The organism is Hymenobacter sp. GOD-10R (assembly GCF_035609205.1).
Taxonomy (GTDB): Bacteria; Bacteroidota; Bacteroidia; order Cytophagales; family Hymenobacteraceae; genus Hymenobacter.
Map to the genome: position 1 here is coordinate 115,343 of NZ_CP141184.1, position 55,108 is coordinate 170,450.

Annotated in this window: 59 protein-coding genes (2 of these 59 cut by a window edge); 26 read left to right on the top strand and 33 right to left on the bottom strand. The window is 52.6% G+C overall.

What is annotated here, in order from left to right; all coding sequences use genetic code 11:
* Positions 1–2,307, bottom strand: partial view of a bifunctional aspartate kinase/homoserine dehydrogenase I gene (gene thrA / locus SD425_RS00435; protein ID WP_324674252.1) — the 5' portion only. 138 nt of this gene lie to the left of the window's left edge; the window shows 2,307 of its 2,445 coding nt (coding positions 1–2,307); its start codon is at positions 2,305–2,307; its stop codon lies off the left edge, out of view.
* Between the two features lie 215 nt (positions 2,308–2,522).
* Between thrA and prfA the strand changes: the two genes are divergently transcribed.
* The 3 genes from prfA (at position 2,523) to SD425_RS00450 (ending at position 5,808) form a co-directional block, all read left to right on the top strand.
* Positions 2,523–3,593: a peptide chain release factor 1 gene (gene prfA / locus SD425_RS00440; RefSeq protein ID WP_324674254.1), complete on the top strand. Its 1,071-nt coding sequence runs from the start codon at positions 2,523–2,525 to the stop codon at positions 3,591–3,593.
* 243 nt (positions 3,594–3,836) lie between these two features.
* Entirely contained in the window at positions 3,837–5,300 is a 1,464-nt protein-coding gene (locus SD425_RS00445; protein ID WP_324674256.1) for a hypothetical protein, read from the top strand.
* Between the two features lie 79 nt (positions 5,301–5,379).
* Entirely contained in the window at positions 5,380–5,808 is a 429-nt protein-coding gene (locus SD425_RS00450; RefSeq protein WP_324674258.1) for a secondary thiamine-phosphate synthase enzyme YjbQ, read from the top strand.
* 127 nt (positions 5,809–5,935) lie between these two features.
* Here the strand turns inward: SD425_RS00450 and SD425_RS00455 are convergent, their stop codons facing one another.
* Positions 5,936–6,511 carry a hypothetical protein gene (locus SD425_RS00455; protein WP_324674260.1) on the bottom strand — a complete coding sequence of 192 codons (576 nt, stop codon included), beginning with the start codon at positions 6,509–6,511 and terminating at the stop codon, positions 5,936–5,938.
* The gene (gene gpmI / locus SD425_RS00460) at positions 6,504–8,057 is read right to left on the bottom strand and encodes a 2,3-bisphosphoglycerate-independent phosphoglycerate mutase (RefSeq protein ID WP_324674262.1); all 1,554 of its coding nucleotides are present in this window, start codon (positions 8,055–8,057) and stop codon (positions 6,504–6,506) included. The genes SD425_RS00455 and gpmI overlap by 8 nt, the downstream gene beginning before the upstream one ends.
* Before the next feature lie 154 nt (positions 8,058–8,211).
* On the opposite strand from gpmI, the gene SD425_RS00465 reads away from it, so the two are divergent.
* The 6 genes from SD425_RS00465 (at position 8,212) to SD425_RS00490 (ending at position 12,020) form a co-directional block, all read left to right on the top strand.
* A complete protein-coding gene (locus SD425_RS00465) occupies positions 8,212–8,616 on the top strand; it encodes a DUF4783 domain-containing protein (RefSeq protein WP_324674265.1) in 405 nt (134 codons plus the stop codon).
* A gap of 137 nt (positions 8,617–8,753) precedes the next feature.
* A complete protein-coding gene (nadC, locus tag SD425_RS00470; protein ID WP_324674266.1) occupies positions 8,754–9,614 on the top strand; it encodes a carboxylating nicotinate-nucleotide diphosphorylase in 861 nt (286 codons plus the stop codon).
* A gap of 134 nt (positions 9,615–9,748) precedes the next feature.
* The gene (locus SD425_RS00475) at positions 9,749–10,375 is read left to right on the top strand and encodes a hypothetical protein (protein WP_324674268.1); all 627 of its coding nucleotides are present in this window, start codon (positions 9,749–9,751) and stop codon (positions 10,373–10,375) included.
* A 134-nt stretch (positions 10,376–10,509) separates the two neighbouring features.
* A complete protein-coding gene (locus SD425_RS00480) occupies positions 10,510–10,875 on the top strand; it encodes a hypothetical protein (RefSeq protein ID WP_324674270.1) in 366 nt (121 codons plus the stop codon).
* Between the two features lie 13 nt (positions 10,876–10,888).
* Positions 10,889–11,158 (top strand): heavy metal-binding domain-containing protein, encoded by a 270-nt coding sequence (locus SD425_RS00485; protein ID WP_324674272.1) that lies wholly within the window; start codon positions 10,889–10,891, stop codon positions 11,156–11,158.
* Positions 11,159–11,366: 208 nt separating this feature from the next.
* Complete coding sequence (locus SD425_RS00490; protein WP_324674274.1) at positions 11,367–12,020, top strand: ZIP family metal transporter; 654 nt, start codon at positions 11,367–11,369, stop codon at positions 12,018–12,020.
* Positions 12,021–12,104: 84 nt separating this feature from the next.
* Here SD425_RS00490 and SD425_RS00495 read toward each other — a convergent pair whose 3' ends face one another.
* The 3 genes from SD425_RS00495 to SD425_RS00505 all read right to left on the bottom strand — a co-directional run bounded on the left by SD425_RS00495 (position 12,105) and on the right by SD425_RS00505 (position 13,868).
* Complete coding sequence (locus SD425_RS00495) at positions 12,105–12,440, bottom strand: chaperone modulator CbpM (RefSeq protein ID WP_324674276.1); 336 nt, start codon at positions 12,438–12,440, stop codon at positions 12,105–12,107.
* A 46-nt stretch (positions 12,441–12,486) separates the two neighbouring features.
* On the bottom strand, positions 12,487–13,425 hold the full coding sequence (locus SD425_RS00500) for a J domain-containing protein (protein ID WP_324674279.1): 939 nt from the start codon (positions 13,423–13,425) through the stop codon (positions 12,487–12,489).
* A 104-nt stretch (positions 13,426–13,529) separates the two neighbouring features.
* On the bottom strand, positions 13,530–13,868 hold the full coding sequence (locus SD425_RS00505) for a DUF3140 domain-containing protein (protein ID WP_324674281.1): 339 nt from the start codon (positions 13,866–13,868) through the stop codon (positions 13,530–13,532).
* 154 nt (positions 13,869–14,022) lie between these two features.
* On the opposite strand from SD425_RS00505, the gene SD425_RS00510 reads away from it, so the two are divergent.
* Positions 14,023–14,436 carry a DUF6799 domain-containing protein gene (locus SD425_RS00510; RefSeq protein ID WP_324674283.1) on the top strand — a complete coding sequence of 138 codons (414 nt, stop codon included), beginning with the start codon at positions 14,023–14,025 and terminating at the stop codon, positions 14,434–14,436.
* Between the two features lie 153 nt (positions 14,437–14,589).
* Here SD425_RS00510 and SD425_RS00515 read toward each other — a convergent pair whose 3' ends face one another.
* The 3 genes from SD425_RS00515 to SD425_RS00525 all read right to left on the bottom strand — a co-directional run bounded on the left by SD425_RS00515 (position 14,590) and on the right by SD425_RS00525 (position 16,124).
* Complete coding sequence (locus SD425_RS00515) at positions 14,590–14,784, bottom strand: hypothetical protein (RefSeq protein WP_324674285.1); 195 nt, start codon at positions 14,782–14,784, stop codon at positions 14,590–14,592.
* Positions 14,785–14,854: 70 nt separating this feature from the next.
* Entirely contained in the window at positions 14,855–15,244 is a 390-nt protein-coding gene (locus SD425_RS00520; protein WP_324674287.1) for a septal ring lytic transglycosylase RlpA family protein, read from the bottom strand.
* Positions 15,245–15,296: 52 nt separating this feature from the next.
* Positions 15,297–16,124: a glycoside hydrolase family 25 protein gene (locus SD425_RS00525; RefSeq protein ID WP_324674289.1), complete on the bottom strand. Its 828-nt coding sequence runs from the start codon at positions 16,122–16,124 to the stop codon at positions 15,297–15,299.
* A 149-nt stretch (positions 16,125–16,273) separates the two neighbouring features.
* Between SD425_RS00525 and SD425_RS00530 the strand changes: the two genes are divergently transcribed.
* The gene (locus SD425_RS00530; protein ID WP_324674291.1) at positions 16,274–16,543 is read left to right on the top strand and encodes a VF530 family protein; all 270 of its coding nucleotides are present in this window, start codon (positions 16,274–16,276) and stop codon (positions 16,541–16,543) included.
* A 102-nt stretch (positions 16,544–16,645) separates the two neighbouring features.
* On the top strand, positions 16,646–16,969 hold the full coding sequence (locus SD425_RS00535; protein ID WP_324674293.1) for a hypothetical protein: 324 nt from the start codon (positions 16,646–16,648) through the stop codon (positions 16,967–16,969).
* Between the two features lie 96 nt (positions 16,970–17,065).
* Here SD425_RS00535 and SD425_RS00540 read toward each other — a convergent pair whose 3' ends face one another.
* From SD425_RS00540 to SD425_RS00555, 4 genes are all read right to left on the bottom strand, one after another.
* Positions 17,066–17,449, bottom strand: coding sequence for an Hsp20 family protein (locus tag SD425_RS00540; protein ID WP_324674295.1), 384 nt, complete (start codon positions 17,447–17,449; stop codon positions 17,066–17,068).
* A gap of 257 nt (positions 17,450–17,706) precedes the next feature.
* Complete coding sequence (locus tag SD425_RS00545) at positions 17,707–18,333, bottom strand: Hsp20/alpha crystallin family protein (RefSeq protein WP_324674297.1); 627 nt, start codon at positions 18,331–18,333, stop codon at positions 17,707–17,709.
* Between the two features lie 147 nt (positions 18,334–18,480).
* Positions 18,481–20,265: a PAS domain-containing protein gene (locus SD425_RS00550; RefSeq protein WP_324674299.1), complete on the bottom strand. Its 1,785-nt coding sequence runs from the start codon at positions 20,263–20,265 to the stop codon at positions 18,481–18,483.
* A gap of 560 nt (positions 20,266–20,825) precedes the next feature.
* Entirely contained in the window at positions 20,826–21,236 is a 411-nt protein-coding gene (locus SD425_RS00555) for an acyl-CoA thioesterase (RefSeq protein WP_324674301.1), read from the bottom strand.
* Positions 21,237–21,380: 144 nt separating this feature from the next.
* On the opposite strand from SD425_RS00555, the gene SD425_RS00560 reads away from it, so the two are divergent.
* Positions 21,381–22,151, top strand: a complete 771-nt coding sequence (locus SD425_RS00560) for a PPK2 family polyphosphate kinase (protein WP_324674303.1) — start codon at positions 21,381–21,383, stop codon at positions 22,149–22,151.
* 168 nt (positions 22,152–22,319) lie between these two features.
* Here the strand turns inward: SD425_RS00560 and SD425_RS00565 are convergent, their stop codons facing one another.
* On the bottom strand, positions 22,320–23,033 hold the full coding sequence (locus SD425_RS00565; protein WP_324674305.1) for a haloacid dehalogenase type II: 714 nt from the start codon (positions 23,031–23,033) through the stop codon (positions 22,320–22,322).
* Between the two features lie 248 nt (positions 23,034–23,281).
* Here SD425_RS00565 and SD425_RS00570 point away from each other — a divergent pair, with 248 nt between their 5' ends.
* On the top strand, positions 23,282–23,614 hold the full coding sequence (locus SD425_RS00570; RefSeq protein WP_324674307.1) for a multidrug efflux SMR transporter: 333 nt from the start codon (positions 23,282–23,284) through the stop codon (positions 23,612–23,614).
* A gap of 93 nt (positions 23,615–23,707) precedes the next feature.
* Here SD425_RS00570 and SD425_RS00575 read toward each other — a convergent pair whose 3' ends face one another.
* The 5 genes from SD425_RS00575 to SD425_RS00595 form a co-directional block, all read right to left on the bottom strand.
* Entirely contained in the window at positions 23,708–24,562 is an 855-nt protein-coding gene (locus tag SD425_RS00575; protein ID WP_324674309.1) for a pirin family protein, read from the bottom strand.
* A 1,215-nt stretch (positions 24,563–25,777) separates the two neighbouring features.
* Entirely contained in the window at positions 25,778–26,779 is a 1,002-nt protein-coding gene (locus tag SD425_RS00580) for a hypothetical protein (RefSeq protein WP_324674311.1), read from the bottom strand.
* Between the two features lie 267 nt (positions 26,780–27,046).
* Complete coding sequence (locus tag SD425_RS00585) at positions 27,047–27,598, bottom strand: DUF4136 domain-containing protein (RefSeq protein ID WP_324674313.1); 552 nt, start codon at positions 27,596–27,598, stop codon at positions 27,047–27,049.
* Between the two features lie 121 nt (positions 27,599–27,719).
* Entirely contained in the window at positions 27,720–28,013 is a 294-nt protein-coding gene (locus SD425_RS00590) for a hypothetical protein (RefSeq protein ID WP_324674315.1), read from the bottom strand.
* 466 nt (positions 28,014–28,479) lie between these two features.
* Positions 28,480–28,920 carry a hypothetical protein gene (locus tag SD425_RS00595; protein ID WP_324674317.1) on the bottom strand — a complete coding sequence of 147 codons (441 nt, stop codon included), beginning with the start codon at positions 28,918–28,920 and terminating at the stop codon, positions 28,480–28,482.
* A gap of 205 nt (positions 28,921–29,125) precedes the next feature.
* Here SD425_RS00595 and SD425_RS00600 point away from each other — a divergent pair, with 205 nt between their 5' ends.
* Complete coding sequence (locus tag SD425_RS00600) at positions 29,126–29,752, top strand: YhcH/YjgK/YiaL family protein (RefSeq protein WP_324674319.1); 627 nt, start codon at positions 29,126–29,128, stop codon at positions 29,750–29,752.
* 89 nt (positions 29,753–29,841) lie between these two features.
* Here SD425_RS00600 and SD425_RS00605 read toward each other — a convergent pair whose 3' ends face one another.
* Positions 29,842–31,158: a TPM domain-containing protein gene (locus SD425_RS00605; protein WP_324674321.1), complete on the bottom strand. Its 1,317-nt coding sequence runs from the start codon at positions 31,156–31,158 to the stop codon at positions 29,842–29,844.
* 369 nt (positions 31,159–31,527) lie between these two features.
* Here SD425_RS00605 and SD425_RS00610 point away from each other — a divergent pair, with 369 nt between their 5' ends.
* From SD425_RS00610 to SD425_RS00625, 4 genes are all read left to right on the top strand, one after another.
* Entirely contained in the window at positions 31,528–31,932 is a 405-nt protein-coding gene (locus SD425_RS00610) for a nuclear transport factor 2 family protein (RefSeq protein WP_324674323.1), read from the top strand.
* A gap of 142 nt (positions 31,933–32,074) precedes the next feature.
* Positions 32,075–32,500, top strand: a complete 426-nt coding sequence (locus tag SD425_RS00615; RefSeq protein WP_324674325.1) for a hypothetical protein — start codon at positions 32,075–32,077, stop codon at positions 32,498–32,500.
* A 102-nt stretch (positions 32,501–32,602) separates the two neighbouring features.
* Positions 32,603–33,004, top strand: coding sequence for a nuclear transport factor 2 family protein (locus SD425_RS00620; RefSeq protein WP_324674327.1), 402 nt, complete (start codon positions 32,603–32,605; stop codon positions 33,002–33,004).
* Between the two features lie 255 nt (positions 33,005–33,259).
* Positions 33,260–33,583, top strand: a complete 324-nt coding sequence (locus SD425_RS00625; protein ID WP_324674329.1) for a hypothetical protein — start codon at positions 33,260–33,262, stop codon at positions 33,581–33,583.
* Between the two features lie 36 nt (positions 33,584–33,619).
* On the opposite strand, the gene SD425_RS00630 is transcribed toward SD425_RS00625, so the two are convergent.
* The 3 genes from SD425_RS00630 to SD425_RS00640 all read right to left on the bottom strand — a co-directional run bounded on the left by SD425_RS00630 (position 33,620) and on the right by SD425_RS00640 (position 36,628).
* Positions 33,620–34,213: a carboxymuconolactone decarboxylase family protein gene (locus tag SD425_RS00630; protein ID WP_324674331.1), complete on the bottom strand. Its 594-nt coding sequence runs from the start codon at positions 34,211–34,213 to the stop codon at positions 33,620–33,622.
* Positions 34,214–34,286: 73 nt separating this feature from the next.
* Positions 34,287–34,940, bottom strand: coding sequence for a RibD family protein (locus SD425_RS00635; protein ID WP_324674333.1), 654 nt, complete (start codon positions 34,938–34,940; stop codon positions 34,287–34,289).
* Between the two features lie 128 nt (positions 34,941–35,068).
* Positions 35,069–36,628 (bottom strand): DUF2079 domain-containing protein, encoded by a 1,560-nt coding sequence (locus tag SD425_RS00640; RefSeq protein WP_324674335.1) that lies wholly within the window; start codon positions 36,626–36,628, stop codon positions 35,069–35,071.
* Between the two features lie 358 nt (positions 36,629–36,986).
* Between SD425_RS00640 and SD425_RS00645 the strand changes: the two genes are divergently transcribed.
* From SD425_RS00645 to SD425_RS00655, 3 genes are all read left to right on the top strand, one after another.
* Positions 36,987–37,265 (top strand): hypothetical protein, encoded by a 279-nt coding sequence (locus SD425_RS00645; RefSeq protein ID WP_324674336.1) that lies wholly within the window; start codon positions 36,987–36,989, stop codon positions 37,263–37,265.
* Between the two features lie 505 nt (positions 37,266–37,770).
* Positions 37,771–38,286 (top strand): hypothetical protein, encoded by a 516-nt coding sequence (locus SD425_RS00650; protein ID WP_324674338.1) that lies wholly within the window; start codon positions 37,771–37,773, stop codon positions 38,284–38,286.
* A gap of 432 nt (positions 38,287–38,718) precedes the next feature.
* Entirely contained in the window at positions 38,719–39,177 is a 459-nt protein-coding gene (locus tag SD425_RS00655) for a CHRD domain-containing protein (protein ID WP_324674340.1), read from the top strand.
* Positions 39,178–39,287: 110 nt separating this feature from the next.
* Here SD425_RS00655 and SD425_RS00660 read toward each other — a convergent pair whose 3' ends face one another.
* Positions 39,288–39,848, bottom strand: coding sequence for a hypothetical protein (locus SD425_RS00660; protein WP_324674342.1), 561 nt, complete (start codon positions 39,846–39,848; stop codon positions 39,288–39,290).
* 174 nt (positions 39,849–40,022) lie between these two features.
* On the opposite strand from SD425_RS00660, the gene SD425_RS00665 reads away from it, so the two are divergent.
* Entirely contained in the window at positions 40,023–41,729 is a 1,707-nt protein-coding gene (locus SD425_RS00665) for an NAD(P)/FAD-dependent oxidoreductase (protein WP_324674344.1), read from the top strand.
* Between the two features lie 340 nt (positions 41,730–42,069).
* Here SD425_RS00665 and SD425_RS00670 read toward each other — a convergent pair whose 3' ends face one another.
* From SD425_RS00670 to SD425_RS00690, 5 genes are all read right to left on the bottom strand, one after another.
* Entirely contained in the window at positions 42,070–43,164 is a 1,095-nt protein-coding gene (locus SD425_RS00670) for a hypothetical protein (protein ID WP_324674346.1), read from the bottom strand.
* A 1-nt stretch (position 43,165) separates the two neighbouring features.
* Positions 43,166–43,681 carry a DUF4365 domain-containing protein gene (locus SD425_RS00675; RefSeq protein WP_324674348.1) on the bottom strand — a complete coding sequence of 172 codons (516 nt, stop codon included), beginning with the start codon at positions 43,679–43,681 and terminating at the stop codon, positions 43,166–43,168.
* A 140-nt stretch (positions 43,682–43,821) separates the two neighbouring features.
* Positions 43,822–46,200 (bottom strand): ribonucleoside-diphosphate reductase subunit alpha, encoded by a 2,379-nt coding sequence (locus SD425_RS00680; RefSeq protein ID WP_324674350.1) that lies wholly within the window; start codon positions 46,198–46,200, stop codon positions 43,822–43,824.
* A 312-nt stretch (positions 46,201–46,512) separates the two neighbouring features.
* Positions 46,513–47,448, bottom strand: a complete 936-nt coding sequence (locus SD425_RS00685; protein ID WP_324674352.1) for a DUF6624 domain-containing protein — start codon at positions 47,446–47,448, stop codon at positions 46,513–46,515.
* 238 nt (positions 47,449–47,686) lie between these two features.
* On the bottom strand, positions 47,687–48,067 hold the full coding sequence (locus SD425_RS00690) for a hypothetical protein (RefSeq protein ID WP_324674354.1): 381 nt from the start codon (positions 48,065–48,067) through the stop codon (positions 47,687–47,689).
* A gap of 373 nt (positions 48,068–48,440) precedes the next feature.
* On the opposite strand from SD425_RS00690, the gene SD425_RS00695 reads away from it, so the two are divergent.
* Complete coding sequence (locus SD425_RS00695; RefSeq protein WP_324674357.1) at positions 48,441–50,786, top strand: hybrid sensor histidine kinase/response regulator; 2,346 nt, start codon at positions 48,441–48,443, stop codon at positions 50,784–50,786.
* Between the two features lie 10 nt (positions 50,787–50,796).
* Here SD425_RS00695 and SD425_RS00700 read toward each other — a convergent pair whose 3' ends face one another.
* Positions 50,797–51,549, bottom strand: a complete 753-nt coding sequence (locus tag SD425_RS00700; RefSeq protein WP_324674359.1) for a LytTR family DNA-binding domain-containing protein — start codon at positions 51,547–51,549, stop codon at positions 50,797–50,799.
* A gap of 200 nt (positions 51,550–51,749) precedes the next feature.
* A complete protein-coding gene (locus SD425_RS00705; protein ID WP_324674361.1) occupies positions 51,750–52,712 on the bottom strand; it encodes a ribonucleoside-diphosphate reductase small subunit in 963 nt (320 codons plus the stop codon).
* Positions 52,713–53,205: 493 nt separating this feature from the next.
* Here SD425_RS00705 and rplU point away from each other — a divergent pair, with 493 nt between their 5' ends.
* Together rplU and rpmA are read left to right on the top strand one after the other, a co-directional pair.
* Positions 53,206–53,511, top strand: a complete 306-nt coding sequence (gene rplU, locus SD425_RS00710; RefSeq protein ID WP_324674363.1) for a 50S ribosomal protein L21 — start codon at positions 53,206–53,208, stop codon at positions 53,509–53,511.
* 100 nt (positions 53,512–53,611) lie between these two features.
* Positions 53,612–53,887: a 50S ribosomal protein L27 gene (rpmA, locus tag SD425_RS00715; RefSeq protein WP_324674366.1), complete on the top strand. Its 276-nt coding sequence runs from the start codon at positions 53,612–53,614 to the stop codon at positions 53,885–53,887.
* 80 nt (positions 53,888–53,967) lie between these two features.
* On the opposite strand, the gene SD425_RS00720 is transcribed toward rpmA, so the two are convergent.
* The gene (locus tag SD425_RS00720; RefSeq protein ID WP_324674368.1) at positions 53,968–54,738 is read right to left on the bottom strand and encodes a cyclase family protein; all 771 of its coding nucleotides are present in this window, start codon (positions 54,736–54,738) and stop codon (positions 53,968–53,970) included.
* A gap of 33 nt (positions 54,739–54,771) precedes the next feature.
* Positions 54,772–55,108, bottom strand: partial view of an alpha/beta fold hydrolase gene (locus tag SD425_RS00725; protein WP_324674370.1) — the end only. It continues 347 nt past the right edge of the window; the window shows 337 of its 684 coding nt (coding positions 348–684); its start codon lies off the right edge, out of view; the stop codon is at positions 54,772–54,774.

The following is a 55,108-nucleotide window of genomic DNA, read 5'->3' on the forward strand; positions in this document are numbered from 1 at the left end:
CAGCTGGTAGAAGTCGCTGTCGGGGCCTACGTGTTGGAGGCCTACCGATGCTTTCCCATCAGCGTAGCGCGCCACAAACTTGAGCTTCTTGCCATCTGCGCTAGCTTCATCATAGAGGCGGCGAAAGTGGGCCTCGTGCACGGCCAGCTGCTCGTAAAACTCAGGCACGGTGCCTTCCATGCAAGACGCAGGCAGGAAGCTTTCGTTGGTGATGTCGTCCATCTCCATTACTTGGCCGGCTTCGCGCGCCAGAATCAAGATCTTGCGAGCCACGTCGGTGCCACCTAGGTCGAGGCGCGGATCGGGCTCCGTGTAGCCTTCCTGTTGGGCACGGCGCACTACATCGGCAAATGGAATGGTGCCGTCGTAGTTGTTGAATACGAAGTTGAGCGTGCCCGACAGCACCGCTTCGATGCGGTGCACTACGTCGCCGCTGCGCAACAAATCGTTCAGCGTTCCGATAACGGGCAAGCCAGCGCCTACGTTGGTTTCAAACAGGAAAGCCGCATTGTAACCACGCGCCAGCGCCTTTAAATTGGCGTACGAGGCGTAGGGCGAGGAGCACGCTACCTTGTTGCAAGCCACCACCGATACACTTTTCTCCAGCACGGCCGCGTAGGTTTTGGCTACTTCCCCGCTGGCTGTCACGTCCACGAAAATGCTGTTACGCAAGTTCTTGGTGCGCACCATCTCTACGAACTCGTTGAGGTGCATGATTTCGCCATCAGCCAAAGCCGTCGACCAAGTAGCTAGGTCGAGACCTTCATCATTGGCTACAAAGTGCTTGCTGTTGGCAATGGCTACCACCCGCACCTGCAAGCGCAGCTTTTCGAGCAGGTAAGCTTCCTGCTGCGCGAGCTGTTCGAGCAGCTTGCTGCCCACGTTGCCGATACCAACAATGAACAGGTTGACCTGCTTATAAACCGTTTCGAAAAAGGCCTCGTGCAGCACGTTGATGGCCTTGCGTACGTCGCTCGCGCGGATTACCGTCGAGATGTTGCGCTCCGAGGAGCCCTGGGCAATGGCTCTGATATTCACGCCGTTGGTACCAAGGGCGGCAAATTTCCGGCCGCTGATACCAGGGTGATTCTTCATGTTTTCGCCAACTACTGCCACAATAGCTAGGTCGCGCTCCAAGTGTATAGGCTCTAGCTTGTGCACCGCAATTTCGGGCGCGAATTCATTGTTCGCAGCTGTCTGGGCGCGGTCCGCATCGAGGGCGCTGATGGCCACCGAAATCGAGTGCTCCGAGGAGCTTTGCGTGATCAATACCACGTTGACGAGCTCCCGCGACAACGCCTCAAACAAGCGCTTCGAGAAGCCAGGGATACCCACCATACCGCTGCCTTCCAAGCTCAGTAAAGCTAGGTTGCCCATACTCGAAATGCCGCGCACCACGTTCTGGCTCGGGGGCGGGGTTACCTCTACCAGCGTGCCGTAATCGTCTGGTGCAAAAGTGTTTTTGATCCAGAGTGGAATGCCGCGGTGCATCACCGGATGGATGGTGGGCGGGTATAGCACCTTCGCACCGAAGTGCGAAAGCTCCATGGCTTCTTGGTAGGAAATATGCGAAATCGGGCGGGCCGTGGATACGAGGCGGGGGTCGGCCGTCATCATGCCGCTGACGTCCGTCCAGATTTCCAGGGAGCTAGCATTCAGCGCCGCCGCAAACAGGGCCGCGCTGTAGTCGGAGCCGCCCCGACCTAGGGTCGTGGTAGTGCCTGCGCCGTCGGAAGCAATAAAACCAGGCACAACGTACAACGGTTGTGCCGTGGTGGCTACGTAATCGGCAATTTGGGCGTAGGTAGTAGCTAGGTCGACCTCCGCAAAACCAAAGCGGCTGTTGGTGCGAATCAGCTCGCAGCTGTTCTTCCATTGATGCGCAATGCCAAGGGCTTGCAAGCGAGCTGCCACTAGCGACGACGACACGTATTCGCCGAAGCTCATGATGCGGTCGAGGGTACGGGTAGAAAGCTCGCCCAGCAGAAACACGCCGTCGCAGATGCCTTCCAGCTCGTTGCACTTCTTCTTGACCAAACTGAGCGCGGCGCTTTGATTAGCTACCGGAATCAGCGCTTTCACTGTTTCGAGGTGGCGTTCCTCGATAAGGCGGAGTTTTTCTTTGTAAGATTCTTGCCCGGCGGCAGCTAGGGTGCCGGCTTCAATCAGGGCATCCGTAATACCACCTAGGGCGGAAACTACAACGACGGTGGTGTCTTTCTGAGTTGCGGCTTCTACTACCTGTACTACTTTATTGATATTCTCTGCGTTGGCAACCGATGTGCCCCCAAATTTTAAAACCTGCATACAAACGCGGTTGGTGAACTATGTGAAAAGCAGCGGAAGCGTGTTTAGGTGCTTCCAGGCGGGGTGGGCCAGATTGCGGCGCCATATTAGGGCATTTTTGAACAAATCCGGTACTCCAAGGGCAGAAAACCAACGAACTAACGGGAACGAGAGCCCATGGCAGTCGTGTTATATTCTGTACCTTTGCATACTAAATACAATTCTCTGAAGGCACTATGCTAGATAAACTGGAGGCCATTCGCCAGCGCTACGAAGATGTAAACGAACAGCTCATGCAGCCCGAGGCGATGAGTGACATGAAGCGCTATAAGGCCCTCAATAAAGAATACAAAGACCTCGGCAAGATCGTAACCGAGTATCGCAATTATCAACAGGTACTCTCCAACATCGAGGGTGCTCGCGAAGTCATTGCGACGGAAAAAGACGAAGACTTCCGCGAGATGGCAAAGGCCGAGCTCGACGAGTTGGTGCCCGAGCAAGAGCGTTTGGAAGCCGTTATCAAAGACCTGCTGATCCCGAAAGACCCCAACGATTCTAAGGATGTAATCATGGAAATCCGGGCTGGGGCCGGTGGCGACGAGGCTGCTATTTTTGCCGGCGACTTGCAGCGCATGTATATGCGCTACGCTGAAAAGCACGGCCTGCGCATGGATCTGATTGATGCAACGGAGGGCACCTCAGGCGGCTACAAGGAAATTGTGTTGTCGCTGAAGGGGGAGGACGTGTATGGTAAACTTAAGTTTGAGTCGGGTGTGCACCGCGTACAGCGCGTGCCAGCAACTGAAACCCAAGGCCGTATTCATACCTCGGTAGCCTCTATCGTGGTAATGCCAGAGGCAGAAGAGCTAGACATACAATTGGATATGAACGACATCCGTAAGGATCTGTTCATGTCGTCGGGCCCTGGTGGTCAGTCCGTAAACACGACGTATTCGGCCGTGCGCCTCACGCACATCCCAACGGGCCTTGTGGCGCAGTGCCAGGACCAGAAATCGCAGCTCAAGAACTTTGACAAGGCGCTGCAAGTGCTCCGCTCACGTATCTACGAAATTGAGCTAGCCAAGAAAAACGAAGCTGAAGGCGCGCAGCGCAAGAGCATGATCGGCGGCGGCGACCGTTCGGATAAAATCCGCACCTACAACTATCCCCAAGGTCGGGTAACGGACCATCGCATTGGTCTGACCGTTTATAACCTAGCCAACGTGATGGACGGCAACATCGACGATTTCGTGGAGCAACTCCGCATCGCCGAAAGCGCCGAGCGTTTGAAGGAAGGTGTCGTGTAAACGTTACTTACAGAACATTCTGCGAACTAACCTCAGCTAGAGCGGAGTGAAGCGCCTTGATGTTGTTGAGCAATTATCGTCAAAACGAAACGTTCAACGGTGACAAGGCGCTTCACTTCGCTTTGTTGTGTCTAGGTTGCTAACTGGCTCAATTACATGTCGTTTATGCGCTACGTTTTACCCATTCTATTTCTATTTGCTTGCGCGCTTTGCTTACTTCCCGGTTGCGAACCAAAGGAAGATGTGCTTACCAAAGACAGTAGTGCCAAGCTAGAGTTCTCGGCCGATACCATGTTCTTCGACACGGTATTCGTGCAGACAGGCTCCGTGACAAAGCGTTTGTGGGTATATAACCGCAATAGCCGCGCGGTGAAAGTGGAGCAGATTGGCCTAGGGAAGCCGACCAACTCGCCGTACGCACTCATCGTTAGCGGCCAGCAAGGCACGGCGGTGCAGAATGTGGAGATTCGCGGGAAGGATAGCCTGCTGGTGCTGGTGCGTACGACCATTACACCCGGTCAGGAAAATAAGCCTTTCGTGGTAGAAGACCAGTTGCGCTTTCGCACCAACGGCAACGATCAGAACGTCAAGCTGCTTGCCTATGGACAGAACGCTTACTTCCACGCCGATCAAGAATACGTGGCGTGTAATAGCGTGTGGCGCAGTGATAAGCCGCACGTGGTCCTAGGTGCCGTGGGTGTTCGGCCAGGTTGCACGCTCAGGATTGAGGCTGGAACTAAAGTGTATTTCCACGCGGGTGCAGCGCTCGTGGTGCAAGGCAGCTTAGTAGTCAACCCTAGCTTCAATCCGGGGAACAACGAGGTGAAAGCCGACGATGCCAACATCGTACGCTTTGCCGGCGACCGGCGGGAGGCGTATTACAACGATATTCCCGGGCAATGGCGTGGTATTCAGTTTGATTCAACTAGTAGCCGCAACAACAGTATCCGCTACGCCGAAATCAAGAATGCGAACTTTGGACTGTTGATCTACAACCCAGGCAATAAAACCCACCCCAAAGTGACGGTTCAGAACACCGTTATCAAGAATATTTCCGCGGCTGCTTTGTCGTTTGCAAGTGGTGGACAAGGCTTCGATGGCGCTGGCATCTTTGGTATCGGTGGCGACTTCGACTTGGTTAATACGGTACTAACCAACTGCGGTGAGTACGCCATCCGGGCTATTGGTGGCGGTCAGTACAACCTTAACTTCTGCACCATAGCGAATTACACGCCGCAGTTTAAGCGCGAAAAAGCCTCGCTTGATTTTACCAATGCGCCTGCCGTAAAGCGGGTAACCGGTCCGATTCCCACGAGCATCAGCATTACGAATTCCATCATTTGGGGAATCAACTCGGGCGCAGGCAAAGAAGAGCTGAATTTTCAAAACAGCGACAGTTATCGGGGCAACATAGATGTGCGCAATAGCCTGCTGCGCACTACCGCCTACCAAGGATCGACAGAAGCCCCCAATAAGCCTGGCCTAGGTCGCTCTGATTACCTGAACGTGCCGAACGTAGTGCCGAACTTCAAGCGGGCTTCTGATAGCCAAAAACCCGCGTACGACAAGCTAGACTTCAGCCTCGACACACTTTCACCCGCCAGTAACCGCCCGCGGTACGATCCATTCATTGCGCGCGACTTGCTCAATCATCAGCGCGATCCGCGGAACCCTGACCTAGGTGCTTACGAGCGAGTAAACCCCTAACAGGATAACGGAGTAAGTGAGTAGCGGCGTAAAGGGGGCTTGATCCTTTTGCGCCGCTACTCACTTACTCCGTTCCTTTATGATTTGGCTTCAGAAAAGATTGCGCTTACCAGCGGTGCGCCGCGGCTTTCACCTTATCACCGATTTGCTTAGCGCAGAGTTGCCAGAGCTAGAGCAGATCAAGGTCGGTACGGCGCACTTCTTTATTCAGCACACGTCGGCAAGTCTCAGCATCAATGAGAATGCTGATCCCACGGTGCGCCACGATTTCGAGGAGTTCTTCAACCGCACGGCTCCCGAAAAGGCCCCGTACTTCCGCCACAATACGGAAGGCTCCGATGATATGCCCGCGCACCTAAAAGCGGCAATGTTAGGCACTTCCGTTACTATTCCCATCACCAATGGGCAGCTGGCACTGGGTACGTGGCAGGGCGTGTACCTAGGTGAGCACCGCAACCACGGCGGCCGACGTTGGGTAGTAGCTACGTTGATGGGGCAGGAAAGCTAGGGTGTAGCGCGAAGCTCCTGCTTCGCGCCGCGTTGAACGTCGCGTTTGCATAACCTAGGTTGTTGCAACGAATATCGTTCAACACAGCGCGAAGCAGGAGCTTCGCGCTACAAGGGGAGTTGCATCGTTATCTTACCCGCACGACCGCCGAGTAGCGCAGGGTGTCAAACAGAATTAGCTTCTGCACTCCGTTCACTTGATAATCACGCAGTACACCATTGCTAGCTCGAAGCTGTAGCTCCTTGCGTGAGAAGAACAGCGCGTTATCCTGACTTAGTGTAGCATGTACCTCACGCATACCTTTCGCGTCAGAAAGGACAGTCAAGCGCTCTACGGCATTTTCGATGCCTGGCTTACGCCGATACGTTTGCTGCTGCAAACCTTCTGCATTGGGTACTATCGGCTCAATGGTGTAGGCGCCTCGTAAAGCTGCCTTATTGATATCGGCCTGGTAGAAGAGTTGCAACTCCTTGGCCCAATCAGTATGAGGAACTTGGGCAGTTTCTTCGTGCCCGTCCCGAAGCCGCACAAGCTTCACTACGGCCGGATTGCGCCGATTCAGTAGTGAAGCTTGTGTGTCTAAGAAGCCTCTTAGGTCGTAGTACAGCGGTTTGCGCGCCGGGGCTGCCTGGCTGTTCCCTCCGCTAAAGTCGCAGGAGGTACCAACAAGTACCAACAGACCTAGCAGCCACCTACTACGCATTAGCCGATTGCGTTTGAGGAGCCGGCTGTAGCAGCGACTGACCGTTCATCTCGGCGGGCTGTGGAATACCCATCAAGGCTAGCACAGTCGGGGCGATGTCACCTAGCTTGCCGTCGGCTAATGTGCCTCGGTAATCGTTATCAGCCAGAATGCAGGGTACCAAGTTGGTAGAGTGGGCCGTGTTAGGCGAGCCATCCGGATTGATCATCACGTCGGCGTTGCCGTGGTCCGCAATAACGATGCAGGCGTAGTTGCTGGCAAGAGCAGTTTCTACTACATCCTTGGCACATGCGTCGGTTGTTTCTACGGCCTTTACCACCGCATCGAATATGCCCGTGTGACCCACCATGTCGGGGTTAGCGAAGTTCAGCACTACGAAGTCAGCAGATTTTTGCTGTAGCTCCGGCACCAAGGCATCGCGCAATTCATAAGCGCTCATCTCGGGTTGGAGGTCGTAAGTAGCCACTTTGGGTGAGGCACGAAGGAGGCGTTTTTCACCTTCAAACTCGTTCTCACGGCCACCCGAGAAGAAGAACGTTACGTGTGGATATTTTTCGGTTTCGGCAATGCGAATCTGCGTCTTATGGTTGGCTGCTAACACTTCGCCCAAGGTATTTCCGAGATTGTCTTTATCGAAAATAGGGGTGACGCCTGAAAAAGTAGCGTCGTAGTTGGTCATGGTCAGGTACTGCAGGTTCAGGCGATGCATTTGGAAGGCATGAAAATCCTGCTGCGTGAGTGCCTGCGTAATCTCCCGGCCCCGGTCGGTGCGGAAATTAAAGCAAAGAACCACGTCGCCTTCCTGGATGGTAGCTAATGGCAGGCCATCAGCACCCACCTTCACAATGGGTTGCATGAACTCGTCGGTTACTCCTTCTCTATAGGAGTCGAGCATCGACTGGATCAGGTTCTGCGAAGGAGTGCCTTTACCGTTCACCAGCAAGTCGTACGCTACTTTCACCCGTTCCCAGCGGTTGTCGCGGTCCATGGCGTAATAGCGTCCTACAATAGAGGCAATCTTTCCCCCGTTGCGCTCCAAGTGCTTCTCTAGGTCGTTTACATACCCCACTCCACCTTTTGGGTCGGTATCACGGCCATCGGTGAAAGCGTGAATAAACACTTTATGCACCTCGGCGTCGTGCGCTAGGGTGCACAAGGCTTTCAGATGGTCAATGTGAGAGTGCACGCCGCCATCGGAGAGCAAACCCATTAGGTGTAGCGTTTTGCCGTTGGCCTTGGCATATTCAAAGGCTTTCGTCAGCGCCGGTATCGTACCTAGCTTCCGTTCCCGAATCGCTTTATTAATGCGCACCAGGTCTTGATATACTACCCGGCCAGCTCCAATGTTCATGTGACCAACTTCGGAGTTGCCCATCTGACCTTCTGGCAAGCCTACCGCCTCCCCCGAGGCCTGTAGTCTGCTGTTAGGGAACCGCTGAAGAAGCGAATCGAAAAAAGGCGTTTTAGCGTGCGCAATAGCTGAAATTTCCTGGTTCTGTCCGAGGCCCCAGCCATCCAAAATTACCAGCAATACCTGTTTGTTCATGGTCGCAAAGATAGGCGCAAAGCCTGTAATGACTGCATTCAGCCCAATTACGTTTATTATAACTTAAAGTAGAATAAATTGCGTGGTAACCTTTTTTTATAAAGAGTAGTTGGCATAATTTTAGCAAATGATATGACGCAATCTTTACTCTAGTATGAAACCTACTTTTTTACAAACCCTCGTTTTAGCGTGGTTGATGCTGCTGTCTGTAGTGGTGCAGGCCCAAGGCGAGGCATTTGTAGCCGTTGGCGGCGCTATTCGTAGCGGTTCGTCCAAAGATTTGGCTCAATATTTTGGTTCCTCCGTCGAGTTAGGCTTCAATGGCGATAAGCAAAGCTACAGCGCCACGCAAGCTGAATTCGTGATGAAAGACTTTTTTTCTAAGAATCCACAGGCCTCTTTCGACTTTAATCATTATCTAAATGGTCCGGAAGGAACCAAGTTAGGTGTGGGTAAATACAAGAGCAAAAATGGCGTTTACGACGTGTACGTGAAGATGAAACAAGATCACGGGACATTAGTTGTCGATGCCATTGACTTCACCAAAGGTGAAGAGTAATTCTAGAGATGCGTCTAATAGATTGATTACATGACATTTGCCAGAAGATTGGCTGCGATTTTCTCGGTAGCTCTTCTCGGCTCACATTATAGAAAAAGGCCCCGGCGTAAGTCAGGGCCTTTTTCTATTTTTGCACCGTGCAAAACACCTCTTATCTTACACCAGAAGCTATTTCTACTTTCATCCATACGGCTCTGGCCGAAGATGTAGGAGATGGTGACCATTCATCCCTGGCAGCCATTCCGGCTGAAGCGCGCAACCGCGCTAAGCTTTTGGTTAAGGGCGAAGGCATGCTGGCGGGCGTAGAGCTAGCCCAATTGATCTTTCGGGAGGCAGATGCTAGCTTAGCCATAGAACTGCGGCTCGCCGATGGCGCACCCGTAAAGCACGGTGATATTGCCTTCACCGTTGAAGGTCCTGCCCGCAGCATTCTGACGGCCGAGCGTTTGGTGCTTAATTGCATGCAACGGATGAGCGGCATCGCCACGCATACCGCTTACCTGACTAGCTTGATTGCGGGCACAAAAGCCAAACTGCTCGATACGCGCAAAACTACCCCCAACTTTCGGGTGTGCGAGAAGTGGGCTGTGCTCATCGGCGGCGGCGTAAACCACCGCTACGGGTTGTTCGATATGATCATGCTCAAGGATAACCACGTGGACTACGCCGGTGGTATTCGCGCGGCTATTGAGGCTACCCAAGCGTACCTAGCCCGCACGGGCCGCCAGTTGCCAATCGTTATTGAGACCCGTACGCTAGCCGAAGTACAGCAAGTGCTTGACACGGGTAGTGTCGACCGAATTATGCTCGATAATATGTCACCTGAGTTGATGCACGAAGCCGTAACGCTTATTGACGGGCGCTATCCTACGGAAGCATCAGGCGGTATTACGGAGCAAACTATTGCCGCGGTAGCTGCCAGCGGCGTAGACTACATCTCGGTTGGGGCGCTCACGCACTCGGCCGGTATCATGGATTTAAGCTTAAAAGCCTTTTAAATGTGTTGAGTGGTCGAAGTGCGGATCAGTTGGGTGTTGCTTCCCATAAATAAGAAGTACGCATGCCTAGCATCTTCCCTTAGTTCATCATCCCATCAGCAAACCAGCACACGCAGAAATCAGCACATCATCTTATGATGCAACCCCCTACTAACCAGCGCGGATTCCGCCAGGCGCAAGGTCCTTCGCCGCTCGCTATTCGCACCAAAAAAAATCAACTCGATACCAATACCTACACCCGCATGGCCATGGCCCAGGTGTGGCGGAAAGAATGGTGGTATGCCCTTATTCCATTGGCCATTGGGTTAGCTCCTGCCCTTATCTGGCATTCCTGGTGGTGGGTCCTGCTCGCGCTTGTGCTGGTACTACTGTTCGTGCTGCTACGCTCGGCACAGGTGACAGGCGTAACACAAATGGAACAGAGCAAACCGCTATTCGAACGGTTGAGCTACGAAATAGACCAGCGTCAGATCTTACTTCGCCGCAATGAGCGCGAAGGCATGAACCTAAGCTGGGACATGATTGGGCGTGCAGTGCGTGAGCCCGATGCGTTTGTTCTTTACCTGAAGCAGGGAGAAGCTCCGGCTGACCTAGCCGGATGGCGCCGTTGGATTGCTACGACGTTCGACGTGCCTGTATTTTTGCACCTACCGATTCGCATCTTCAACTCACCCAATGATATAAAGCTGTTTGACTCGATGTTGCGCCGTAAAAACTTGTTGCCGGTAGCTCCAGTAGCTTCGAGTGCTCCGGCAGCGTAACTTTCAGCTTTGCTAGGCGGTATCTTTAACTAGTTGAATGGCTACACGATAAGAACCTACTGCGTTAGGTGAGTCACCATTCGCTAGTTAACTGTCAATTTCTGAATAACTTAACCATTCAATGAATTTCACTAATGACTAAGAACCTTCTGCTTTCAGGATTGGCTCTTGCTACTTTGGCACTGAACGCGTGCAGCAGCGAACCTTCCGATTGGCGCCCCGATAAAAAAGTGTCGGTTGACATGATTGCGCCCGGTACTCGCCCAGAAGAAGACTTCGACGCAGAGGCTGATCCGAACCAAGCTAAAGGCGGTGCTATTGCTGAGCCAATTAGCTCACATGCTACACTCGACCGCCGCGCTAAGCCTTCGGCTGAGCAAGCTACTTCTGCTAACGCCGAAGAAGTAATGCGCACCAAAGACAAAACGAACGCGAGCCAGGTAAAAGCCAAGCCTAGCCAAGAAGATACGACCAAGGGCGGCCACGAGGTGCAGCGCTAAACCAAGAATGTTAGTGCGTACGAAAAAGCTAGCTTTTGTCGGGCTGATGATAGCAATGGCTACTGGACTCGTGAGCTGCGACTCAAAGCCTGCGGCTACAACCGACCAAGCCACTACTCCCGCGGCCCAAGCGCCGGTCAGCCAAGTTGCTGCGTACCGATGCCCCATGGGCTGCGAGGGAAGTGCCAGCAACAAGCCAGGCAAATGCCCGGTATGCGAAATGGAACTGGAGCGGAACCCCGACTATAAAGCCACCGCTACTGCCGCCCCTGACTCCTTGTAGAGCGCAGACCATTACTTAAGTCTTCTTTTTTGTAACATTGTTGCATGAAAGCAGATTAAGTAATGGTCTGTGTTTTTGCTGGGAGCTAACCCGGCTAATATCCTTTTTAATAGTTAAGTACATGTGGTTTGCCGTTTTGCTGTTGTTCTGCACCGTGTTAGGGGCTGGTTTGCTAACTCGGTTAATGCCAACAGCGCGTACTACATGGATGAAGCCGCTGCTAGCCTTTAGCGGCGCTTATCTTTTTACGCTTACCATTATCCACCTTCTGCCTGAAGCGCTGGTGCTTTCACCTCGCCAAGGCCACCGGATCGGGTACTTCATCTTGGCGGGCTTCTTTGGGCAACTACTGCTAGAAGTATTTTCGCAAGGTGTTGAGCATGGGCACATTCATCACCATACCAGCCATGCTGGCCGCGTCCCGTTTTTTTTACTGTTTTCGCTGGTAATCCATTCCTTTCTGGAAGGAAGTATTTTGGTGCGCACGCCCGCACTCAACACGTCAACAACGCAGAACTTCTATGCCATCCTGACGGGCATTGCGTTGCACCACATTCCGGCGGCTTTCGCCCTGATGGCTGCCTTGCTCTTGCGTTTAGGGAGCTTCAATCGGGCTTTGCCCTACTTAATACTGTTTGCGTTAGCAGCTCCGTTCGGAATCGTGGTAAGTAACTACGTTGTGCTGAGTGAGTTGCTACAAGGTGGCTGGTACGCCGCTTTGCTGGGGTTGGTAGCAGGTAACTTCCTACATGTATCTACCACTATCCTCTTCGAAACTAGCCCCGAACACCGCCTCAATCTGCCCAAGCTAGCCGCTACGCTAGTGGGCACGTTGCTGGCACTGGCAGCCGACTGGGTATAGGCGAACTAGTTACACCTAGCTTTCGAGGGCTAGCGGCTTTCCAGCTCATGAATGCGTAGTAGTGCAACTGTGAAGGTTGGTAGCTCAAAACAGCCAATCGTCGGCTTCTAGGGTAGGACCGGAGCTGCGTAAGTGCCGCTCCAGCTGGGTCGCGCGGGCAGTTTGTAAGGCTAAGGCTTGCTGCAGGTGCAGCAGCCGGCGGCGCATGGCTAGGATAATATCGATTCCTTCTTTGTTGATGCCTAGGTCGTGGTGTAAGCGGGCTAGCCGCGCGAGGTGTTCGGGCTCGTCGCGAATGGAATCGGGGACTTCTGCGGCGCGCAGCAGACCTAGGTCCACAAACTCCCGCAGATCTTGCTCACTTAGGCCATAGGTAGCCGCGCAGTCGTGGTAGCTGATTGTGATGATGTGCGTTTCCATAGCAGATAGTGCTGAGGTAAGCTTCTGGATTGGGAAGCGAAACGAGCTATTCGCCGCGGAGAGCGGCTAGTTGTTGTACCAACTCTTTTTCCTGATTGCTAAGATTCTGGGGGAGTGTCAGCGTTAGGCGCAGGTATAAATCGCCAAACTGGCCCGCCTGTTTGTAGACGGGAAACCCTTTGCCGCGCAGCCGGAGCCGCGTACCGTTCTGGGTTTCAGGCTTAATTTTGATCTTGACGGGACCAGATAACGTGTCTACGATCTGCTCGCCGCCGAGTAGGGCTTTGTAAATGCTCACGGGCACTTCCATGGTCAGGTCGTGGTCGGTGCGCGTGTAGCGCGGGTCGGGTAAGATGCGGAACGTGATATACAAAGAGCCGTTGGGGCCCCCGTTGCGTCCTGGAGCACCTTGGTCGCGCAAGCGAATTGTCTGACCGTCTTCTACTCCGGGCTGTACAGTTAGGCGCAGATTTTTGCTGTTCACCGTGATAGTGCGCGGGCCACCTTTGTACGCTTCTTCTAGGGTAAGCTCTAGCTCGGCTTGGTAGTCTTGTCCGGCGCCAGGGCGAGTGCCACCACTGGCGCGGCCACCGCCCATACCCCCAAAGATAGAACTGAAGAAATCAGAAAAATCAGCTCCTTCGAAGCCGCCCGCATCGCCACCAAAACCGCCGAAGCCACCTGCTCCGCCCTGAGCATACTGCGACCAATCGAAGCCGCCAGTACTCTGGCCACGACCGGGCCCACCCGCTTGTTGATAGCGTTGCCAATCGGCACCTAGCTGATCGTATTTCTGCCGTTTCTCGTCGTCACTGAGAACTTCGTGCGCTTCGTTTACCTCCTTAAATTTCTGTTCAGCCTCCGGGTTGTTGGGGTTCACATCGGGGTGGTACTCGCGCGCTAGTTTGCGGTACGCCTTCTTGATCTGGTCTTTGGTGGCTGACTTATCCAGCCCCAGTATCTTGTAATAATCTTTGTAATCCACCGGCTGATGGGAGTTGGTTTGATGATGAGCCTAGATGCTGACCTAGATAGGGGTGGCAAAGCTACCATCCGTCTACCTAGGTCACTACAGCCAAATTAGCGCAGTCACTTTTTCAGTGGGTCATGCCCCCAGTTCATAAGAGAATAGCGCCACCGCGAATGCTCCACGTCGTGCGCGGGGCCTTGCGCTAGGTGTCGGCTAATATAAGAATGCACTTTGTGCATATGCTGCTCATCGGCATCTGTAATGTCTGCTTTCTTTTTGCGCAGAATCTCGATGATCTGTTCTCCCGACTTGTGACCGATGCTGGTGCCGTCGCCGCTGTCTTGCCCTACCGAGCTAGACTCCTCCGTTTTAAGCCATTTCTCTAGCTCAGCGGCCGTCATATTCACTTGTTCTTTGAATTCGGCGTAAATGTTGTCAGATGGTTGTTTGTCGCTCATAGTAGCAGAAAAGTTTACGGTGACGCCCTGAAGGGAGAGCTATTTTAACGTAAGCTCAGTAACGGGAGTTGCTGGCTTGTAGGAACCTAGGTAGCACGCACTGTACTCACTACTTGCTTCGTTACAGATACATATTCCACCCAACCGTTCTCTTATGAAAAACCCTTTAGTACGCACCTCTTGCTTGCTGCTGCTCCTTGGTAGCATCACCGCTACAGCCCACGCCCAAACCAAAGTAGCACCCCGCAAACCCGCTGCCCCCAAGCTGCGCATGGTGAGCAATGGGGCTACCATGAAGGATGGTGTAACAGTAAAAGAAGGTAAAGTGCTAGTGACGCAGCAGGGCCTCACCAGCTCGTTGACACAAGAAATGACGCTCACCAACGGCACCAAGATCAGCCCCGCCGGCGCTGTGACAATGGCCAATGGTTCCACCGTCACGATGCAGGAGGGCGACATGCTTTCCCTGAGCGGCCGGCTCACCACGGCAGCTATGAAAGCAGAACAGGATAGCTTGCTGATGGCTAGCAAGGAGCCAGCGAAAGGCAAGTCAAAAAAGAAGAAGTAAGCCGTCTAGCTAACCAACACAGAGCCCTCCCACGCGCGTCAACCTAGGTCGATGCGCGTGGGAGGGCTCTGTGTTGGTTCGTTGCGGAACCTTCCCTTGTCGAGGCCGTGGAGAAGCTAGCCATGCTCGGGCAGGGCATCGGTCGTATGACTACTAGTGCTGGGTGTAATCCTGCAAAATCAGGTTGGCTTCTGCGTCGTCTTTCGCCTCAACGACTTCATCCATCACAAACTGGATTTCGGGTTCGGTCCAGCCTTGGGCCTCTGCGGCCTTCACAAACAAGCCGAGCGCAACAAAGCGGCTAGCTGTGCTCGGTTGGGTCCATTTTACTTTTTTTCGAATACGCATGGGGAGATTAGTTGATAGCCAAAAGCTAGGGAGAAAAGCCGTGCGTTGGCTTTGAGGGTAAAAGGTGTGGCTAATTGCTGCCGTGCACAGCGTGTACTACTTTCAGCTGCACGGGCGCAACGCCAGCTTGAACCAAGCCAATCTTGCGGGCAGCCTTACGCGAGAGGTCGATAATACGGCCCTTCGCGTGCGGACCGCGGTCCGTTATCTTCACTTTAACGGAGCGGTGGTTACGCGGATTGGTCACGCGTACAATAGTCCCGAAGGGTAGCGTGTTATGTGCAGCCGTGCGTTTGCTGGGGCGGTAGCGGGCACCGCTAGCTGTCTTTCGCCCCTTAAACTTGTCGGCGTAGTAAGAGGCTTGGCCCGATTGCGTGAAAGCCTGGCGGCCACCTCCACAGCTGGCAAACAAGAACGCCCCGAGTAGAAGGAGGTAGCGCAAGGAAGCAAAAAAGGTCATTTAGGGCAAGAGCTAGTCGGCGCGAAAAAGGCTAAAAGGGCAGCAAGGCGCGTTAATTGCGCGGAGTCGCTGCCTTAGCCGGGATGCGTAAGGAAAGAAGATTCTGAAAATTACCCTGGAATACGTTGAAATCAACGGCTCCCCGAATGCCTGGCACATACGACTCGTCGCTGTGTTGCCAGATGATCCACTTCTCCTTGGGTAACGTGGGGCTAGCTACTTCGTAGTGCGCCAGCCACAACGGATAGTTGTCGAAGTGTCCGGCTAGGTGCCGTTGGTAAAAGCTGTAGTTGGAGTATAGGATGGGACGTACGCCATAGTGCCGCTCCATCAGACGAAGCCAAGTGGCTACGTTTCGGCGCAACTGAGCTACATCGTGGAACTCAGGCGCTTCTACATCCAGTACCGGGGGCAGATCGCCGGGGATAAGCGGTACGGTACGGGCAAACAAGCTAGCCTGCTTGGCGGCATTGTAGTTGGGCTGAAAGTAATGGTAAGCACCCCGCACAATACCTGCGGCGTGCGCATTGCGCCAATTACGCTGAAAGCGGGGGTCGCGGAGCGTAACGCCTTCGGTGGCTTTGATGAAGGCAAACTGCACCTGGTGGCTAGCTACCAGTTTCCAGTCGATGGTGCCTTGGTAGGCCGACACATCAATGCCATGCACGGAATAGCCCGGCAGTAAAGGACTTTTTTCATGGCCAGTGAGGCGGCTGCTCGTCAGGCTCGCATAGGTACGGCGCATGTAGCGGTTGAACTGCCGCCAGTGACGAGCATAGTAAGTCAAGCCCGCCAACAGCAACACCCCTAGGGCGAGCGGAAGCAAACGGCGCGGTGTGTTAGGGCGTTGGCGAGAAACGGGGCGGCGAGGTTGGTTCATCAGCTTTACCATCCCAAATATAACGTACTACCGCTGGGCTCTGGTGTCTATCACAAACCAAGACTTGTCGTATTATTCTAGAAAATAGAGCAAAGTCCGGATACCTAGGTGCTTTTTATGACCTTTGTTTTCGCAAAACCTTCGTCTGTATGGCTACTTCTCCCCATTTATCTGATGCTCGCGACGAGTCTGGCCGGCTTATCCGTGAGCTACACGGCGTGACCCTAGCACAGATAGTAGAGTACCTAGTAGCCCACTATGGTTGGGCCGAACTAGATCAGCGTATTCGCATTAATTGCTTCGCCGTAGATCCCAGCATCAAATCTAGCCTGACGTTCTTGCGCCGTACGCCGTGGGCACGCGCCAAAGTGGAAGAACTGTATATCCGCACCCGCTCGGAGGAAGTGTCCAAGAAGTAAGTAGCGAAGTAACAACAGTGCCTAGCCGTTTGCTTGCCCGCTTCTCGCTACAACTTTCATGAGTTTACCTTTCTCTATTTCATACTCTTACCATTCCACCAAATGGCTGATGTAGCACAAAAGTCGAGCGGCGCATCGTTGGTAGTGGGCTTTTTGCTGTTCTGCGTCTTCGAAACGGTGGCATATTATTTACTGCGCTTCGCTACGTCGGGCCTAGGTATGCCCGACCAAATGCAGCCAGAAAACACGATTGTCAGCAACTGGGTGAAAACGGTTGTGTTTTTACTTCTGCATTTGCTACTAGTGGTCGTGGCCGTGCTGGTGCTTAGCAACCGCCTACCCCGCCGCTACCGTGGGCAGGTAATGGGATGGTTTTATCTGTCGCTGCTCATGGGCTTTTTCCTGCTCATTCCGCTGTTCGGCTAGACTGGCCAAAAACAAAAAAGCCACTGCGCGGGCAGTGGCTGTGGTGAGACAAGGGGGCCGGTCGGTCCCGGCGTTATATATATAAATAGGAGCAGCTTAGCGCTGCTTGATTTCGATTTCACGCTGCTGGTTAGCAGGGTTCGTGTACGGAATACGTACGCGCAATTCATTCTCCTCGTGTATCGCATCGATGCGAGCTAGGTCGAGGTTAGCGGGCAGGTCAATGGTCTGCGCAAACAGCGGAGCAGCTAGCTGGTCGCCGGGCTGATGACGGTACTCGCAGTATACGGTTAGGCGGTTATTGTTGAGTACCACGTGGAAGTTCTCGGGACTAACCGAAGGAACGGCCACGCGTACCACTACGCCTTTGTCGCGCTTATCGACACGCAGCATAGCCTGAGCTGTACCACCACCCAACGTGTTGAGCAGGTCGAGTTGCGGGGCAATGTTGCGGATGAATTCTTGGCTTATCAACTTCATGGCTTTCGTCTCTCTTGTGATTGGTAAGTACTTAAAATCAAACGACGTACCAACCTTAAAACCCGTCTTTCTTGCATAGTATTGCGTCATATTGTCGGTAAATTTGCCCACGTATTATGTAAATTGTAGTCATAATGACAGGGGCAATTTGCCGCAAAACTGACGCTTAAAAATTGAGTATTTAAGGGTATATGCATAACAAAAGGCACCCGTTTTGGGTGCCTTTTGCACGAGAGTTTGCGTAAGAAAAAGCTAGCTCATGCACCCACGCCGGAGCCGTGCATCGCAGTACTAGCGCTGCCTGAGCCATTAGACTGAGCCAGGTTGCTGTCGAGCGAGCTAGCATCTGTGCTGTTCGATGTAGCACCGTTTTGCACCGGAATATCAGTCGCTTGCTGCCCCATGCGTTCTGAAAGCTGCCCGCTTGGGTTACTGCTATTTTGGCTGCCTCGCACCTGAATTTGATGACGCATCGTCTTCTTCTCGTCTTTGGGCACCGTCACGTGCAACACGCCGTCTTCAAATGATGCTTCAATCTTGCTAGGGTCAACCGTGTCGGGGAGCTGGAAGGACCGGCTGAAAGAGCCATACGAGCTTTCGACCACGTGGTAGCGCCGCTGATTTTGCTCGTTGCGGAACTGTCGCTCCCCTGCAATGGTCAAGCGGCCCTGGTGGAAGTCGACCTTGATATCTTCGCGCTTCAGACCTGGTAAGGCGGCCTCAATTTCGTAGCCCTTCTCGGTCTCGTAGGCATCTACCTGCGGAGAGAAGCTAGCTACGCGGCCGCGCGAGGCCAGCGAATCACTGAAGAAGCGGTCGAGCATGGAGCTGAAGCTTCCCGGCATCATGTCGGAAAACGAATCCTGATACTTCTGAATAGCCATGGTAAGTAGGTTATTTTAGCGTGTAAAACAGGGTGTCAACTGACGCCCATTCTACTTGCTTTGCTACTACCAGGTTTCACAAAAAAGAGCCTTTTGTAACTCCTCAAGGGACTTTTTTGGGCTTTTCAGTAAGAAAAAATTCTGCCACTACGGCATGCGCGAAGCTAGGTCAGTATTGCCAAGTAACGGGGGCAGTTTACGAGACGTTAGCACGAGTAGAGCTTCCTCCGAATCGAGTGGGGTACACCGCACCTGGTACGCTACCCGTGCGCCATCTGGCTGGGCAAGCTCAAATGCGGTGTCGGTGCGTTGGCCGGTCCGAAGCATCTCCGTGAGGCTAGCTAGCACGGGCTCCGCTGCCAACGGAGGCAGCACATCGGCTAGGTGATTTCCGATCAGCTGGTCGGCGGCCTGGCTGAGTAGAGAGTCGTCACCTAGCTTGGCATCGTGCACAAAGCCCATGCGGCTGGTCACTAGGATAGTGTCGGGCAGTGCTGTGAGCAGAGCCCGAACGCGGTGCTCGCTAGCGCGAATCCGGTCTTCTGCTTGGCGCCGCGCCGTGATATCAGCCCCGTAGCTAATCACCATGTCTAAGCTGCCATCGGCTCCGAATACGGGATAATAATAATATAGCCAGTAGCTAAGCGTACCATCAGGGCGGGGCGCCGTCTCTTCCCAACTCATCTGCCGCCGATTGCGCACAGCCTCTTCAAAGAGAAAGTGCCGTTGCTCAGCCATGGTGCGGCTGCGTTGCTGGCGCAGAAAGTACTGAAAATTATCTTTGCCAATGAGCCATTCACGCAGATCTGGGTCCCGAACCGCTTGATTATTAACGAACCGATAGCGGTGCGCAGCATCAAACACAGAAATATCAGCCGGCATATGGTTTAGGATAGCATTGTAGAACGCCTCCTGTTCCTGTAGGCGTTGCCGGGCTTCCTCCTGCAGGGTGATGTCTACGCTATGCCCTACGATCATCTGTAGCCGCCCGTCCTCGGTCTTTACGGGCTGCAAGCTCCGCATGAAGTAGCGCGGGACATCGGCATCGGTCGATTGCTCGATCCATTTTACGGGCAAGCCAGTTGTTGCTACTTGCTCGTAGTAGCGTTGGCGCTGCTGTTGCACATCACCTAGGTAAGGGGCCGACTTATCTGCGGCGAATCCTTTCCGCAGTCCTGGGTAAGCCGCTGCCTGTGCGTTAAGAAAAGTGTAGTGAGTGGCCGCATCCGTCGCAAATACTTCTGCGGGCAGTTGGTTCAGAACGGTTTCGTAGAAAGTCCGCTCGTGCTGTTGTTGTTCGCGCTGCTGTCGCACCTCCGTTACGTCGCGCAGGCGCAGCAAAAAGCCAATAGAAGCCACCGCATCTTGCGCCGCTTCACTAGTTGGCAGGTAGTCCCACGCCAGCGTCCGGCCATCAAGCATGAGCAGCTCCTGGTTCAGCACCTGTTGGCCACTCTGCCAGTGCTGCTGCACATTTAGTTGAAAGCCTGTTGGGTCGGCTGTTTGCTCCTGTAGCCAGTTGGCTATGTTGCGGATAGAATACCCTAGCCAGTTGCTAGCCGGGAGAGGCAAGCCAAACGCGTTGCAGCAATAATCATTAATCAGCGCCACCGTACCCCTTGGGTCGACTAGTAACAACCCTTCGGGCAAGTAGCTGGCAAACGTAGCCAAGCGAGCGGTAGCCGTTTGAGCAGCATAGGTAGCGTCATCTAGCGCCCGGCGTAGTTCTGTATTGCGTTGTTCCGCCTGAGCCAGTGCTGCTTGGCTGCGCGCTAGTTGCTCGGCCAGGGAACCGGATACAGTAGCAAAGGAATGGCCAGACGTGGGAGCGCCAGCGAACGAAGCCATCGAGGGCGGCTTAATAGCTCCCAGCGGCGGCCGCACATCCGCCGGAGAAGCATCCGGGACAGAGAATGGGCGATGCTGATCCATTGGTGTTGCGTAAACCAAATAGGTGGTACTGAATAGGGCAGAGCAAAAGGGAGCGGGGCAGGCAAACGGGTAATCGGGTACCTAGCATCATGCTTCAGGCCGAGGCTACAAGAGTCGTTAACAAAGGCCGTGTGAAGCATGATGATGGGTTACTGTTTGATAGGTAGGAGGGATGTAGAACGTGGCGTGCAGTTGCTGAGTAGAAGAATTTCAGTATTAAGATGGATTTGAGTAAGCAAATATAAGCAAAAATTAATATAAATGAATATTATATTAATCCTAGAATTATCAGATGAGTAGAAGCTTATTAGTAAGACGGTACGTAGAGTTGAGGGTAGGATGTAATGAGTTTAAAATTAGATAAAGTTAAGATAGTAGGCTAATCTGCGAACAAGTTTAGAGCGTAAAACTTACGGATAAGCTCAACTATGGTTAGCAACAAGTCCTCCCAAATATGATATTTTATCTATAGGCATCACTAACACAGACGCATTGCTCGAGCCAGATTGCTACCTAGGTTCAAACGGCGGTTCATCCATCTGAACCTAGGTGATGCTCTGCTACGGAAGAATTCTTACTGGCTTCTTGTCCTGATCAACAGCGACGAAAGTAAACAGACCTGCTACGGCTTTCTCCCGCTCTTCCGAGTACATCTGCTCCACAAATAGCTCCACGCGCACTTGCAGACTGGTGCTGCCGACTCTTACAACTGTGCCGATTAGCTCAACGAGCGTACCGCCGGGAATAGGATGCGTAAAATCGACACGTTCGGAAGAGACCGTTACCATTTTCAGCCGACTAAAGCGTGTGGCGGTGATGAATGCCACTTCGTCCATCATAAGCAGCGTAGTACCACCAAAAAGGGTATCGTAATGGTTGGTCGTATTCGGAAAAACAGCTTTAAAAATGCGAGTTTCAGAGCGTACTATCTTTTCGGCGAGTTCAGGAGTGGAAAGGTCGGTTTCGGCCATGAGGAAAGAAGGTAAAGTGAAAAAGGGTTGGTTGCACAAGCAAGAACGAACAAGAACTGTTTGACTACGCCCAAGAAAATTAGGCGAGAATAGCCATGGATGAGGCTTGTTGCGTATTGTACATCTTTCCGAATCCTAGATAATATGAAGACGCCCAGCGCTTACGATCTGCTCAAAGTATCAACTCGTTCTCCGAAGGATTGCCACAAAGAAGCAGCCGTCCGCGACATGGAGCGAATCCGGCAGGAGTTGATCGAACTGCAAAAACGACTCTATGCCGAAAACCGCCGCAGCGTGCTGATTGTCCTACAAGGTATGGATGCCAGTGGCAAGGATGGACTAATTCGGAAAGTGTTCAGCGGCCTCAATCCGCAAGGCATCACAGTTCATTCCTTTAAAGAGCCCACCAAGGAGGAACTGGCGCACGACTTTTTGTGGCGCGTACACGCCCAGACGCCTGGCCGCGGCATGATCCAGATATTCAACCGCTCGCACTACGAAGATGTACTCGTGACGCGCGTGACGGGGATTATCGATGACAAAGAGGCTAAGCGGCGATTTGCACATATCAACGCCTTTGAAAAGCTATTGCAGGATGCGGGCACAACCGTGTTGAAATTCTACTTACACGTTTCGGAAGATGCGCAGCGCAAGCGCCTTGCCGAGCGCGTCAGCGACCCTGCTAAGCAGTGGAAGTACGAGTCTGGTGATGAAGACAAAGCCAAACAGTGGCCCCAGTACCGCGACGTGTACGAAGACGTATTTAAGCATTGCAGCCCGGACTCCTGCCCATGGCACTTAGTGCCCGCCGACCAAAATTGGTACAAGGCGTACTTTGTCGCCAATGAACTCCGCGATACGCTCCGCAAGCTAGATCCGCAGTATCCGCCGTCTAAGTATGAGCGTCCAGCGTAGGGCCGCTGGTGCCTGATTGAGTTTAGCAAGTCAGCTGGTTACGCCGACCTAGCCCGCTTCGGTGCACATCTACATCCGCTAAAGCCACTTACCGAATAGAGCCTTGCTACGTCGTAGCAAGGCTCTATTCGGTAAGTGGCACCTAGGTAGGATCCTGTTGGTATCGGGCTAATAAGCAATTTGCTGTGCTACTTCCAACAAGGTCTTACCGGTGTAGGTTGGTGCTGGAGCAAGTGGATAGAGCGTTTGGTTGGGCCGGGCAACAAAACCGGCTTTCAGACCGGCACACAACGCGCCAGCCACATCCCAGCCGTGCGCAGCAATCATGATAGCTTCTTCAGGAGCAACGCCTACCTGCCGCGCTGCCGTATGATAGGTTTCAGGGTGAGGCTTATAGCGTTGAATGCTATCAATGCTTAACCCTTGCTCAAAGTAGCCGATGATACCGGCATGCTGTAGCTGCTGATCGAGCACAGATTTAGGAGAATTGGTGAGCGCAATGAGCCGATAGCCTGCCTGTAAAAGGTGCTCCAAGCCGGCTGGTACGTCAGGGTAGGCATCCAGCTGCTGCATAAGCGCTATAATTTCCTGCTTCTTGCTCAGTTTGAGCGGCTTCTCTTCTAACATAGCCGCAGTCATATCCAGTGCGGCCTCTCCGATTATATTGAAAGGATGATAGTTAGTTGTAACAGTGTCCACCAAAGAATGCTGCAACAACAGCAAAAACCATTGGTCGAAGGCTTGCTTGTTGCCGAAGGCCTTAATGACAGCCTTTTTTACCTTACTCATATCGAGCAAGGTGCCATTGACATCAAGGAAAATTACTTTGGCAGAGCGGGTGACTGGTGCAAAGTGCGGCGTTAGCGATAGAGAAGTGGGCATGGCGACCGTTAGTATAGAAAATGGCTATGCTCTTGCTATTATCCTGAACCGAGTAGTAGTAACTGCCGCAACAGAACAGTAGTGCTAAACAGGGCAGATACTTAGGTGTAAAAGAAGAGCCTTACGTAGTATAAGTACGTGACAACCTTTTAAAGAGGCAATGATGTACATGTGTACACTGTTATCTTTTACTTTATCCAAAACCTGACACTGTCGAAGCAGTTGCTTACTTAGAATTTGAACTGCTTATGAAGACCTGGTTGATGTTACTCATCGCTATTGTAGCGGAAACTGTTGCCACTTCGGCGCTCAAAGCCTCTAATGGGTTTACGAAGCTGTTGCCTAGTATCCTGGTCGTTGTAGGGTATTGTACAGCCTTTTACTTTCTCAGCATTGCCTTGCGTACTATCCCTGTTGGTACTGCCTATGCTATCTGGTCAGGGATTGGTATTGTCTTAGTGACGTTGGTTGGAGTAGTACTCTATAAGCAATTACCAGACGCAGCCACCCTAGTGGGGATGGGGCTAATCGTCGCGGGAGTCATCGTTATCAACCTACTTGGGAAGTCGGTTGGGCATTAATCGGTGTACACACGTAAATCATTGCCTTAAAAGATGGATATAACACCCAATGTGTATCTTAGAAGACCTAGGATACACATCGGGTGCAGCTGCTTATCCCTTCCAAGTGCCAAATTTACCAGCGCGATATTCACTGTAAGCCTGCTCGATCTCTTCGGATGTATTCATTACGAAGGGACCGTACGCCACAATCGGTTCGTTGAAGGGCTGAGCATGCCCTAGGAGGACAACGGCATCGCTAAGGGCTTCTAAGTGCAAATCGTCGCCATCGTAGTTGAATTCTACGAGGCGGCGCGCCGTGGTTTCTTGCCCATTGACCCGCAGTTGACCCCGAATGGTGTAAAAGAAAATAGTGTGGCTAGCTGGAATGGTTAGCTCAAGCTTGCCACCCGCTTGCAACTCAATAGTAGCTAGCTGAACGTCTGCCAAGGGTTGAATAGCGCCTTTCGTGCCGTTCCATTCGCCCGACACCGCATGGACTTGCACGCGGCCATCGTCGAGTGTGATGGTTGGTATTTCGGGTGTTTGCAAGCCAATATACCGGGGCTCCGTGAGCTTATCCTTAGCTGGTAGGTTGACCCAAAGCTGAAGAATTTCTAAGTCGCCACCCGTCCGTTTGAAGGCGGGAGACGATATTTCCGCGTGAATTAGACCGCTGCCAGCCGTCATCCATTGGATACCGCCAGCCTCAATGATGCTTTCATGGCCGCCGGTATCTTGGTGCATGATGTCGCCGGCCAGGATGAATGTCACGGTTTCGAAGCCTCGGTGCGGGTGCGGACCGAAAGGTAGGCCGCGGTTGTTGGGCGCATACCGTTGCGGACCATGATGGTTCAAAAATAGGAATGGATCCAGGTGTTCCACCGATTGGGTGGGCAAGGCACGGTAGGTAACCAAGTTGTCGATAGGAGCATTGACGGCCTGGTGCTGTTGCTTAATGGTACGCATAGCAATATCAGTTCTAAAGCGAAAGAAGGTTATGCCAATACTACGGACCCCAACAGATAGTTTTCAGAAACTAAGCTAGCTAGGTTGCTTCTTGCTCAACAACGCGTAGCGGCCGGTGCGAAAAAGGCGAAGAGTATTTGAAGTACGATTGATGGTCAGTTTGACTTACAAACTAGAATCTCAAGCGCTGCGTACGAACCTTCTAAAAACTAGCTGACCGGTCTCCGCACGCGTGGTGCAAAAACCGGTCAGCCAGCTTTTTTGTAATTAATGACCTGCCAAATGGTAGCGTATCTACTTACGGACGTACACCGGCTCTAAACCATACGCCGCTTCTTGGTTAGTGAGCTCTGAAGCGTGGCTATGCCATACTTCTTGGTAGTTGGAAGCCTCTGCACTACGATCCATTTTCTTCTTCTCAAGATAAAGCGCAACTAGCACGAACACAGAGAAAAAGCTGCAGTAAGTCCAGTAGGACGTTGCTAGGATTAGTAGGAGAGTCATCATATAACAATAATACAAAGGAGAGATCAGGAAACAAAATTGTCCTAATTAAAAGGTTGCCCTCTTTTATAAATATTATACAATATAAATTATATATATTATTGAAATTCAGTAGTTTAATTGCTAAAAATAAATTTATATTTTTTGAAAATATATAGGATAAGTATGTAGTGTTAGAAATAGTTATATTTTTTGTTTATAAAACTTAATTGGCGCTAAAAAGAAGATGTTGTGTATCTGCTGCTGATATCTTCTATCAAAGATTTGACAATGATAAGTCATTGTTTTTTAATTGTATACACATTTTTTGACACGTAAGTCGCCTAAGCACATTGAGCAGAGAAGTAGCATCTGAGAGCTATATATCGGTACAGCACAGGGTTGGGTATACCTTTTGCGCTAAGGTGAGAATCCTATCTTTCTCAGTATGCATAAGATTCTGCTATTATTTTGCCTCTTACTGTGGCTTGTGCCACAATCGTTATTGGCTGGGCCCGGTACTCCCTATGCCCGGGCAAAAGCCAAAGGACGGGTATACGTACACCGCCCTAGCTACAAGAAGTACCGAGGTTCTTCTCGCCGACACCGTTCCCGGCGATTCTTCAAACGGTCGGGTAAGCGCCGCACTCATACCACTCCGGTACAGCGACGTCGGCACACCTCATTGAGCAAGTAATTGCAAGTTGTTTATGAGGCGTAAAAGCTAGGTCGTTACGACTTGGCTTTTACGCCATAAGCACGCAGTTCTTCATCAATAGAGTGATTCCAGCGCTCCTGCGCCATTGGGCTGCCTTGGGTTTCGGCATCATACTGATCTTGCAAGCGGTTCATTTCCCGAAAGGATTGCAAATACTGGTACTGCAGATTACCCTGGTAATAATCAACGTTGATGAGCGGGTCGTTTTTTATGTGCTGTTTGAAGCGTTCAACTACCAGCTTCACAATATCGAAATGCCGCTGTTCGTGATTAAGGTTGTACGCATCGCGCCCTGTAGGTGATACCCAAGAAGAACTTCGAACAACGAATACTTTCAGGTTGAGATTCAAGTGTACTTGCCCCTGCTCAATAGTTGGGAGGCCTTGGTAGGCAAAGCTAGAATAGACAACTGCCGCCGCCTTACCCGGACGAGGAGCACCCCGAAAATCAGCCCACGTGAGCGGCCGTGCTGAGTCGTAAAAGATGGTGTCTTCTTCAGTGTTCTGCGTGTAGTCCGTGAAAGCTAGCTTAAGGTTGGTTGCTAACTTGCTACTACGTGGGGCCTCTTGGTTGATCCAGGTGTTCAAATAAGTTAGCCCCGTTACTAATGACTGGCGCAATACTGCCTCCGCAGCAATGCGCTGCTGGACTGGCCGTGTGTACCTAGCCGAGCCACGATAGTCCGTTAAAGGGATGGTTTTGCCATTACGTTCCCATTCGAAGTGCATGACCAAAGTCACCTTACCTTCTACCTGCGCGGTGGAGCCCGGCACGAGGGTTTCGGTAAGCTGGTACTCTTGCAAGCGAATAGTAAGCGGACGCAGACTTTTGTCGGCAGGTAGGCTCTGCCGGATAAACTGCTGGATAGCGGCGCGAGTACCTCCTTGCAAATCGCTGGGTTGTGGGGTGGGGGCACCCGCAGGAAGCGGAGCAGGCAACAAATACGCTATGGCTGTCCGGTCGCGTCGTTCATCAACGACGTCTGCTATGTAAAACTCTCGGGGAGTGAATGCCAAAGGAGCGGCATGCAGTACGATAGGTTCCCGACCCACTGAACTGTTAGTGGCTCCCAGGCTTACTCCAGCTACTACCAACAAGAGCCAATAGCTTGCCTGAAGCCTAGCTGCCGCCAAGTGCCTACTCAGCGGCAAACTAAAAAATAGACGTGTTAAAAACTTAGTAGCCAACAGCCAAGAACTCCTAGAATAACCGTGTGTGAACTACTGCACAACACACGGTTGCTGGCTACTAGTGCCAGGCCAGAGCAACTTTTATGACCTAGCTTACGGCTGTCTTTGCTGCGTAGGCGGCACAGGATAACGAGCAAAGAGCGACTCCATGGCTTGCTCAATGCGTTTTTCCAACTTGTCGCTATTTCGAGTGATGGTGCTAGCTACTGCACCGCTCCAGATTCGCTCGTTACGTGCCGCATCAACGATTTCCACCGTCGCAGTGCCTTCTTCATATTGGTTCACGACTACCTCTTGGCTCTGCCAGTGATAGTTACGCTGCCCAATATAACGAGGTGCATCACGAATGTCGGTTTGGCGGGTTTGGACTCGGTCTTGCACCACTACCCCGATGTTAACCCACAACTCAGGCTGCGCAGCCTGACGATAGCCACGGCGCTGGAGCTGCGCGGCTACGGCCTCTTTCAGCTGGTACGTCACGCCACCTGGTCCCGGGAGAACAGCCTCGCTGCGCGCCGTGACGTCCAAGAAATTGTAGGTTTTGTAGGTTGTAAAATCTACGCCTGGTTGGGCATCGGTAGAGACTACCCGGGTTGGCGAGCAGGCCGCCAACAGCAGCGGGAGCAAGAGCAACGCTTTTTTCATAGCAGTCAGCAAGGCTGGTGGAAGCTGCCTAGTCTGGTCTAGACGCGCTTTCTGAGACCTAACGCGCCGCCTGCTGTTTTCGTTATCGCATCTCGCTGCTAATGGCGCTGGCTAGCCACATTTAGTTCGCCAATGGATCAGCTTCTACGCACTCTACCTGAAGGAGAAGCTTATATAAGCCCACGGAAAGATTCAGAATGGCATCCTTATCGGCTTCAAGCTGCTTAAAGTTGTCTAGTACGTTGTTCATCACCTCCATCAGGGCATTTACAACCAGCGGTTCGTGCTCGTTGTAGTTCTTGGCTTCCAGCGTTTTCCGGATGATGGTATACGAAAACTGATGGTAATCCTGGTTTTGAAATTGTTCGACTAAGGTCGACGATTCATGTTCGTTGAAAAGAAGACTAGCTGTCATATAGATGCTGGACTATGCTTTGTTTATGGTAAGATACAGATAATATTTTGTACTTAATGCGTATGAAATAGTTGTGTCGTTGTCATTATTAGGTGAAGTGATAAGAAAAGTCATCCTGTGTTGATGCTCACGGTAGTGTGTAAATAGCTATTATGTAATATGTTACGCCGCAAAAAATCTCCTTCGCTTACTACTGAGTATAGATAAAAATAATTTTAAATATATTAAAAAACATATTTTATGTGCGTGTGAACACAGCCACAAGCAGTATATAGCCAGCAAATAGTCTGATGTTAGCTTCTGTAGTTGCCTAAGTACGTCGGACGCTAGCTATGTAGTGTAGAGGTAGAACCTAGCATGAGTACTTTGTTGCCAATAAGTCGCTTCTGTTCCGCGTAGGCTCAAGTAGTACACCTGGAAGGCATAAGTAAGCAATAGTAGCTTGTGAGCCAAGAATTTAGGCTAGCTAAGAAGTGACTGGCAGTACTTGTTTAAGCCACTCTTTGGTTTCGCTTACATTAGAGAACGTGCGCGTCGCGAAAGTATACCGATCGTTGTGCAGCACGTTAGTAACGTATTGTTGCACTGCGATTTTGCCAAAAATACTCTCCGGAATTACAATGCCAATGTAACGTACGCCAGCAGCATAGGCGCGAGGGTTCCAATCATTGTCGCACCATGCTTGGTCGTCGGGCGTGAGGGCGCTGAGTTGGCGAGAATCCGCTATCCACCCGATAGGCGCTGAGTGCCGAGCGCTTTCGGCTTGGTAAGCCGCCAACGCGCGGTCCATAAGGGAGCTAAACTGGTGGCGATTTGCAAAGCTATGCCACTGGATAATAATGCAGGGTACTTCCGGGGCAAGTAGAACGGCTCCGTAAGGCTCTGAAACGAGGATGGTATCAGCCATGAAAAAGCCACAACTAAAGGGGGCCATGTAAAGCTCTACGCAGCTTACGCGCACAGGTTGTAGCACCCCTCACTTGCCAAAGTAAGCGTCGAACAGGCCGTTGGGTTAACCCGTTCACATCATTCTTCTTGTCGGTGAGCAGGTATTAGTAAATAAGTTTTGGCTAGCTACTTTTACGGACAACACTTACTTCTAGCTGCCCACCATGAACCACTACAGCTTAAAACCGCTGCCCGTGCTGCTCGCAACGCTTCTCTTGTTTTCCTGCTCTTCCAAAGTAGCAACCTCCGGTGGCGAATGGACTCCGAAACGGGCCGAGCAATGGGTAAAAGCAGGAAGCTGGAAGAATGGCCTGAAGCTCGACGTATATTCAGACGTAGATGCCGTAGAATTTGCCAAGCAATACCAAGCGAACAAAGCCATCTGGGATGAGGCCTTTGCCTATATGCGCGACCACGACCTAGCGACGCTGCCCAACGGCTCTTCCAAGATTGATGGCGACCAGCTGACCTTGTCGGTGACGGAGCCTACCTCCAAGGAGTTCGATAAGACCCAGTGGGAGTCGCACAAGAAGTACATCGATTTGCAGTACATCGTGCGTGGCAAGGAGAAAATGGGCGTAGAAGCCTTGCCGAAGCTAACCGTAACCGATCCGTACAACGATGCGAAAGATGTGGCCCACTACAGCGGCGGTAGCGGCAGATACTATGTAGCAGAGCCAGGTACTTTCTATTTGTTTTTCCCCCAAAACGGTCACCGTCCTTCTATCAAAGTAGAGGGCTATGACGTGGTGAAGAAGGTGGTCTTCAAAATTCGGGTAGCAGGCACCTAGGAAGCTGACCAATAAAATGATCTGATAACAAAACGGCCACTAGCAATGAATGCTGGCGGCCGTTTGTCATTGAGCGCGAAACGAAGTAGTTACCACGAACCGCTGTTATCGCTGTTGTCATCGAAGCCGCCTCCGCCTACGTCGTCCGATGAGGTGTCGTCGTAGGAGTTATCATCGGCGGAAAAGTAGTCGCCTGAGTCATCCGTGCTGGCATCGTTAGAGAAGTAGTTGGGCTCAGCACTGCTGTAGTCATTGCCCGCGCCGGCAGCTCCGCCGAGAGCAGGAAACTCGCCTGACGGCGTGCCGCTATAGTTGGTAGGTGGATTGAGGTTGCTATGGGCACCACCTAGGCCTGCTTCCGAAAGGCCGCTGCCAGTCGTGTCATGCCCGCCCGACGCCATACGGTTGCCGAGGTAAGCACCGGCAGCTGCCGCGGCGCCCGTCGCCAGAATGCCGCCGATGCCACTGCCTCCACCACCCATATTTCCCATACCCCCCATGTTGCCCATACCACCGGGCTGATTAGGATAGAAGTTAGGCGCGGAGCCATTGCCCTGCGGTCCTGCGGGGCCACGATTGTAGTTGCCACCTTGGTTACCAGGGTTATTGGGGTAGAAGTTAGGCGTTTCGCGCGTAGGCGTGCTATCGGAGCGGCGCCGAAACATGCGCACCAGGAGCCAAATGACGCCGCCAATAACTAAAGCACCAATTAAGAGGGTACCCATACCTATACCAGCCGAAGGGCTAGCGCTACTGGCATCACCTGTAGTAGCCGTTGGCGAATAGGGTGCTGCTTCCGGTTGAGCAGAGGAGGTAGCTAGGTCGTTATCTAGTGCTGCGTCGTTGGCAGCGCTAGCCCCCGCGGCTGTTGCCGCATTAGTCTGCGGCTGCTCTTTGCGCGGGTTCGGATCAGTTGCTGCCATGAGGGTATTCAATCCAGCCCGCAATCCAGCGAAGTAGTTGCCTTGCTTGAAGCTAGGGGTCATTTTTTCGTTGATAACGCTCGAAACAACAGCGGGCGTGATTCGGTCACGAAGCCCAGATCCAGCCTGAATGGACACTTTATGCTCCTTGCCAGCAAGGAGCAACACGACCCCGTTGTCTTTGTCGCGCTGCCCTACGCCCCACGATTCGCCCACGGCACGGGCATAGTCGGCTACCTCGCGGCCGCCAAGGGTGGGCACTGTTACGACTACGATCTGCGTACCGGTTTTGTCGGCATAGCGGCGTAGGCCGCTTTCCAATGTTTTGGCGTCGGCGGCGCTCAAAAGGCTGGCTTCGTCAGTCACGAAGCGAAAGGGCGATGGTCGGGCGGGCAACCCTTGCGTGGATGATTGAGCCCAAGCAGTCGGTGAGCCAAGCCCAGCCGACACTAGCAGCAACAAGACAAAGAAGAAACGATACATGGCGAGAAAGGTAAAGTGAGAGAGTAAACCTTGTTTCTGTTTGCCTTTTACGCTTTTTATAAGCAAGTGGCTATCCGTTGTTTGTGCGTTTAGGCTAGTTTTGCTGATTGCCTTTCAAAAGGTAGTAGCCCTTTCCTCGCGTCAATACTATAGCGAGCTAGCTTTATTTTTGATAGAAGGAGCGCTGTATATACGTTCTGATATCCCTAACCCGTTAGGAACGAGCAAACATATTCGTGGTGACCCCAAACAACTATTTTATGAGCCAGTTCTACAGATGGGTTTATGAGGAAGAATCTGTGAAGAAGGATAAGAACTAAGTACACCCTTCTTGTATCTTCAATTCTGTTTTCACTATAATACCCACTCATGAGCGAGTATATTGACGTAATTACTACCTACTTCAATCTTGCACAACACCTCACCGTCGATTCAGCGGCTTACGCTGAGGTCCTGCACTCCGAAGTTCAGCAAACAGAGTATCCGAACCTGTTTAGCAAGACCGTGCAGCACCGCAACTTCGAAGAGATTGTAGATAACCTACGCGCTGGCCGGGAGCTGTTGCGGGATACCCACTACGAGCTACAGCGCATTGTGTCATCGAGTACGGAGGCCAGCGTGCTGATAGAAGGCCGCTGGGAGGCTACCTTCACCAACGACCTAGGTCCTGCGATGCGGGGCCAGCGCTTGAGCGCCCAGATTTGCTCAATTTTCGATTTGGTTGATGGGAAAATTTATCGTCATCGTCAGTATATCTGCTACGACCAGGCCTAGAAAATAGCCACGAACAACTGGGCGTTGCTAGGTCACTCAGCACGTATCGCCACATTCAGGGAATGCCCCTATCGTCGTTTTGCACGCACGTAAATGAAACCATGCCTATAGAAAGGTGGTATCTTTGCGGGGCATCAGGAACATGAGATTACCGAACCTTTACTTTCAGAATGCTGCAGGCCAGCTGTTGGAGGACCCTGCTGGGTTTTTGCGGGCTAACTGGTACAGCCACCCACGTGGGTTCGACGATACGCGGGCATTATTCACCCAGATGCAGCGCGGCTTACAACGCTACGGGTGGAGCCGGATCTTGGTAAACCAAGTAGGTATGCAGTCTTTTTCCGCCCAAGAGCAAAGCTGGGTTGCCCAAGAATGGCTGCCACAAGCTGTGCAGGAGGGAGGATACCGCCACGGAGCCGTTGTGGTTTCGCGCGAAGTGCTGGTGCGCCTTGCCACGGCCTACATCACCACGCAGGTAAAAGGCTTGCCGCTGGTTTATCGGTCGTTCGATACCGAAGCCGAAGCTATACAGTGGCTACTACAACAACCTAGCTCTCCGCATCAATGAGGCTGAGGGTAGCATACATGCATCGAAGTACAAGCCATCCATCATAACTAGTTGCTATTTTGCCCTTTTGCATATCTAATAGCGTTACCGTTTTTCCCTCTCATGAACAATCCACTCGCTATTCTCGAGGAGTATTTTCAACTAATCCAGAATTTCAGCGTCGATCCTGCCGCGTATGCTACCGTGTTGCACCCGGAAGTTGAGCAAGTAGAATTTCCGAATATGTTTTTTAAGACCATTCAGCGCCGCTCGTTCGATGACATTATCACGAATGTTCGGGCTGGGCGTGAGCTCCTACGCGACCCTAGCTTCGAGGTGCAGCACACTCAGTTTTACCCTGATGGCAGTGTGCAGATAGAAGGCGTCTGGCAAGCTACCTTGACCAACGATAAGCTACCCGTCGTGCGCGGACAACGGGTTTCCGCGCAGCTTTGCCTGATCTTTGAATTCAAAGATGGAAAGATTTACCGGCAGCGACGTTACCCTTGCTTTGATACGCTTTAAGCTGAAGAATAGCATCTTAGCAAGCTAAACAGTACATGCTAAGCAACGATAAACAGAGTAGCCGCCTCGTATCCGTAATACGAGGCGGTTTTTGTTGGCGGGCCGGCGGTATTTGACTGAACTAAGGCTTGTTGCTAGCCGTACGCAAAGTGTCACCGGTCATTAGTGCTTGTTTGCTTACCTCCTACTATCTAGCTAGAGGTGTAGGCCTAACACCAGTGTTTTCCGCCCAGCCACTCCTTATTCTTGCAAGCCATGTTGCGCCATCTTACCCTCTCTTTGCTCCTGATTGGCTTTGCCACCAGTGCAACTCATGCGCAAAGCAGTGCTCCGGTTACGCCCACGCAGCGCAACCCAACTGAGCGCGTGAGCCCATTGCCTGGCGTAACGTTGCCCAATGGGGTAGGACAAGGGAAAGCAGAGCCGCTGCCGATGCCAACGCAAGTACGCCCCAATGGAGTACTGCCCCAGCCGTACATCCCAAGTGGTAAAGTGACAGCCGGTCCGGTTGATACACTCACCAGCACTGGGGCAAGCCGCCGCGCAACACCGACTCGGTCGCAAAAGAAGCGACCTTAAGGAGCTAGCCGCAGCACCCAAGTTTTGGCTACTATGCTAGCTAGGTGCCGGCACCGCGAACGTATTGAGCAAACCGCTGATGGTCATGTATTGGCCCGCCAAGTAGATCATGTCAACAAGTCCTTTCTCCCCGAAAGTCACGCGGGCCCGCTCATAGAGTGTTGGGTCAATCTGGTGCGTTGTTGTGAGCTGGTGCGTAAAGTCGTACGCTACATCTTCTTCAATCGACATGCCTTCTGGCTTCTGCCCAGCTGCCAGCAACTGAATTTTGTGTTCGTCGATTCCGGCTTTCTCCGCTACCGCCACGTGCGCGTACAGTTCGTACGCGGCTTGCCAAGCCGCGCCTACGGTTAGAATGACCACTTGTCGCACCTTTTCACTTAGCTCCGTGTGGGCTCCTTCGGCCGCCGTTACGCTCATTAGGGCTTTGCTGATCAACGGACTGCGCAGCATGGAATTGAATGGGCCGATTAGCCGCTCATCGGAGGTTTCAGCTTGGAAACCTGATTTTTTAGCCCAGGGCACCATGGTCGCTTTAAGCTCGGTATAGAGGGTGTGCTGGTCAGAGGTGAGGTTGTCGGGAGCGAGCAAGAGGAGGCGCCCGCCCAGCGTGTTTTCAGCAGGAGTCATAAAGACAGAGATTTAATAAGTATAGAAAGCAACGGGTTAGCTACGTTGGGTAAGGCAGTTTGCTACGAGCTAGCTAGCGTTGTGCTGCCTGGTAGCGTGCCCACAGAATGCCTTCCGGCCGCTGCTCGACGCTTAATAGCTTGAATGGCCGAGCTGGCGCGTCGCCCTGCTCAAAAATGGTGGGCGAGCTAGCGGCGCCGTCCACCACTGGGTAGTGCAGCAAGCTCAGTTCATCTACCAGTCCTGCTTTTAGCAAAGAGCCATTGATGTGTCCGCCGCCCTCCAGTAAGATGGTCTGGATGGGAAACAGTTGACCTAGCTTATCCAGCACCCGCGCAAAGTCGAGTTCCTGGGCCCCGCCGAACACGTAAGACACGCCCACTCGGCGCAGATAAGCTAGGTATTCATCGCTGACCTGCTCCGTAAGCACCGCAATGATATGCTCCTCATCAATGTAGGCTGATTCCCATCCTAGCTTGCCGTGCGCATCCACGGCCACCACGAATGACTCCGCATCGTGCTCCGCCACAAAATCGGTACGGTCGAGAGGGGTGGCGACTGGTTGTAGGTCGGGCGCTAGGCCTTCGGTGAAATCCTTTTCCATGGTCACGCGTCCGCACATCCAAGCTTGGGAGTCGAAGGTGGCGGCGGTGGTTTCGTACTCTTTGGTGTTGGGCGTAGCGCCCCAGCGGCTGGTAATGATGCGACCATCTAGGGAACTCATCATGTGGCAAATCACCCGAGGTTTCATAAAGCTAGGTTGAGCGCAAAAGGCTCGATTGTGAAAGGCTACTTACGGGCAGCTTGTTTTCACGTTGTGCCATTTCAGGGCTGATGAGCTAGCTTACAAATGGCTCAGGGCTTCCAGATAGCTGCCGAATCAGCAGCTGTGAAGTTTCGAGTAAGCACGACAAGCTGAGGATCTTCGTAAATGGTGCGGTAGTTCGGATCGTGCTGAAACTGTTCTAGAGCCTTTTTTGCCTCGTCCGGCTTAAGTGGCCACGCCGATTGCTCGTTGGGCTCGCGCAGTAGTGCCACCGTGCGTGCTGTACGCAGCACGGGAAAAAGGAAGGTGTCGCGTCGGTCAAGCAAGTGTGGTACTAGGCAGGAGGTCGCGCTCAGGGGTGTTCCGGGTTCTACCTGAGCCAAAGCGGCATACAGGCCCTCTCGATCCGGATAAGGACTATCGTAGTGCTCCGACACGAGCGGATTGTTGTTGATCAAATTGTACCACTTACTGTATCGGTCGCAGAAGGTAGCTAGCGTAAACACGACGGCCCCCATGAGAGCCCCCGCCCAGGCTTGTCGGCTAAGATCCTTCCTTCTGGGCTGACGAGGATTTTGGGTCCGTTCCGGGCGGCTCGCTTGCAGTGTGTCGAGCACGGCCAACGCCAGTACAGGAGCAAACTCGATAGAATACTGCATGTTAATGCCCCAAAAACCGTATTCATTTGAGAGCAACTTCTGCCCCAGAATAGGTACCAACATGAGCGCATACCACGGTCGCCACAACAGTGCCCAACCGCCGGATATCAGCAGGGCAAACCATAGTTCGGCCTTGATGTAGTCGTACACGGGCTCTGGGAGTGTGTTGTAGAACAGAGTGGCCCACAGCAGCCGCGGGTGAAGCAGCACATTGCCAACGGCGGACGACAGCGTAGGACCTAGGTGCGCGTAGCGTACTACTTGGGTGAAGGAGCGGTGCGTAGTATCTAGGGCTGGCATCACGTACTGGGTTATTACCAGAAAGTACCCAAACGCAACCAAGGCGCCCACCCCGAGCCACGCTACTACTTTTCGGTTTGGCCAGTGCTGCCAAGCTAACCCGAGAAAAATAAATACCAGCCAAAGCGCCATGTTCTCTTTGCTCACTAGCAGGAGCAAGGCAGCCAGCAGCGCCGGCCCCACTCGCCGTTGCTTAACCCAAAGCGCTAACCAGGGGAGAGCCATGGCCCCCACTACGTTGTCATGGTAGTCGAAGCTTAGGGCCGAGAAAATTCCCCACTGACTGGCAAACAAGACAAGAGCCCAGTTGGCCCGACTAGGGCTGGCGCCTTGTGCATACGCATAGTGCCATACCCCCAAAGCCCCTAGGAGCAGGGCCCCTAGCTGCACAAGCAGCAGCGCCCACGCCCCACCCACGAGGTAGTAGAGTGGCGTTGCCAAAATAGGTGTAAGACTAAAATGCTGACCCAAAAAGGAAGTAGGAGGTGCATCCAAAAGCAGGGTCGTGCGGGGCCAGTGCAGGTGCGCAAAGTCTACTACGGCTTGAGCGATAAGACCTAGGTCGAGAGCGGCCGTACGAAAATTGTAATGATTAACCAGCGAGACAGACCCATAAGCCAGTGCAAATAAGAACAGCCACAAAGTGCGCCAGCGCCGAGTTGCGGGCTTACTGGGTGATAAAAGAGACATAAGCAGGAAATGACAATAACCAAACACAGGTGCTAGCTACCAGTCGCAAGGATAAAGTAGGACAAGTAAAGTAAGCAGGAGTAACTCTTGGAGAATAGCGCCAGAAGCTACGCTCAGCAAGATGGCGCTAAATCAGAAAAGAAGCCAATAGCTTGATTATAGCCGCAGGGCGGAGCAGCAACCCAGTAAGGAGTTCAACCGCTGGTGGGTGAATGCACAAGAATACGCGCCAGGAGATTTATAAATTCTCTGCGCCTAGGTTTGGTAGGAACAACTCTCTCCGAGCAAAATACGAGGTTTGCTCTGGCTTAATATTTGACTTTTAGTATCCTTTCCTAACCTAGGTATTTCCCATCCAATGAAAGCATTCTTCGCCGCCGCGTCTTTGACACTGGCTGCCCTAGCCTTCGGCTCTGCCCCAGCTCATGCCCAACAGATCAGTATTAATATCGGCCAGCCCGCTCCGCCGCCCCGCGTCGTGGTGGTGCACGAGGTGCAGCCCGTGCGGGTGTACAAAGCTCCTAAGTATAAACGGCGTGCCGTGATGCTGGTGCCAGCGGGTCCCGCGTATTACGCTCCCCGCGACTATGGTCGGGGTCATGGGCATGGCCATGGACATGGCCATGGTCGACACTAAAAAGTAGTAGACTACTCAGATTGAGGCTTCCACCCACTGTGGAAGCCTTTTTTGTGCGCGCTCCTCTGGTTAGGATGAGCAGGTAGGTCCTACAGCGAGCGACGATTAACTTGTGCTTTTGAGGCTGGCCCTACTATTTCTCGCGTCAGCAGGAGCAGTTATCGACGCGTCGGACTGCCGCTGAGGCTAGGTAGTGGTTCGGGCGCTGGAAGGCGCCTTATGGAGTGTATCAAAAGCGAACGATGTGTCTGTAAACGGACGATTTATAGTAAGGCGGATTTGCTTGATTTTAGTGTAAGTATCTGTAATAAAGATAATTGTGGGTTTGGTATGTGGTTTGGCTAACAGCTATCATCACGAGGCTGGCACTGTTCGGATAAACGCATCAGCGGCGCAATAGCAACCTAGGTCGGCGGGTTGGCTTCGTCGCTGGATGATTCAGGTCTCAGCCCGTGAAACCTAACCAGACACATCACACCACTTCATTTCCCTACCACTTACTGCTATGAAAAACTTCCGCACTCCCGCTTCTCTCGATCAGCAACCCGCCAGTGCCGCTAGCCATGCGGCAGCTGTTGCTGCCCCCACCATCGCTGCTACCAGCGCAGTGCGCCGTTACGTGCGGACGGCTGCCTTCGTCCTGCTAACGCTTGGTGGGGCTAGCCTCGCTTCTCCGGCGCTGGGGCAGGAAGCCAAGCCCGTCGATGTACAAAAAGTCAACGAAACTGCCTTTCGGGTGCGTATCCAAAACCCCACCCAAGGAGCTGGTAAAGTGCGGGTGATAAGCCTCGTGACCGGGCAGACGCTTATGTACCAGCGCTACGAAGGGCCAGCCTATGGGTGCAACATCGACTTCCGCGACCTGCAAACCGGGCAATATGCATTGCTAATGCAAGTAGGCCAGAGCAAATACCGCTATATCATGCAGGTAAAAAGCAACCCTCAAACCTCCGTTGTCCTACGCTCCTCTACCGTCAGAACGCGCCTTCCCAAGACAAACGTCGCTACCGCATCGCTGTAGAGGGAATTGGCCGTGCTGGCGCTATCAGCAGCACTAATCGGCGGCAAGGTGAGCTTTTGCTTGAAACAAAAGCTCACCTTGCCGCTCCTGCTTTTGCGGTACTCGCACCTTTCTTCGCCGATGCCTGCTTTCAGGGTATTGCTTAGGAGTATCCAGCACTGGTGGCACCTAGGTCTTGTAAGAAGTACTTTGCATAAATATTTTAATTAAAAGTTGATCTTTTTATATACCTTTCTATAGTTCAGCTAGTTGATAGTCGCCGCTTGAGTGCGTCGTTTGTAGAGGGCCTGAGGAAGCCTGCATCGTCAGCGCAAGCTGCCGTTGCGCTTTCAGCAGGGCAATACGCTAGTTCGGACGGCCCACCTGGGGTCTTGCTTTTTCGCATTGCCAATCTACTGCCTACCTTTTTCAACCCACTCAAACAAAACCGTAATGCTTAAAAAACTAATCACTGCTTCCTTGCTGGCTACCGCCGCTCTGACTTTCACCGGCTGTAAGGAATTGCTGGATGAGATTATCCTGATCGGCAATCCGCCGGCTAGCACCAAGGTAAACCTGACGGCCGTCATCAACAGCGCGCAGGAAGTGCCCGCCAACCCTTCGACGGCCACCGGTACGTTCACCGGCGTATACGACAAAGCAACCAAGGTGCTAACCTACACGGTTACGTATCAGGGCCTCACACCCACGGCCGGTCACCTGCACCGGGGCGCTCCCGGCACGAATGGCCCGGTCATTTATCCATTCAGTAGCTTGGCTTCTCCCGTTACGGGCACCGCTACCTTCACCCAAGCCGATGAGGACTTGTTGCTGAACGGCGGTTTCTACGCCAACTTCCACACCCCCGCGTATCCGGGCGGTGAAATTCGAGGCAACATTGTGAAGAAGTAACGTCTGCGCAACGCACGACGAAGTCTATAAAACAGCCCCGGTTGCTTACCTAGGTAAGCAACCGGGGCTGTTTCGTTCCGCACATGATAGAGCATGCGGAAGGCTAAGGCTTATCCATCCGATTTCCGCGGCTTTGGTAAGCGGAGCCGGAGGTACTGTTGCAGCCACATCGGGTACAGGTTGTAGAAGACGTTGAGCAAGGTTAGAAGCAAGGCCCAACCTAGGTACCCACGAACTACAGCATAGCCACTAATCAGCAAGAAGAACACGAACATCACCAAGTGGAACTGCTCCTGGTAGTAAGTAGCGCGCGCAAAGCTGGCCAGCGAAGTGCGGGTGCGGACGTGCCGGTACTGCGGATACTTGCGTCGAATCAGCCCATTGATGATGTCGCCGTGCTGGGTGAAGCGGTTGAGTGCCGGCACGCCCAACCGCTGGTAGGTCGCCGCTTTGGGGCTCAGCTGCAAGTGGCGATACCGCGAAACCGGCACCGCGTAGCCAAGCAGACTGACTACCAAAAAACCATAGAGCCAAGGCCGCTCCACGTGCTGGTAGCAAAAGACACAAAGCGGTATCAAGCTCAGCGCCGACCACAACACGTTTGGGACAGCATTGTAGATGCCTAGCAGGAGCGGTGAAGGCGCAGTTGACTTGTTGCTAGGCGGTAACATAGGCGTGAGCTAGGGGTATCACTACTTGGCAGCGTGAGAAGCTAGGCATAATTGGGTAAGAATTGTAAATTGATGTAAGCTATTGGCAGTCAGTATTTCCAGAAGATAATCTTCAAGGAAAAACATAAACAGCGACCAGTAACCACTTACTTCTTCCACCCAAAATAGCCGCGTATGAAACTACCTTTTACGACGAAAGCCCGCACCCCTCTACTCCGCGCCCTCCAACAAGCTTTTCAGTTGGCAACGATTGCCAACGAGCCCGGTGCCCCAACTGCCGACGAGCTAGCCCACCAAGCTACCAGCCAGAGTCGCCGCGACTTCCTCACCAATACCGCCAAGCTGGGCTTACTAGTCGGGGCCGGGGGCTTGCTAGCGGCCTGCGAAGCCGACGTGGTAGCGCCCGCTGCTGCTAGCTCCGCAACCTCGCAAAGCCTCGACGGCAAGGGCGGCTCGCAAGCACGCATCGTGTTGGTGGGAGCCGGTATGGCGGGGCTGAATTGCGCCTATCAGCTCAAGAAAGCCGGCTTGCGGGCCCAAATCTACGAGGCGAGTAACCGTGTGGGTGGCCGCATCTTCACGGCTCGTAACCTGATGGCGCCCGGCCTCACCACGGAGCTAGGCGGCGAGTTCATCGACAGTGGACACAAGGACATGCTCCAGTTGGTCAGGGAGTTCGGCCTGTCGCTCTACGATGTGGAGTCGCCGAGTGAAACGGTGCTCCAAAAGGATACTTATTTCTTCAATGGGCAGCAGCACACCGTGGCGCAGGTCATTCAGGCCTTCCAGCCCTACGCCCGCCAGATTCAGGCCGACATCCGCTCCTTGCCCAACAACACCATCACCTTCGAGAAGATGAACGCCGCGGCCGCCCGCCTCGACCAGCTTTCCATTGCCGCCTATTTCGACTCGATTGGGATGACCGGCTGGATTCGGACGCTGCTGGAGGTGGCGTATCTCACCGAATATGGCCGCGAGGTAAACGACCAGTCGTCGATCAACTTTCTGTGGCTGTTTTCGGCGGATACCCACAAGGGTGCGTTCGATATTTTTGGCGAAAGCGACGAGCGCTACAAGATCAAGGGCGGCAACCAGCAACTCACCGACGCCCTCGCCCAGCAGCTATCCGGCCAAGTGACGTTGCAGCACAAACTGGTGGCATTGAGCCAATCCGGCAACGAGTACCAGCTCACGTTCGAGCAGGCCAACGGTAAGCAACTCACCGTAGCGGCCGATTACGTGGTGCTGACTGTTCCGTTCTCCGTGCTGCGCAACGTCGACCTGCGCTTGCCGTTGCCTGTTTGGAAGCGCAACGCCATCCAGAACCTAGGCTACGGCACCAATGCTAAGCTGTTCCTGGGATTCAACGGCCGACCCTGGCGCACCAACGGCTACACCGGCTATCTGTTTTCCGACCAAGCCGCGCAAAGCGGTTGGGACAGCGGCCAGCTACAGCCCACCCCCCAATCGGCCTTCACCGTGTACCTAGGTGGGCAAGCCGGCCTCGACGTAGGCAGCGGCACGCCCGAGTCGCAGGCTGGCAAATTCCTGCCGGTGCTGGATGCCGCCTGGCCGGGTACCAAGGCCAAGTACAACGGCAAAGCCGAGCGCTTCCACTGGCCCACGCACCCCTACACGCTGGCGAGCTACGCCTGCTACCGCGTCGGTCAGTACAGCACCATCGCAGGTGCAGAGCGCAAGCCAGTCGGCAACCTGTTTTTTGCTGGCGAGCATTGCAGCGCGTATTACCAAGGCTTCATGAACGGCGCCGCTGAAACCGGCCGCATGGCCGCTGATGATGTGCAAGCCGCCCTGCGTGGTAAAGGTGTGGCCCTCCTGCAACGCCTGCGGCAGCGCGAGCAAGCGTTGGCTGCGGTGTAGCACGAGGCCAGACCTAGGTGTTGGGCTTACGGTTTGTATTATAAAAGGCTTCTGCAACACGCAGAAACCTTTTCGATATTGCCCACACAAGTTCTTCAAGTTGAAGAGGGTAGAGCCTGAAGCACTTCTACTAGAGCGAGTTTAGCGTAGCGTAACTCGTGTCTTCCTTGCCGTGAGGCTGTGCCTCACCCGTTAGAACGACTTGCACCTGCTAACGGCGTGGTATCAGTTTGCCGCTGTGCGGCAGATGAGGTGCAACTTCATCCCAAACTAGGCACGAGGTACGCTACACTAAATTCGCTCTAGTAGGAGAGATTTATAGATGATATGCAAAAACTCTTTATTTTACATAGAACTCTTTAATTCGAATCATGCGTAAATAGTTAGAGGTTATTGCTGCTGTTCCAGAGATGTAAACATTTGCGCCTCTTTCGTGAGCGTTAATAGCCTCTTTGTATTGGATGCTGTTTAGAAGGACGTGTATAGGTTTAGTATTTTTTTGAATTCTTTTAATTACAACTAAATTGCTGTTGCCTTTTGTGTCTAATGATCTAAGCTGATAAATTTTACCAGTCGTTTCAACTTCAATATCCTTTGAGAATAACTCTTCTGCAAAGTCAATATAATTGTCAAACCTTTTAGTTTTTTCTTCTGTTATTTGTCCAGAGCTAATTTTGTCTGCAAATGTATCGCCTGTAAACGAAAATTCCATTTCGTTTACTTCTGTTCTTTTTAATAATGAGCTAATTTCTCTAAATAGACTAATATTCGTCAATACTATGTTATTGACTACGTACTCTTTATTCATGATGCTTTCACTGCCATTAAACAAAGAGTTAAGGCAAAATTGAAATACATCTACTAGCTTTTCATTAACAATCTTAGAAGTTAATACATATTCATCAAAGAGGTTTCTATTAAGTTCTTTACTGTTATCTGGAAGTTGAACTTTAGCAATAAAGCTACCGCGTTCTGTTTGTAAAAAATCACAATTATTAATATAATGTTCAGCTTCTAAGGGTATTTCTTTCATAGGTAAAGGTTCCTTAGTAACAGCAAAGCCAGCATTGTATACAAGTATTTTTCTCAAGCTGGACAGACAATGTTCGAATTTGAGCAGTGGAATACTTCCTTTCTCTGTATCTCTGTCGATTATTCTCGTTGCAAATACAGGTTCTCTTGAAACGATAGAGTATACCATTTCTTCAAGAGTTAAATTATATAGTTGAGCAATGGTCTGTATGGCCCGGTTTAAAAATACCCTATCCTTGTCTGTGCGAATATTAGAAGGTATTGTGACTTTGAATACAGTCTGATCTATTGCTAAAAATGGCGATATATATTTTATAAAATTATTGTTTGATTCTTCTATTTTCCATCCGCGTAAGGATAAAAAATTAGAAACTGGGCCGGCTTTTTCTAGTTCGTTAGCCATGTTACAAAAGAGAGAAAGCCTTAATTAAAAAAATTGAATCTACAATATTGATGATAGGGATCTTTATTCTGACTTGCTTTTTATTATTTGTGTATTTCTCGCCGGCTTGTGGCTGAAACCAGTATGCGCATTTTGCTAAGGCAATTTCATGCTTTCTAACTTCTAACCATTTGTTTTGATCATCAGGAAGAACCATCAATATCAAGTACAATGGAGCAAATGGATAGTTGTTGACTCTTTCTACTAGATCATTGAAGGTTTTAGATTCAAGATCGTAAATAATGAATCCGTTCTTTTCTTCTACGGAGGACTCGCATGTACATTTTAGCTGAAGATCAACATACTCTCCAGTGTCACAGTATCTAACCTCTCCATTGATGAACCTTGGTTTGGCTCTCGTGTAGACAAGATCAACCCCGTGGTCGTTCTCACCTCCTAGCTTTTTGAAGCCAGATCTGCTTGCAATTAGTTCTACATATCTTTTGGATAGGTGCTCTTTGATCTGTTGCTCTGTCATTATTGCTCTTAAATAGCGATTCTAAATAATCCTAAGAAAAGAAGCCGTAATATGGGTGAACGTTCTCAAAAGGCAAAGGCCCCACTGATATCAGTGAGGCCTTTGCCTTTTGAGAACGTTCTTTGGTACTGCTTTATCCCTTACGAGCCGCAGGCCTCGCAAGCGTCTGGGTTATCCAGCGAGCAAGCCATGTCGCTCTGATTCTGGGCGGCTACGTTGAGCGGCTCCAGCGTCTCGGCGGCTTGTTTCTGCACCGTGAACTTGATGGCATCCACGGCCGATTTGGTGCGCAGGTAGTACATGCCGGTCTTCAAGCCGCGCTTCCAAGAGTGGAAGTGCATGCTGGTGAGCTTGCCGAAGTTCACGTTCATCACGTGTAGGTTCAGGCTCTGGCTCTGGCAGATGTACGCGCCCCGGTCAGCCGACATATCAATGATGCGACGTTGGGAGATCTCCCACACCGTCTTATACAGGTCCTTGATGTGCTGTGGCACCCGATCGATGTTCTGCACCGAGCCGTTGGCCGCAATGATGTCCTGCTTCATCTGCTCGTTCCACAGACCTAGCTTCACCAAGTCTTTGAGCAAGTGCTTGTTCACCACCATGAACTCGCCGCTCAGCACGCGCCGCACGTAGATGTTGGAGGTGTAAGGCTCGAACGATTCGTTGTTGCCGAGGATCTGCGCCGTGCTAGCCGTAGGCATAGGCGCTACCAGCAGCGAGTTGCGCACACCGTGCTCCATTACCTCTGCGCGCAGCGTTTCCCAGTCCCAGCGGCCTGAGTCGGGCGTTACGTCCCACAGGTCGAACTGGAACTTGCCCTTGCTCAGCGGCGAACCTTGGAAAGTCTCGTAAGCGCCATCCTTCTTGGCTAGGTCCTTCGACGCCGTCATGGCCGCGAAGTAGATCGTCTCGAAGATGTCCTTGTTCAGGCCACTGGCTTCGTCGCTCTCGAACGGCATGCGCAGCGCGATGAACGTATCAGCCAACCCTTGGATACCAAGCCCAATCGGGCGGTGACGACGGTTCGACTTCTCGGCTTCCGGCACCGGGTAGTAGTTGATGTCGATAACCTTGTTTAGGTTCTTCGTCACGTGGTAGGTCACCTCGTAGAGCTTCTGGTGGTCGAACACCAAGCCCTTCGGGCCTTCCGTTACGAAGCGGGGCAGAGCCAGCGAGGCTAGATTACACACCGCAATTTCGTCACGGTCGGTGTACTCCATAATCTCGGTGCAGAGGTTGGAGCTCTTGATGGTACCTAGGTTCTGCTGGTTCGACTTGCGGTTGGCGGCATCCTTGAACAGCATGTAGGGCGTGCCGGTCTCGGTCTGGCTTTCCAAGATGGCAAACCATAGCTCCTGAGCCTTAATGGTTTTGCGGCCGCGGCCTTCCTTCTCGTACTTCAGGTAGAGGCGCTCGAACTCCTCGCCCCAGGTGTCACCAAGGCCGGGGCATTCGTTGGGGCACATCAGCGTCCAGTCGCCATTGGCTTCCACGCGCTTCATGAACAGGTCGGGCGTCCAGAGGGCATAGAACAAGTCACGGGCGCGGTTCTCTTCCTTGCCGTGGTTCTTCTTCAGATCCAGGAAGTCGAAGATGTCGGCGTGCCAGGGCTCGATGTAGATGGCGAAGGCGCCTTTGCGCTTGCCGCCGCCTTGGTCCACGTAGCGGGCCGTGTCGTTGAACACCTTCAGCATCGGGATGATGCCGTTGGACGTGCCGTTGGTGCCCTTGATGTAAGAGCCCGTGGCGCGCACATTGTGGATGCTCAGGCCAATGCCACCAGCCGACTGCGAAATCTGAGCGCAGCTACGCAGGGTGTCATAAATGCCCGTGATGCTGTCGTCCTTCATCGTGAGCAGGAAGCACGAGGAAAGCTGCGGCTTCGGCGAACCCGCGTTGAAGAGGGTAGGTGTAGCGTGCGTGAACCACCGCTCCGACATCAGGTTGTAGGTCTCAATGACCGACTCGATGTCGTTCTTGTGGATGCCCACCGCCACGCGCATGATCATGTGCTGGGGGCGCTCCACCACTTTGCCATCCATGCGCAGCAAGTACGAGCGCTCCAGCGTTTTAAAGCCGAAGTAGTCGTAGCTATAGTCGCGGTCATAGATAATGGCCGAATCAAGCGTATGGGCATGGTTATGAATAACTTCCCATACATCTTTGGCGATGAGGGAAGCGTTTTCGCCCGTCTTGGGGTCTTCGTAGGTGTAGAGGCGCTTCATCGTCGAGCTGAACGACTTGGAAGTCACCTTGTGCAGATTGCTCACCGCGATGCGGGCCGCCAGAATGGCGTAATCGGGGTGGCGGGTAGTGAGCGACGCAGCGGTTTCGGCCGCTAGGTTGTCGAGTTCTACGGTCGTAACGCCGTCGTAAATTCCATCAATCACCTTCTTGGCGACTTCAATGGGAGAGACGAACAGCATATTCAGCCCGTAGCAGAGCTTTTCAATACGGGCAGTTACTTTGTCGAACTTGACCGATTCGCGGCGGCCGTCGCGTTTGATTACCAACATAGGCGTAGCGGGTGAAGGTGTTTGGCGGATACAAAAAAAGGCCGGGGGCTGACGTGGGAAGCACTGGTGAAAGTGGTTGCCATGTCGGCCCCCGGCCGCATTGCTAGCCGGAAAATACCAGGAAGTAGGCTATACTGTTTGGTTCCCTCGGCTAAAAATTTTGTTTTCGGCCTCTACGCTGTCGTACGCGCCCTTTTAACTCAACTATTCTTTAGGCGAAAAGCTAACAAAATTGGGTTGCTAAATTCTGTGAAAATGCTATGTTGTGAGTGCCACCTTTTTTGGGCGCTGGTCTGGGCAGTTGAAAGGGGGTTACGGATTCACCACCGGCGCATAGTTTAGCCCAAAGCTCTTGGCATATTCAGCGAGCGGGCCTAGGTTCATGGTAGCCCGGCGCTCGTCCACGTGGGCTTCGTCTTCAATCGGGAAGAACTCTAGCTTGCCTGTGTCGGGATTGTTTTGCAGCTGGCTGCCGTAGAGCTGGGGCTTGTTTTGCGAGGTTAGGACCCGATCTTCTAGGAGCGCCAAACTGCTTTTGGCTAGCTCGCCCTTCACTGCGGCCTCGCGCATAACTGGAAGATACTTTTGCATGATCGGCAAGTGGGAGTGCTGAATCACGAGGAAGGCAGTTGTGCTGCCCGAACGCCCTACCAGGCTATTACCAGGCCAGCCGTATTTGTCAATCATGCCGGTGACGCGGGGCAGGTTGCGGTCATCAATGGCCCGCATTTCCTTCCAAAGCGAATCCATTTGGGGTGACTTAAACCCGTGTTGCCGCTCAATCTCCGCCGCTTTCCGGCGCACGCTTTGATCAGCTACGTAGATTTCCTCTAACTCGCGCTTTAAGGGCACATTGTAGTTGGCCTCGTTCTTAGCCACAGTGGCTTCTAGCTTCTTGAGCATCGGCTGCCAGCGCTTATCCGAGTGGAGTGCTGTTAGATCGGTGTCTTCCTTCACATGGGCGATGTTGTCCCAACCAGCTAGGGTTGCACGATCTAGGTTCTGGAAGGCTTTGGTTTTTTCGCCCGCAAGTGCCCAGCTACAGGCGGCGTTATAAAAGTCAGAATCGGTGGGCTTGGCTGCTTTCACCTGGAAAGCTTGCTCATAGCGTTGCCCCGATTCTTGATACTTTTTGTCGCTATACGCGGCGCTTGCCTGCGACCTAAACGTCTGAAAAGCATTCTGAGCAAAGCTCAAGGTGCTTGAAAGCAGTCCGAATAGGGTGAGGATAAGGATACGCTTCTTCATAGATTGAGCTTGGTGGAATAAGGATGAGTAACAAGATAGAGAGTACAGCTGGGCAGCAAAGCGTTGCACAGCCGGAACATCTCTTGTTCGCTAACCACAAGGCTCCAGTCATTCAGAAGGCGCACCGTGCATACAGGAACCAGAAAGGATACTGGCTATACCACACGAAAAAAGCCACCCCCGTGAGGAGGTGGCTCTTCCCTATCTGTCGGATAGCTATAATAACAATAAGCAGATACTATTTCAGGAGGTTAGCAGTTTCGCGGAGTACTTCGCGCGCAATAGCTAGGTTCGTGTCGCGGGAGTTCACCACGAGGTAGATAAACTTCTTAGCGTCGGCCGACAGCTTGATGAGGTGCAGCTGGTTGCTGAGCGAAATCAGGATATCTTCGATTTTTTCGTCGGTCAGCTTCAGAGCTGCCATTGCCTTGTGCTTCTGCTTTACCACTTCCGTGTTGTAAGCAGCAGCCGTTTCAGGGTTGATGTTAGGCGTATTCGAATGCGAAGCCAGGGCCATGCCCGACTGAGCGTCTACAACAGCAACAGCCATTAGGCCAGGCAGTGCGTTGATGATTTCTTGTACAGTTTGACCAGCGGTAGTAGAAGTAGAGTAAGCCATGATAAATGATGGAAAGGAGATAAGGAAATTGTTGGAAAAAGTCAGTGGTAGGTAGCAACGTGGTGCGAGAAACGCAGCGGAGGTGATTGGCTCCGCGGAGCCTGCCTTGCTGCCCCGTTGATGATACAATGTTAGGGTGCCGAAGCAGGCACTACCGAAGTTTCTGCTGAATTGCATCTTTTTTGATGTGAATGGTTGGCTTTTTACAGTGAGTGAAAAACAGCTGGCGCGATTTTCTCGCGCCAGTATCTGCCCCAAAACCTACCTAGCTTCCCATTCAGTTTGACTTACGCTCGGCGGGAACCCAGCGCTAGGCCGCGTTAGTTGAGGCTGCGTTCGTATTCTTCCTTATTCTGCTATGTCGTCCCGCCCTATGTCTTCCCAAAATTCCTCTGGTGCCGAGGCGCGTATCGCAGAACTGGAACAAGCGTTGCGCGACGCCAATGAGCGCGCCACTGCTGCCGAGCGCCGGCTGACGGGGTTGGCAGAGCAAGATGGGCCCGGCAGGTTGGTTGTGCGCGCCGAGGGCACTATCGATCGGATCAACGAAGCGTTGTGCCAACTGCTGGGTGGCGCTGAGTCCCCAGCTCATTGGATTGGTCAGCCCGCCGAGGCGCTGTTTGCCCGTTTGCAGCGCTTAGCTAAGCAGCCTACCTTGCACGAGCAGCGGCTGCGGGCACAGCGAACGGCCCAAGAAGCGGTACAGGACGAGGTAATCGTGTTGCGCGATGGCCGGGTATTGCTGCAAGACTACGTACTGCTGCCCGCCGCTAGTGGGGCGGCGCGCTCCGAGCTGTTTACGTTTCGCCTTGCCTTGGGCGTCTCCGGCACCATGCAGCAGGAGCAGTTGCTGTACCAGCTACCCACTGCGGTTGCCACGCATGATCTGCATGGCGTAGTTCTTTCCTGCAACCTAGCTTTTGCCGACCTGTTACAGCAGTCTGCGGATCAAATTGTTGGCCGTTTGCTTGGGGAGTTTGTGGCCGAGGCAGACCAAGCACAAACCTTACCCGCCTACCTAGCTCAGTTTGATTCCTCACGCCATTCGTTGGCTGGGCAGCTACCCGTTCTGCCGCAGCATGGGCCACTCCGGCAGCTGTTCTACCAGGCCCAGCGCATCGATCAGCCCGGTCAGGAGCCGTACGTGCTGCTCAGCGCCTTCGACCTAACGGAGCGGGTACAAGCGGAAGCTGAGCTCAAGCGTGGCAAAGAAAAAGCAGAGGCTTCGGCACGAGCAAAGGAGGCGTTTTTGGCTAACCTGAGCCACGAAATTCGCACACCCATGAACGGGGTGCTAGGTATGGCCCGGCAGCTTGCCAAGACCCCACTCGATCAAGCGCAGCGGGAGCTATTGCGCATCATTCAGACCTCAGGCGAGCACCTGCTATCGGTGCTCAACGAAGTGCTGGACATGACCAAGATCAGCTCAGCGCGGCTGGAGCTAGAGCAAATGTCCTTCGATCTGCGCGAGTCGATGGAAAGTGCACTGCGTCCGTTGGCCGTGCAGGCCGTCGAAAAGGGGCTAGCCTTCCACGTTGCTTTGCTGCTCCAGAGCGAACCACTGCCGCGGGTAATGGGTGACCCGTACCGCCTCAATCAAATCCTAATAAATCTGGTATCCAACGCCATCAAGTTTACGCCACCACAAGGCACCGTTTCCATTGGTGGGTATTTGATGAACCAAAACGAGACGCACCTGACGGTTGGCTTCCGCATCACGGATACTGGCATTGGTATTCCGGCAGACAAGCTCGATCATATTTTCGAGGACTTTGTGCAAGCCGATGTCGATACCGCGCGCCTGTATGGGGGCACTGGCCTAGGCCTAGGTATTGCGCGGGCGTTGGTGGAGCAAATGGGCGGCACCATCACTGTAAGCAGTCAAATGGGCAACGGCAGCACGTTTCAATTCACGGTGACCCTGCTGCTGGCTGAGGGCTTGGAAATAGAACCCTGCCCGGTACTAGCAGACACCGAAACGTTGCGCAACCGCCGGGTGCTAGTGGTGGAAGACAATGCCATCAACCGTGAGGTGGTGCGACGCGTGCTAGAAGGCTGGGGCGTAGTCGTAGATGAGGCCGAAGATGGTGCCACGGCCCTGGCCTTACACACACAGCATCAGTATGATGCCGTGCTAATGGATATTCAGATGCCCGGCATGAGCGGGGTAGAGGCAACCACAAAAATTCGCTTGCACCCCGAGCCGAAGCGGGCGCAAGTACCTGTGCTAGCGCTTACGGCTAATGCCTTCAGGGCCGACCTCGACCGTTACCTCAAAGCCGGCATCAACGATTGCCTAACCAAGCCCTTCAAGGAAGAAGAATTTTACACCAAGCTGGTTGCGCTGGTGCAAGCGCCCGAGCCGCCGGTGTACAACCTAGCCCAAGTGCACGAGCTAGCAGATGGTGAAGAAGCCTTCGTGGAGCGCATGATCCGTTCCTTCTTGCTGCACATCCCGCCAACCTTGCAGCAGATCCAAAGTGCGGCAGCGGTTGGGCAGTGGGCGCAAGTGGCCAAGCTTGTGCATCACATTAAGCCTAACCTGGTGCAGTTTGGGGTTGTAGGGATTGCGCAGCCCTTGCAACTGCTCATGGATCATGCCCGTCCCGAGGACCAAACGAGCCCCATTCGGGAGGCGGCCGTGCAGCTGCTGGTGCGGCAGATAGAGCGGGTACTAGAGGTGCTACCGGAGCAGCTACCCGCAGCTACTGCTTTGTAGTTTGTTCGACTTACAAGGCTTGTAAGCGCTGCACTAAATCATCTTGATATGGGCGGCTCACGGGCACTTCGTACTGACCTAGCTTGAGCATGTTGTCTTCCATGGCCTCTACCCGGTGCAGGTTAACGATATACGACCGGTGCACGCGCACGAAATGGCGGAAAGGCAGCCGCTCTTCTATGCTCTTGAGCGTGCCGCCTACTACGTGCTTGTGCTTGTCCGTTACCAGGACCACGTAAGTGGATAAGGCCTCGATAAAGAGAACATCCTCAAAGTTGATGCGCAGCAGTTTGCCGTTAGTTTTCACAAACAAGTCGGTGCCAGTGGCTGAAATATCCGCGGGCGCTGTTGGGCTAGGTGGTGCTGGTTGTGCGGGTGCGGGTTGGTGTTGCTCCGTAACGCGCGCAATGGCTTGGCAAAACCGAGCATAACTCACCGGCTTTACCAGGTAATCGAGTACACGCAGCTCGAAAGCATCTACTGCAAAGCTGGCGTGCGTGGTTACTAAAATCACGGCGGGCTTTGGCTCAGGCAGCAGCTTTACTAATTCTAAGCCAGTGATATGTGGCATCTCAATATCAAGCAGCAGCACATCGACCAAGCCACCCGCGTGGAAATACGTCAGCGCTTCTACCGCATCTGGGAAGGAGGCAGCTAGGGTAAGCTGATCATGGCGTTGCACGGCTCGCTCCAAAGTGAAGCGGTTGATTTCGTTGTCGTCGATAATGACGCAGGCGAGAGGAGCTGCTACGGGTGAGTTCATGGCAGAGGGATATGCTTGCGGATACGTCAATTCAATAGATTAACGATAGGTTTTGGTTGTCAGAAAGCTGAATAACTGCAAAGCAACCTCAAATTTAGTGCAAGCAGGCTGTAGCCAGTCGCAGAAGACAGAGGTATTCTACCCACAAAAAAAGCCCATAGCGGTTGCTATGAGCTTTTTACTGGTGCTATTGAATGCTATTAAAAATCTTCGTCCAGCGAGAAAACGTTTTGGTCGCGGTCGGTCATTACGCCGGCTTTCTGGTACTCGGCCACGCGCTTCTCGAAGAAGTTGGTCTTGCCTTGCAGCGAAATCATTTCCATGAAATCGAAAGGATTCGTGGAGTTGTAAATTTTGGAATAGCCTAGGGCCACCAGCAGGCGGTCGGCCACAAATTCGATGTACTGCGACATCGTGACGGCATTCATCCCGATCAAGTTAACGGGTAGCGCGTCAGTCACAAACTCCTGCTCAATCATCACCGCGTCGCGGATGATTTCCTGCACTCTAGCTTCTGGCAGTTTGTTGATTAGGTGGTCTTTGTAGAGCAAACAAGCGAAGTCGCAGTGCAAGCCTTCATCGCGGCTGATCAACTCGTTGGAGAAGGTCAGGCCCGGCATCAAACCCCGCTTCTTAAGCCAGAAGATCGAGCAGAAAGAGCCCGAAAAGAAGATGCCTTCTACGGCGGCAAAAGCAATCAGACGCTCGGTGAAATTATCAGAGTTGATCCATTTGATGGCCCACTCGCCCTTCTTCTTGACGCACGGCACGGTTTCGAGCGCGTTGAACAGCCGGTCTTTCTCCTGCGTGTTCTTGACGTAGGTATCAATCAGTAGCGAGTAGGTTTCGCTGTGAATGTTTTCCATCATCACCTGGAAACCATAGAAGCAACGTGCTTCCGCCGATTGCACTTCCTGCATGAAGTTCACCGCTAGGTTCTCGTTCACAATACCATCGGAAGCGGCGAAGAAAGCTAGCACGTGGGAGATGAAGTGACGCTCTCCGTCATTGAGCGAGTCCCAGTCTTTCTGGTCCTGGCCTAGGTCAATTTCTTCAGCTGTCCAGAATGAGGCCTCAGCCTGCTTATACATCTGCCACATATCGTTGTGCTGAATCGGGAATAGCACAAAACGGTTGGGATTCTCAGTCAGTAGGGGTTCCATAACAGGGAAGTTAGAGCGTAAATAACCTGAGCAATGGCGAAGGCCGGAGGCTTGCAAACCCGGGAAAAACAGAGATTGTTCAGGGCATTGCAAAAATAAATGCAGGTGCAAATCGGTCATCAAAGATAACCAAGTGCGTAGCTAGCGGACTCTTATTCGGCCAAAATTTCCGATTAACTTTTCCACAGCCATAATGGCTGAACTCAACCAAATTGCAGAGAAGCAGCGCACTAAATGAGCGGTTGTGGCCTTTTCCACAAGAGTTATCCACATTTTAGGTGTGGACAATCGTGTTTATCCACAAATTTCGTATTCGCGTACCCGTTACGTGTTCCTTGAAATAAGTTGAAGATAGCTTGCGTGACTACAGAAAATAAATATGAGCAAGAAGCTATGTTGAGGCGAGTAAATGAAGATTAGTGAGTTAGAGTTGGAATTATGAATTCAAAGCCCTACTTTTGCCTTCCATTTTTCAGAAACCGCGAAGACGCTGATGTACGCAATCGTCAATATAGCTGGCAAGCAGACGAAAGTCGAAGCCGATAAATTTGTTTATACTCACAAGCTGGCAGGTAACGTCGGCGACTCGGTTGAGCTAGGCAACGCACTGCTGACCGACGACAATGGCACTGTCAACATCGGCGCTCCGGCGTTGGATGTAAAAGTGACCGGCACAATCCTGGCACACGTAAAATCTGACAAGGTTTTAGTGTTCAAGAAGAAGCGTCGTAAGGGGCACCGTAAGCTCAACGGCCACCGCCAGGACTACACCAAAGTAATGATCAACAGCATCGGCTAGTTTGGTAACATGTGCTTAGTACTTAGTGCATTGTCTTCGTAAGACGATAGCGCTATGATAAGCTAGGCACCGAGTACTAAACACTAACAATTAAGATAACATGGCACACAAGAAAGGCGTCGGTTCTTCTAACAACGGCCGCGAATCGCATTCCAAGCGTCTCGGCGTGAAAATCTTCGGTGGTCAAAGCACCATCGCTGGCAACATCATCGTGCGTCAGCGCGGTACTAAGCACCACCCCGGTCAGAACGTAGGTATTGGCAAAGACCACACCTTGTTCGCGATGATTGATGGTACTGTACAGTTCCGCAAGGGCCGCAACGAGCGTTCGTTCGTGTCGGTAGTACCAGCGAGCCAGACAGAAGTAACTGCTTAAGTTTTATACTTAAGTTACGAGCAGGGACCAGTTGCAAAGCTGGTCCCTGCTCGCGTTTTTATCAGTTTTGTGCAAAGCACCTAGGTCAATTGGTAAAGCACCGGTTTGCTCGGGCTAGCATCCAGCACTAAGCTGGTCACCTGCAAGTTGAGTAGATAGAGGCCATCTGGCACCTCATCAGGAACAAAGATGAGTTCCGTAATCGTCGCCTCGCGGCGCGTAGCCTGTGGATATTGCCAGAAAGCACGATGCGCGAGTAAAGCACCTCCATCTTCCTCTCGGTCGACGCTAGGTAAGTCGAGAAGCAGATGCTGAATTTTTTGGTCAGCTAGATATTGTGCCAGGGCTGGCTCCAGATAAGTAGGATTAGTGCCGGAGTAATGACGTTTCTGCTTCGCTGCATCGTTTGGTAGCGTGCGAAGAATGAGTGCTTCTGGTACTAGCTCCGCATAGTTGATCAAGGAGTTGAGCGCATGCTGCACGTCTGCTAGCATCACCACCCAGTCGCCATTTGCCTGTTGCTGTGGCCCAACGGAAATTAACAGACCAACAAAAAGAAAGCGGCGGAGGCAGCGGTCTAGGGTGGCATCAGGCTCCGCGGAGATGTGACCGTAGCATTCAGTGTGAGTGCCGTTGCCGTGAGGTGTCACGTGCACACGCTTATAATTAGTGCTGCCACCTTCCGCTACGCTGCCCACAAAGCTACCCACCCGAATAACATCGAACTGCACAGGCTCTGCCCAAAAGCAGTTTACTTGCTCCTCACCTGGCGCTAATGGAAGCGAAATATCGATAGGCGCAGCTGGGTCGAAAGAGAAGATGCGACCAGCGTAAGGATAGGTGGCGAGCATGTGATAGAAGGAAGGTGAAGATCTTGCCACTTGCTAGTCCCAAGCTACAACAGGAGCAGCTTGGGGATTAGCAGCTAGGTTGTTGAGGATCTGAGCAATTTCAGCGGCGTGGCTCAGTACCATGAAGTGGCTGCCACCTTGAATAAGGTAGTCGACCGGAGCAGGGCCCGGCGGAAACACCGGATCGGCTGTACCTAGGATCTGCAGGCAGCGGCCCATGCCGGTACTGTCCCAGTGCAGCAGTCGGTGAATGGCCCATCGGGTATAGGTGGGCTCCATATCACGAAGAATCTCTTTAAAGAGCTTATACTCCTCGCCGTTTTTGATGCCGAAATACCATTGCCCTGCGCGTGGGAAAAGCTTTAGAAGC

Excerpts from the sequence above, each read along its gene's own strand:
- SD425_RS00475 (WP_324674268.1), top strand. The coding sequence starts at position 9,749 with ATGATGCAACCCCCTACTAACCAGCGCGGATTCCGCCAGGCGCAAGGT.
- SD425_RS00550 (WP_324674299.1), bottom strand. The coding sequence starts at position 20,265 with ATGGATCAGCATCGCCCATTCTCTGTCCCGGATGCTTCTCCGGCGGAT.
- gpmI (WP_324674262.1), bottom strand. The coding sequence starts at position 8,057 with ATGAACAAACAGGTATTGCTGGTAATTTTGGATGGCTGGGGCCTCGGA.
- SD425_RS00690 (WP_324674354.1), bottom strand. The coding sequence starts at position 48,067 with ATGGCTTACTCTACTTCTACTACCGCTGGTCAAACTGTACAAGAAATC.
- SD425_RS00670 (WP_324674346.1), bottom strand. The coding sequence starts at position 43,164 with ATGGCTAACGAACTAGAAAAAGCCGGCCCAGTTTCTAATTTTTTATCC.
- SD425_RS00495 (WP_324674276.1), bottom strand. The coding sequence starts at position 12,440 with ATGGAAACGCACATCATCACAATCAGCTACCACGACTGCGCGGCTACC.
- SD425_RS00640 (WP_324674335.1), bottom strand. The coding sequence starts at position 36,628 with ATGTCTCTTTTATCACCCAGTAAGCCCGCAACTCGGCGCTGGCGCACT.
- SD425_RS00630 (WP_324674331.1), bottom strand. The coding sequence starts at position 34,213 with ATGACTCCTGCTGAAAACACGCTGGGCGGGCGCCTCCTCTTGCTCGCT.
- SD425_RS00560 (WP_324674303.1), top strand. The coding sequence starts at position 21,381 with ATGAAGACGCCCAGCGCTTACGATCTGCTCAAAGTATCAACTCGTTCT.
- SD425_RS00465 (WP_324674265.1), top strand. The coding sequence starts at position 8,212 with ATGAAACCTACTTTTTTACAAACCCTCGTTTTAGCGTGGTTGATGCTG.
- SD425_RS00535 (WP_324674293.1), top strand. The coding sequence starts at position 16,646 with ATGGCTGATGTAGCACAAAAGTCGAGCGGCGCATCGTTGGTAGTGGGC.
- SD425_RS00590 (WP_324674315.1), bottom strand. The coding sequence starts at position 28,013 with ATGACAGCTAGTCTTCTTTTCAACGAACATGAATCGTCGACCTTAGTC.
- SD425_RS00450 (WP_324674258.1), top strand. The coding sequence starts at position 5,380 with ATGATTTGGCTTCAGAAAAGATTGCGCTTACCAGCGGTGCGCCGCGGC.
- SD425_RS00545 (WP_324674297.1), bottom strand. The coding sequence starts at position 18,333 with ATGGCTATTCAGAAGTATCAGGATTCGTTTTCCGACATGATGCCGGGA.
- SD425_RS00605 (WP_324674321.1), bottom strand. The coding sequence starts at position 31,158 with ATGTATCGTTTCTTCTTTGTCTTGTTGCTGCTAGTGTCGGCTGGGCTT.
- SD425_RS00650 (WP_324674338.1), top strand. The coding sequence starts at position 37,771 with ATGAAAAACTTCCGCACTCCCGCTTCTCTCGATCAGCAACCCGCCAGT.
- SD425_RS00660 (WP_324674342.1), bottom strand. The coding sequence starts at position 39,848 with ATGTTACCGCCTAGCAACAAGTCAACTGCGCCTTCACCGCTCCTGCTA.
- SD425_RS00635 (WP_324674333.1), bottom strand. The coding sequence starts at position 34,940 with ATGATGAGTTCCCTAGATGGTCGCATCATTACCAGCCGCTGGGGCGCT.
- SD425_RS00570 (WP_324674307.1), top strand. The coding sequence starts at position 23,282 with ATGAAGACCTGGTTGATGTTACTCATCGCTATTGTAGCGGAAACTGTT.
- SD425_RS00530 (WP_324674291.1), top strand. The coding sequence starts at position 16,274 with ATGGCTACTTCTCCCCATTTATCTGATGCTCGCGACGAGTCTGGCCGG.
- SD425_RS00455 (WP_324674260.1), bottom strand. The coding sequence starts at position 6,511 with ATGCGTAGTAGGTGGCTGCTAGGTCTGTTGGTACTTGTTGGTACCTCC.
- SD425_RS00695 (WP_324674357.1), top strand. The coding sequence starts at position 48,441 with ATGTCTTCCCAAAATTCCTCTGGTGCCGAGGCGCGTATCGCAGAACTG.
- rplU (WP_324674363.1), top strand. The coding sequence starts at position 53,206 with ATGTACGCAATCGTCAATATAGCTGGCAAGCAGACGAAAGTCGAAGCC.
- SD425_RS00540 (WP_324674295.1), bottom strand. The coding sequence starts at position 17,449 with ATGAAGTTGATAAGCCAAGAATTCATCCGCAACATTGCCCCGCAACTC.
- SD425_RS00520 (WP_324674287.1), bottom strand. The coding sequence starts at position 15,244 with ATGACCTTTTTTGCTTCCTTGCGCTACCTCCTTCTACTCGGGGCGTTC.
- SD425_RS00575 (WP_324674309.1), bottom strand. The coding sequence starts at position 24,562 with ATGCGTACCATTAAGCAACAGCACCAGGCCGTCAATGCTCCTATCGAC.
- SD425_RS00480 (WP_324674270.1), top strand. The coding sequence starts at position 10,510 with ATGACTAAGAACCTTCTGCTTTCAGGATTGGCTCTTGCTACTTTGGCA.
- SD425_RS00655 (WP_324674340.1), top strand. The coding sequence starts at position 38,719 with ATGCTTAAAAAACTAATCACTGCTTCCTTGCTGGCTACCGCCGCTCTG.
- SD425_RS00505 (WP_324674281.1), bottom strand. The coding sequence starts at position 13,868 with ATGAGCGACAAACAACCATCTGACAACATTTACGCCGAATTCAAAGAA.
- SD425_RS00585 (WP_324674313.1), bottom strand. The coding sequence starts at position 27,598 with ATGAAAAAAGCGTTGCTCTTGCTCCCGCTGCTGTTGGCGGCCTGCTCG.
- SD425_RS00625 (WP_324674329.1), top strand. The coding sequence starts at position 33,260 with ATGTTGCGCCATCTTACCCTCTCTTTGCTCCTGATTGGCTTTGCCACC.
- SD425_RS00490 (WP_324674274.1), top strand. The coding sequence starts at position 11,367 with ATGAAGCCGCTGCTAGCCTTTAGCGGCGCTTATCTTTTTACGCTTACC.
- SD425_RS00555 (WP_324674301.1), bottom strand. The coding sequence starts at position 21,236 with ATGGCCGAAACCGACCTTTCCACTCCTGAACTCGCCGAAAAGATAGTA.
- SD425_RS00515 (WP_324674285.1), bottom strand. The coding sequence starts at position 14,784 with ATGCGTATTCGAAAAAAAGTAAAATGGACCCAACCGAGCACAGCTAGC.
- SD425_RS00700 (WP_324674359.1), bottom strand. The coding sequence starts at position 51,549 with ATGAACTCACCCGTAGCAGCTCCTCTCGCCTGCGTCATTATCGACGAC.
- SD425_RS00645 (WP_324674336.1), top strand. The coding sequence starts at position 36,987 with ATGAAAGCATTCTTCGCCGCCGCGTCTTTGACACTGGCTGCCCTAGCC.
- SD425_RS00685 (WP_324674352.1), bottom strand. The coding sequence starts at position 47,448 with ATGAAGAAGCGTATCCTTATCCTCACCCTATTCGGACTGCTTTCAAGC.
- SD425_RS00525 (WP_324674289.1), bottom strand. The coding sequence starts at position 16,124 with ATGAACCAACCTCGCCGCCCCGTTTCTCGCCAACGCCCTAACACACCG.
- SD425_RS00610 (WP_324674323.1), top strand. The coding sequence starts at position 31,528 with ATGAGCGAGTATATTGACGTAATTACTACCTACTTCAATCTTGCACAA.
- prfA (WP_324674254.1), top strand. The coding sequence starts at position 2,523 with ATGCTAGATAAACTGGAGGCCATTCGCCAGCGCTACGAAGATGTAAAC.
- SD425_RS00600 (WP_324674319.1), top strand. The coding sequence starts at position 29,126 with ATGAACCACTACAGCTTAAAACCGCTGCCCGTGCTGCTCGCAACGCTT.
- SD425_RS00510 (WP_324674283.1), top strand. The coding sequence starts at position 14,023 with ATGAAAAACCCTTTAGTACGCACCTCTTGCTTGCTGCTGCTCCTTGGT.
- SD425_RS00705 (WP_324674361.1), bottom strand. The coding sequence starts at position 52,712 with ATGGAACCCCTACTGACTGAGAATCCCAACCGTTTTGTGCTATTCCCG.
- SD425_RS00680 (WP_324674350.1), bottom strand. The coding sequence starts at position 46,200 with ATGTTGGTAATCAAACGCGACGGCCGCCGCGAATCGGTCAAGTTCGAC.
- SD425_RS00595 (WP_324674317.1), bottom strand. The coding sequence starts at position 28,920 with ATGGCTGATACCATCCTCGTTTCAGAGCCTTACGGAGCCGTTCTACTT.
- SD425_RS00620 (WP_324674327.1), top strand. The coding sequence starts at position 32,603 with ATGAACAATCCACTCGCTATTCTCGAGGAGTATTTTCAACTAATCCAG.
- SD425_RS00665 (WP_324674344.1), top strand. The coding sequence starts at position 40,023 with ATGAAACTACCTTTTACGACGAAAGCCCGCACCCCTCTACTCCGCGCC.
- SD425_RS00720 (WP_324674368.1), bottom strand. The coding sequence starts at position 54,738 with ATGCTCGCCACCTATCCTTACGCTGGTCGCATCTTCTCTTTCGACCCA.
- SD425_RS00615 (WP_324674325.1), top strand. The coding sequence starts at position 32,075 with ATGAGATTACCGAACCTTTACTTTCAGAATGCTGCAGGCCAGCTGTTG.
- rpmA (WP_324674366.1), top strand. The coding sequence starts at position 53,612 with ATGGCACACAAGAAAGGCGTCGGTTCTTCTAACAACGGCCGCGAATCG.
- SD425_RS00675 (WP_324674348.1), bottom strand. The coding sequence starts at position 43,681 with ATGACAGAGCAACAGATCAAAGAGCACCTATCCAAAAGATATGTAGAA.
- SD425_RS00565 (WP_324674305.1), bottom strand. The coding sequence starts at position 23,033 with ATGCCCACTTCTCTATCGCTAACGCCGCACTTTGCACCAGTCACCCGC.